This is a genomic window from Siminovitchia sp. FSL W7-1587, assembly GCF_037963795.1.
Classification (GTDB): domain Bacteria; phylum Bacillota; class Bacilli; order Bacillales; family Bacillaceae_C; genus Siminovitchia; species Siminovitchia thermophila.
Map to the genome: position 1 here is coordinate 3106904 of NZ_CP150169.1, position 57671 is coordinate 3164574.

Genomic DNA, 57671 nt, shown 5'->3' on the forward strand with positions numbered 1-57671 from the left:
TCATCAAATCACTTGAAATTAGAATGATAATAAGATATATTGATTGATAATCGGGATAAAAATTTAAAATAATCAAATAAATAAATCCGTTACTAGCGCCCAAAATAGCGCTAGCGCATACTCATTGCTCCTTACAAAAGCAAAGCTGTACAATCATCTGTAACCCAATTTTTTCTCCCCTAAAAGCAATTATGTTTGAAGTTTATGGTTAATACGTGATAAAATGCTTTCCAATTTTATCGCCATCCCTATTTCTCCTTCGATCTTCAACTTACCGCTTAAAAAAGCGGTGGTTCCCTTTAGAGTTCCTTTCGCCAACTTGATAAAATGATCCGCTTTTATATGAAGGATACAATCTGCTTTCTCCTTTGCACCTTCAGCTATGTAGCTATCCTCGCCTCGCAATACGAATTGAAAAGTATCCGGATGATCATCTTTTACATGAAATTGATATACCGCTTCGATTCCCTTTACAAGCGCCGGATTCTCTTTGATCGTTGCATTCATTGTGTCTATCATATGTTTCACTTCTGACATAGGCCTTTCCTCCTTATTTTGGTGACATATACTTTATCGTATAAGAAGTTGATTTTGCTTACTACCCCGTTAATTGTCGGATAAATGGCCATACTTGTTTTTAACCCCTAAAATGATAGGTTATTTATCATTTTCAATGTATTGTTTCATCGTGTTTGCCTAAAATGCAGTATTGAAATAGATTCAATGATAAAAAAGGTTCCAATTCTAAGCTATGTTATTTTCAATAAACAATATTCCAAAACTGAAGATTCTTTCTCCAATCTTTCCTCCAGTGTTTTCGCCATGGCGTGGAGTGACAATCGTCCAAATTACTAATGAAAGCGCGGGTACGCGGAAGCGCAGCCCAACCCAACATTAAGTTGGGGCAAAGCGCTGTCTTGCATTATGTCCTTATTCGTGATGGAGGTGAAAAGCGATCTGTCCCCCCATTTTTTCATTCGATTTACAACACTTCTTGTCCGGAAGGTCTCTTCTTAGATCCGAAATTCCTTTTTCCAATCCAATGATAAAAACGCATTTGGCAAGAGGGTTTATTAAGCGCTGTCCCGGAGTCGTCCTTCACAAAAAACGATTTTCGTGCAGACGCTGCAACAATGACACGCAGCGCTTGTTTGCCAGCTTCCCGTGCGCAACATGTAAGAAAACATGTGTATATTGCCGGAAATGCGTCATGATGGGCAGGGTGGCTTCGTGCACAACCCTGTACCGCTGGTCCGGCCCGGAGCCCGAATGGGCGGATGCGGTGGCTCTTGAGTGGGACGGACAATTATCCAAGGCGCAAAACGCCGCGGCGGCCGCAGTTTTAAGTGCTGTCAAGAAAGAGGAAGAACTGCTGGTATGGGCGGTATGCGGGGCGGGAAAAACAGAGGTCCTTTTTTCAGGGATTGAAGCAGCGCTCCAACTTGGCAAGAGAACTTGCATTGCCACTCCGCGTACAGACGTCGCCTTGGAGCTTGCTCCACGATTGCAAAAAGTGTTTCCTTCGATAGCTGTGGCTGTTTTGTACGGTGGGAGTGAAGACCGGCATGTATTTTCTCCTCTGAGTATATCTACTACCCACCAGCTCATGCGTTTTGAACGCGCTTTTGATGTCATGATCGTCGATGAAGTGGATGCTTTCCCCTATTCTTTTGATCAAAGCTTGCAATGGGCAGTTGAAAAAGCGGCGAAGAAAAATGCCGCTCGCATTTATTTAACGGCAACGCCAAGCAAGCGCTGGCAGGAAGAATGCCGTTATGGAAAAAGAAACTTTATCAAGATTCCTGCCCGCTATCACCGCAAGCCACTCCCGGCTCCCGTATTTGTTTGGTGTGGCAATTGGCGCAAATCTTTTGAAAAAAGCAAACTCCCCCGTGTTGTACTAAAGTGGGTCCGTGAACGGCTCCAAGCAGGAAAACAGGCTCTCATTTTTCTCCCTCATATTCAACTCATGGAAAACTCCCTTCCATTATTTAAACAGCTTCATTCGTCTATTCAGGCCGTACATGCAGAGGACCCATTAAGAGAAGAAAAAGTGAATGCGATGAGGAGAGAGAAAATCCCGATTCTTTTAACGACAACGATTTTGGAAAGAGGAGTCACCTTTTCAAATTTGGATGTAGCGGTGATCGGTGCAGAAGATCCTATTTTCACTGAGGCGGCTCTCGTCCAAATTGCCGGACGTGTTGGCAGAAGCGCCGATTTTCCTGGCGGGAATGTCACTTTTTTTCATCATGGCAAGACGAAAGCGATGATCCAAGCCCTCGTTCATATTAATCATATGAATAAAGCAGCCCGAAAAGCGGGATTGATTGATGAATAGCCATTGTCTTTATTGTGATGATCGTATTCGGGGAGAATGGTCGTGGACGAAACTGATTTCGGGGTCACGGGAGCAAATGTTGTGCGGGAGTTGTTGCGGAAAGCTGGAGAAAATTACCGGAAGTGTTTGTATAGTTTGTTCTCGTTCACTTCCATTGTTAGACACAAAGTATATTCACGGAACCATTTGTCATGATTGTGTCAGGTGGGAACAAGATCCCGAGTGGCGCGGTTTATTGGCAAACAATGTTTCTATTTATCAATATAATGATTTTTTTAAGGAGCTTCTGGCCCGCTTCAAATATCGTGGAGACTATGCATTGGCCAAGGCTTTTGGAGCAAGCGTGCGAAAATTTTTATCAAAGAAAACGTTTGATTTGCTTATCCCGATCCCATTGAGTCCAGACCGGCTTCTAGAACGGGGGTTTAATCAATCAAAAGCGCTTGCGGAAGAAGCCGGATTTCAGGTAAATGAGGTGTTGGAGCGCGTCCATGGAGAAAAGCAGTCGAAAAAATCACGGAATGAAAGAATACATTTGCAGCAAGTGTTTACTGTTCCGGAGCGAGCGGATGTTTCCGGAAAAGAAATTTTATTGATTGATGATATATATACAACCGGATCTACCATTCGGCATGCCGCGCTTGTATTAAAAAAAGCCGGTGCAAAAAATGTGAGCGCTTTTACCCTGGCAAGAGGATAATTTTTATAGTGGACTAAACAAACAAAGCTTGCATCCGATATAATAGTTACGATGCTGAAAAGGAGGAAGGCTTTTATGAAAATAACCCCTTACAACCGTCCTGATTTGAATCCGTATAAGCATCAACCGCAACAAGCGGGGCAGGAACTGCGGAAAAGTGCAGCGGATCAAGTAGAAATTTCAGAGGCGGCAAAAGAGCTCCAGCAATCGTCCAAATGGGAAGCTGAACGTAAAGCCCGCGTTGAACAATTAAAACTGCATATCCAATCAGGTGAATATAAAGTACATCCGAAGGCTGTTGCCGAAGGCATCGCCAAGTATTTTACGGAGAAATAACCGGAGGCCGTGGAAGCCATGAAAGCTTTAATAAATATATTGGAAAAGCTCCATACGTTGCATGAACACTTGTTTGATTTAGCCAAAAAGAAAACGGAAGTGTTGAAAAGCGGCGATGTTGATAGCTTGCAACTTATTTTGCGGGAGGAACAGAAATGCACTTCCGCAATTACAGTGGCAGAAAATGAACGAGAAAAGGCGGCGCGTATCTTTTTACAAGAAGACACCGATGCTGATGTGACACTCTCTGCCTGTATTCAGGCGGCAGGTAATGATGAGAGGGCGTCGTTGCAGGCTCTTCAGGAAAACATGTCACAAGTCATTGGGGAACTTCATGCGCAAAATGAACTGAATAAACAGTTGATTCAACAGACGCTACAGTATGTACATCTAACTTTAGATTTATTGCAGCCTCAGCCTGAGTCGGCGATATATGAAAGGCCGGCTGGAAAAAAACAGTCAAAGATGGCTCAATCCTTCTTTGACTCAAAAGCTTGATATCGGAGGAACTGAATATGAGATCTACTTTTCATGGGTTAGAAACGGCAAGAAGAGCTCTTTTGACGCAGCAGAGCGGGTTGTATACAACCGGAAATAATATAGCCAATGCCAATACGTTGGGATATACACGCCAAAGGGTAAATTTTCAAGCGACGGAAGGCTGGCCGCCCCCTTCGGTAAACCGCTCCCAATTTGCCGGACAATTAGGATCAGGTGTTTCAGCTGAGTCAATACAGCGGATACGAGATTTTTATTTAGATGTCCAATTTCGCGCAGAAAATTCAAAGCTTGGTTATCATGGATCGAATGCAAGCGCCATGGCCAAACTGGAAGATATCTTAAATGAAACCGGAAAAGATCCGGTCGGGCTTTCTAAGACGCTGAGCGATTATTGGCAAGTGTGGCAAGAATTGAGCACGAATCCGGAAAACGACGGTGTGAGGGAAGTTGTCATCGAAAAGGGGAATGCGGTTGCCGAAACGTTTCAACACCTTCATAACTCAATTGAGTTTTATCGACAGGACTTGGGTAAGCAAGTTGACGGAGGCGTGGACAAAATTAATTCTCTGTTGAGAGAGATCGATGATTTGAATCGCCAAATCGCTCAAATGGAGCCGCACGGCTATTTGCCGAATAATTTATATGATGAGCGTGACCGCTTGGTAGATGAGCTATCTGGTTACATGGAAATTGAAGTGGAAAAAGTTCCGAATGAGGGGAATGTAAAAGCGCTTGCGGAAGGTACCTATGTGATTCGGGCGAATGGAATTGAAATTCTCAATGACGATCGTTATTTAGAACTTGAGGTTGATAAGCCCGATGGGTATGTTACGAATATCTCGTTTGGCGGTATACCGGTTGATATTGTAAATATGCCGCAGGGATCAATGAAAAGTTTGATCGAAAATTACGGATATGGCAGTGCGGATAATGGAACGTATTCGGAACTTTTGGCCGATTTGGACAAACTGGCCAATGATTTTGCGGCAAGTGTAAATGCTGCCCATATGGAAGGAGTCACAAAGGACGGATCACCAGCCGGTGCGCTTTTTACAGAAGGCGCGGGGGCGGCAGGAATTCGCATGCTTGACATAACTCCCGATCAATTGGCTCCATCGGTGACTGCAACCGGGGACGGAAAGAATGCAAGAAATGTAGCCGACTCCTTTAAGGGAGTTATGAACGAATACGAAACAGTCATTGGAAGAATTGGTGTCCAGGCACAGTTTGCCAACCAACAGACGAAAAGTGCAGGTAACTTAAAGGTAGCTGTTGAGGAAAAACGCTTATCGGTAAGCACTGTACACCTTGATGAAGAAATGATGAATATGATCAAATTTCAACATGCATATAATGCCGCTGCCAGGACGATTACAGTCATCGATGAAATGCTTGATAAGATTGTGAACGGAATGGGTGTTGGCGGAAGATAGGAGGCAGGAGACCATGCGCGTTACTCAATCAATGCTGGGCCACAATTCGCTTAGGCACTTAAGCAATTCTTATGGCCGGCTCAACAAGATTTATGACCAAATAAATACCGGAAAGAAAATTACTCGACCTTCCGATGATCCGGTTGTCGCGATGCGGGGAATCACTTTAAGGGCACATCGAAATGAGATACAACAATTCAAAAGAAATTTTGCAGAAGCACATAATTGGATTGACAATACAGATGCCGCCCTCAATCAAGCGGGAGAAGCCATGCACAGGATTAACGTGCTTGTGAACCGGGCAGCGAATGAAACAATGGAGGAAGACGGAAAGCAAGCGATTGCCGACGAAATTAAACAAATTAAAGAGCAGCTGATCAACATCGCCAATACGAAGGTGGGAGATAGATATATCTTTAGCGGCACGGCGACGAATGAGCCGACAGTAGGCGGAAATATCAATACAGAAGCAGTGGAAATTGAACTGGGAAAAGGCATTAAAATCCCTGTCAATGTCACCACTGAAAAAGTGTTCTCCAATGATTTTTTCGCGAAAATTGATCAAGTGGTAGAAGATATTGAAAACGGTGGCGACGTACAGCAGCATATCGGCCCGATGGAAAGATTGATGAACGACTTGGTGACAGAAAGAACATCCCTTGGTGCAAGAGCCAACCGGGTAGATTTAATGGAAGAGCGGGTCGGGATGCAAGAGATTATGGCCAGACAGCTCCAGTCTGATAACGAAGATGCGGAATATGAACAATTGATCACAGAAATGGTGAAGGAGGAGAGCCTCTTGCGCGCCTCGCTCGGTGTCAGCGCACGGGTGATCCAACCGACATTAATTGATTTTCTCAGGTAAGGCGAAACTTCCATCAGCGGCATTGCTGATTGTTAGTTAAGCCAATCGGGCTTATACTGGCAGTCGATCTGTCCTGGCTGTTTTTGTTGATCCCGTTACATAAAGTTGGATCTTACTGCCAGTTAAAGGGATTAAAAGGATAAAAAAGCTATCTGAAAAGGATAGCTTTTTTGCACGTCAGAAACGGATCACGTTTACCGCAGTGAAAATATTCATGTCCAAAGTAAAAGGGAGACTAGATAAATCGCCAGTACTTTGCGCTCTTATTGAGGAGGTATGAAAGTGAAGTTGCCGCAAATTCGTTTGGAATCGGAAATGGGGAAAATCGCTGTCTACTTGACACAAGGGAAGCATTCTATGCATCACGTTCAGCCGTTATTGGAAATCGAACAGCCGCCGGCTGAACTCGAAATCGAACGAACGTCGGCCAAATTGACGATTGACCAGACGAAAGCTTGGGAAGACATGAATTTAAAGCATGTTTTTCGCTCAATTGAAGAAAATACAGACCATGCCCAGCAGGAGTATCGAAAAGGTGTTGCAAGACGGGTGGATGAGGGAGATGAAATGATGAAGATTGAGGATAAAAACTCAAACCCCATCCCTGAAATCGCGAAACGAAATATAGCAAGACCTCTCCGCACACCGAATATTACGTTTATCCCTTCCTTTTTTAGCGTAAAGATGAGCTACGAAAAAGCGAAGCTTGATTATAATTGGAAAGTGCATCAACCGCGATTTGAAGCAAGGTTCGAAAGCCCGGTGATTGAGTATGAACCTGGGGAAGTAATTGTGGAAATGGTTAGAAGACCGTCGTTAAAAATCGATGTGGTGAATTTGCCGAAAAGGCGTTTAGGAGAGTGAACGATGAATATTACAACGAAATATCATGGTGCCGTGAAAGTGAATGAGAGAGAAATTCTCCATTTTACATCAGGGATTCCCGGATTCCCGGATGAAAAACAGTTTGTTGTATTACCGTTGGAGGACACCGGTTTCGCCGTAATGCAGTCGGTAGCGACTTCGGACACGGCTTTCATTGTCACGGAACCGTTTCTATTTTTCCCTGAATATGATTTTAAATTAGAAGAGCAGGTCATTGATCAACTCGAATTGAGGGCTGCTGAGGATGTTCGTGTCTATATCATCTTGACGGTCCATGACCCATTTGAGAAAACCACCGGCAACTTGCAAGCACCGGTTATCATCAACACGAAAAATCGCCAAGCGAAGCAAGTTGTATTAAACGATGGTGTATATAAAACGAGACACCCGCTTTTCGGGCAAAAAGTGGAGGGGTGACGGCATGCTGATATTGACGAGGAAAAAAGGAGAAACGATCCAAATTGGCCCAGATATCGAAATCACCGTCACGGCCATCCAGGGAGAACAAGTGAAGCTCGGGATCACCGCGCCCAAACATGTTGAAATTCATCGCAAAGAAGTCTGGCTCGACATCCAAGCCGAAAATACGAATGCATCGGCAGGGGTGAAAAACCTCTTCGGACTCATTGAAAACATGAAAAAACAATAATTATAGAAAAAGCTATTAAACTATCCTGCCCTTTGCCGATATAAAATGTGAAAGCGAAAAAAACGGGCGGCCGACCGAACTCTTTCGCTGAAAAATTACACCACCGTTCACACGGACGTGAGCGGCAACATTCAAGGAGGAAAATGCAAAATGAGAATCAACCACAACATTATGGCGCTCAACACGCACCGTCAATTAACACAAGGTACAAGCCTTGCATCAAAAAACATGGAAAAATTATCATCTGGCCTGCGTATTAACCGTGCAGGTGACGATGCTGCCGGCTTAGCCATTTCCGAAAAAATGCGTAACCAAGTTCGCGGAATGGAAGCTGCTCAACGTAATGCCCAAGACGGTATTTCTTTAATCCAAACTGCTGAAGGCGCGTTAAATGAGACGCATGCTATGCTACAGCGTATGGCTGAACTATATACTCAAGGTGCAAATGAAACGTTGGAGCCGGAAGATGCTGAAAAGATCCAAGCTGAAATTACACAATTAACAGCACAAATAGATGATATTGCCAACCAAACAAAATTCAACACAAAAAATATCCTGAACACTAGCGGCTCAATCAAGTTGCAAGTAGGTGCAAATTCTGGTGAAACAATTACGTTGACATTAACGAACAACACAGCATCAGGATTGGGTCTCGGCGGATTAACATCTATCAGTGGCCTTACTACTGCTTCAGGCTTGAATGCAACATCAAGTGCCAACTTAACGATTGTACAAAATGCCATTAACGCTGTTTCTCAAAACCGCGCAAACCTTGGTGCAGTACAAAACCGTTTAGAGCATACCATTAATAACCTTGGTACATCTGCTGAGAACTTGACAGCAGCTGAATCTCGCATCAGAGATGTCGATATGGCGAAAGAAATGATGGAGTTCACAAAGAACAACATCTTGACTCAAGCATCACAAGCAATGTTGGCTCAAGCCAACCAATATCCGCAAGGAGTTCTTCAACTTCTTCGTTAATTTTACAAAAAGGTGGTCTTCTATTACAGAAGGCCGCTTTTTTTATTCCGTTTTTGATAAACGGGAACAGCTCAATCTATTTTCCTTTCCGCCTTATTGACAGCTTTTTATCACTGATTTCCATAGCAGTCAATTTGATCATGAGGTTCCTCCCGGATATATTGGGCATTTCCTTTTTTCGACCTATAAAAAGAGCAAATGTGTCCTCTTTAACTTACTTGCCCATAAACCTAACCACATTTTTCCATGTTGAAGATCCGTTCCAAATACCCACTTTAATAAATGGCGAACATTGTCGATATAAGTAGTGAGAAAGCAGTAAACCAAATGATGGAGGCAAGTTACTCTATGAAGTTATTGTTTAAAGGTGAGACCATTCAATTAAATAATGAATTATCCTTGGAGTTTGTCAAAGAAAAAATTAATAGTCTTTTGGCTGATCAATACTTTTTTAGCCATCTCGTAGTTGATGGAGTAGAGATTTATGAAGAACCAGAGCAATTTCTGGAACAACATTTAAATGACATTAACGAGCTTGAAATCATTGCAAGGACCGTACAAGAGTTTGTGAACGATCTTTTATTGACCGCGGAGGATTATACGAAAAGAGCCATTCCAGAAATTGAAGCACTCGCGGATCATTTTTACAACCATCCTAATCATGAAGGCTGGAATAAATTTGGCCAGCTTCTGGAAGGGTTGCAGTGGTTAACCCATATGATTCAAACGATTGACTCCTTCTCCCAAAAGCCTGAAAACTGGATGAATTATTTAAAGGCGAGTATTGCGGTAGAAGAGGAATTGAAAAATCTGAAAGAAGCTTTGGAAAATAAAGATCACGTTTTAATAGCTGATATTATCAACTATGAGATCCTGCCATACTTTACAACGCTTGGCGCAGAGATTCAACATACAATTGATACAGAGGGCTATCGTCATGATCTTAATTAATAATCGCAATTATTTAAGATTGAGAAACCGCCATTTATTACAGCAGCTAAATGAAATGGAAAGCCGCTTAGATGAAAAACGGGTTGTTATCGAGCCGTCAAAAAAAGAAAATCCTACACTCAAAATAAATAAAGGTGGAAAGTTCCAATACATTCATAGCAAATATGATCCTGTCAACGAGTCAAAGCGAATTATGCAACAACAGAAGAATATGGAGGCATATGATCATGTCTTTTTTGTGGGAACCGGGCTTGGTTACCATATTGAACAATTTGCGAAAGTTTATCCGGATAAAAAAATAACGATTTTTGAACCTGATTTGGAAGTCTTGTATCATTTTTTAACGGTCCAAGATATTACGAAGTTCTCAAGTCAAATCCAAGCGATCTTTTTTGCTTCTGAAGAAAGTGAAATGAAACAAGAAGTCCAGAAATTTATTAACATTCACGGGAAGCGCATCTTTTTTTTCACGTTACCCGTCTATCTCACTCTATACCCACAAGAAACGAAACTATTATTTGAGACGTTCAAAGAAGGCTTAAAAGATCAAAAAAATATCCTGGCTACGGCTGCAGCCTTCCAAAAACGTTGGACGATCAACGCAATTAAAAATTTCCCATATGTCTTAAAAACACCTAATATATTGCATGACATTGATCAAAAGGCTTTTGAGGGGAAACCGGCCATCATTGTGGCTGCAGGACCTTCACTCTCTGAAGAGTTTGAGCATCTGAAATTCATTAAGGAAAACGGATTGGCTTATATATTTTCGGTGGGATCAGCGATCAATGCGTTAATTGAACACGGAATTTATCCCGATGCCGCCTGTACGTATGATCCTAAAGAAAGAAATCAAAATGTCATACGCATTATTAAAGATAGGGGAATAGAGGAAATCCCCCTAATTTATGGGAGCTCTGTTGGGTTTGAGACATTGGAAAACTATCCGGGCCCCATGCTTCATATGATTACAAGCCAGGACCCGGTTTCGCCATTTTTACTGGGATCCTATAAAAAAATCTCTATTGTTCAAGACGCACCTTCCATTGCCGTGGTGACGTTTCAATTACTTGCTCTTCTTGGCTTTAAGCAGATCATACTTGTTGGACAAAATCTGGCTTTTCATAATAGATTGCGGTTTGCAAAGGGTATACATTATAACCATATTCCGAAAGAAATCTCTCCGGAAGAGGAACAACATTTAATAACAGTGAAAGATGTTTATGGAAATGATATTTATACGGACAGTAGTTTCAATCAAATGCGTCAGCAGCTTGAGCTATATATCAGCATGAGTCCCAACGTAGAAGTGTTGAATACAACAAAGGGTGGAGCCGTTATAGAAGGAACAACTTTTTTGCCTCTTACTGAGGTGATAGAGCATCATCTGCGGAAGAAAAAAAGTGTGTCGCCGCAATGGTATAAAGCGAATAATCATTACAATCAAATGTATGCTTATAAGCAATTGGTTAAACTGGAAATAGCGCTTGGCAAGATGGAACCCATTATGGAAAGGGCTTTAACAGTTGTAAAAAATATCGCTGATTCTGTAGAGAAGCTTCATGTAGCCAATATGGAAACCAACTTTATAAAACTTGACAAAGAAATAAAAAAACTAAAAGAAAATCCTTTTTACAAATATTTCATTGAGCCGATGGTAAGAGTACAGCACAAGCTTTTAGAGGAATCAAATAAAGAAATTCGCTTTGAAAAAAACCTATACAAAAAAGGGAATCAAGTTGTGGAATCGTATCGGGCGTTTTTGGAAGAATGTGTGGCGCACGTACAATATGTAAAGCCGTACTTCTATGAGTTAAAAAATAATACAATTTTTGAGAGTGAACAAAATGACTATTAACATCATTCATGTAGCGAGTTTTTCGGGGAACATTGGAGATGTAGCAAACCATGAAGGGTTTTACCATCAATTTAAGCAATTATTCTCAGAAGAGATCACCGTAAAAAAGCTTGAAATCAGGAAGTTTTATAAAAGATGGAATGAACAAAAGTTCGACATGGAATTTGCCAATTACGTAAATCAATTTGATTTATTTATCATTGGTGGAGGTAATTTTTTTGAGCTTTGTTGGGATTATTCCGCTACGGGCACGACAATCGATATTAGCCCTGAAGTGTTGCAATCAATCCAAATACCAATTTTGATTAATGGCATAGGCGTCGATGATAATAAAGGGATCACTCCATCCAACATACTGAAGTTTAAGACGTTCTTGAACGGCTTGTTTGAAAAAGACAATGTATTTTTCACTGTCAGGAATGACGGATCTTTGAAAGTTATTCAGAAATACTTCAAGGAATTTGCTGATTTGATTCATAAAGTTCCCGATCATGGCTTTTTTCTTCATGAAACAGATTATATGAATGCCTTTCAACCGCTTAATCGTCATAACATAGGATTTAATATAGCTTTAGACATGTCTGACATCAGATATCAACATATCGGCTATGAACGCTTTCTTGAAATAATGAGTAGACAGATAAATAGATTATTATTGGAAACAGATAACAATATATACTTATTTCCACATATTCAAAGTGACTATAACGCCATATTAGACTTACTGAAGTTACTGAAAAATGAATATGTCCGAACGAGGGTTTCCATTACGCCCATTATCCAGGGAAGAGAGTTAAACACCTTCAAATACTATCAAGATTGTAAGTTTATTTTCGGTATGCGTTTCCATGCAAATGTGTGTGCGATCTCATTAGGGATTCCGACATTGGGATTGATCAGTTATCCAAAACAAGGATATCTGTATGATGAGATTGGGATGCCAGATAGAAAAACAGATATAAATCATGGGAACTTTACGGCCACTTTGGAGAATAATGTGGATCGTCTTATACACGATGATGATTTTACAGTTATGTTAAAGAAAAATTATTTACAAAAAATGCAAGAAATAAAAGAGGAAAAAGAGAACATATACAGACATCTAAAGACTTGGATCAAAAAACAATTGTAAATGTTGGGGGTTAAAATGTTTAATGTTATTCGTATTGCTTCAAGAAAAGTTGGACCAGAATTTCCACCTCTTGTAATACCTGAAATTGGTATTAATCATGAAGGTGATCTAAATAAAGCTATCATATCCGTTTTTCATGGATAAAAAATATGATCTGGATATTGATGATATGGATGATATAAAGACGTTATTAACATTGGTTTAGATATAACTCTGACTCTCCATATGATTGGGTTGATCAAAAAACACCCATTTGCACAAAGAAAAGTGGTCACTCGGCAAGATGTACAGATGGGTTGGAACTGGATTATGATGAAGAATTGCAGGGGAAAAGTAAAAACAGGCGGGGAAGCCATCCACGCCTGTTTATCCTGTTATCGTTTTGATTTTTTCATGCCCAGATTTTTGAGCTGGGCCATTATTTTATTTCGTGACTTTTCATTTTTCAAGAGATATGCAGCTCCAAGAGCTAAAGTGGTGAGCATGGTTTTACCTTTTTTCATTGATTTTCACTCTCCTGACAAGGGATTGGTTTCTTTTACTTTTCCCATTTGCCGGAAAGTCAAACAAAAAAATTTTGCGGGCTTTTTCATAGTGGAATTTATTGCGAGACACGGCCCGTAACTACTTATTATTTGTTTCCTGAAGTCGTTATCAATCTCATCCATCTTCTTTCCATTTTCGTAAATGCTTTCGGTTTGGGCACTCGATGTTCTCAATCATAAACATTTATTGTTCGAACTTCCCATCCGGATTAGCCATTTTCTTCCTGTTGACTCATTCTTACATTGGTCCGATCCACTTATGTAAGTTGACTTCTCGCTAAGAATCTTTGATAGTCTTTTGAACTTGATCAACCTTTTTTAAAGCGAATCTTTTTTCAATATGGTACTCCTAATGGCCTTTGGTATTTACTCTTTCCTTGAACAACGGCCCATCAAAAACAAAAGTATGATACTCGCCGGACTCCCCCATCGGGCAAATATCCGCTTTTTTGCTAATTTCTTCAATAAATCGTTTGTCCAGTATGCGGCCGACCCAATCCTGTGGTAACATATCGCCTCTCACTTTAATCACTTCGGCCTTATAACCAAGCTTGATAAATTGATTTAGCGCATCCAGCATCATGGATTCTTCCATCCACAATGGATATAGGGCTTGAATGCCGGCAGCTGTGGCTAATTTTTCTCCCCATTCTCGATGGCCTTCCAAATAAATGTCGCCAAAGGCAATGGCATTTAATTCATATTTTGTTTTAAGATCAAGCAAATGTTTTAAAAAATCCTCATTATATGTATCGTATGAGCAATGGATGAATTCAATGGGAATGTCGAGTGCTTCCGCTTGAGCTTTCATTTTGCCGATTTCTTCATCGTGGGCAAATGTCCTTCCTGTTTCTTGAGGTACTGTCGTGACAAGGCATGCAACTTTTTTGTCTCCTTCCACAAGCTTGTGTAGTGCCATGCAACTATCTTTTCCCCCACTCCATGATAGAGCAACTCTCTGGCTCATAAGTCATTCCTCCTTCCCTTCATTATACTAAACAATGTGAATTTCCTGGGAAATAAGTGGATAAATTGTCGAAGGGGCCGCCTAAAATGCATTTTTTTTAATAAATAATCAGAGAGGGAAGCCAAAAGTCGAAAAAACGACTTTTTGGACAACCCTTCCTTTGATATTACTTCTACCACCAAAATGGAAAGAACGGATAGCCAAAGCCAAAGCCAAACGGGCCAAAAAATGGTCCAAAGCCAAACGGCCTGAAGAAAGGCCTTCCGAACCAAAGTCTTTCGTCTTGCTGCGGATACGCTCCATAATGGCTATAGTGGCCATACCCTTCTGGATGATAATAGTGATTCACTTGGGATCCTCCTCTTTCATGTAATTTGTAATGTTCACCCCATCATATGCATTCAGCACATGAAAAGGCATCTATAAACAGGGCAGGAAACCAAAATAGGCATTTCTCACGAACCATGTTTGGATTAGTAATAAAGCATTATTAAATATTTGAATTTGTTGCCGATATTGTTTATAAGGATGATATTTTTTGCCGAAGGAGAGAGGACGATGGTTGGATCGGTTGGAGGACGGCTTGCAGCGGACGAAATGATTGTTGCCTTTTCCCGGCAAAAGATTGTTACGGAGTCCATGCAAAGGGGAGAACAATCTTCTAAAACTTCTAAGATCGAGTCAAAAGCCCGTCTGGAAAAAGCGATGTCTTACGCGAATGATCTGTTAGAGCAGTCAACGCAAACATATTTGAAATATGAGCTTCATGAGCAACTCAATCAGTTTTATGTGAAAATTGTCAATCAGGAAACAGATGAAGTGATAAGAGAAATCCCCCCAAAAAAGCTGCTGGACATGTTTGCGTCCATAGCAAGCTCTTTGGGGCTTATTGTAGACACGAAACTTTAAAGGGAAAAGGAAGTGGTTTCAAATGAGAGTCAGCGGTTTGGTAAGTGGTATGGACATCGATAAGATGGTAAATGACTTGATGAAGGTCAACCGGATGCCACTAGATAAGTTAAAACAGAAAAAGCAAATTTTAGAATGGCAGCGTGATGATTTTCGTTCGATCAATACGTTAATGCTTGGATTTCGTAAACGTTTAACAGACCTTCAATTTTCAAGCAATTACCAGGCAAGAACGATATCGACATCAGATGAAGCAAAAGTGACGGCAACTGTAGCGAGTGGAGCGGCAAAGACTTCCTATTCAATTGAGAGCGTCAGTCAATTGGCAAAAGCGGCCTATAGAATCGGAAACAAAATAACATCTGATGGAGAAAAAATAGATCTAACCCAAAATTTATGGAGCCAGTCTCAAACTGTTCTTCCGGACTTGACATGGAACCAGGGTGTTGTAGAAACGAAGTACTTAAAGACACCAGATGGAAATACACCGATTGACTTGGAATTAAATGGCGCTTCGATTAGCAATAATGAGCTAAACGTGAAAGTGAACGGAAAAGTTTATGAAGTAGTGACATCTGGAGTTCCCGAAAAAGGACAGGTTTTATATGATGTCGGTGCAGGAACGCTTTCATTTGGAGAAAGCTTGCCAAAAGGCAGTAGTGTAAGAGTTGACTATGCCATTGCCGAAAAAACGATCTCCCATACGGCGAGTGCCGAACAATCCAATTGGAGATTGGGAAAAGGAGCGATTTCGGAGCTTACGGTCACGATAGATGGCACGGCTTATACAATGGATCCGGCTTCCGTCGATGATGCGGGGTTTGCCGACCTTGGAGGTATTGGAAAAGTTCATGTGCTGTCGGGCGAAATCCAGTTTAACGATCCGCTTGCTGAAGGATCAGAGCTAACAGCCACATTCAAACAAAATTATTCAAGTTTTACTATTGGGTCCCATCAAGCAACAGGGAAAGTGGAAGAACGGATATTTTTTGCTGGAAATGAATCAATGAATGGCGTCATAAAAAAGGTAAATGAGTCTTCAGCAGGGGTTACGATGTTCTATGATTCATTTAAAGATCAAATGACATTAACGAGAAAAGAAACCGGAGATTTTAACAATGGCGGAGATGGAATCATCTTGTCCGGCCAATTTCTCACGGATGTTTTGAAATTTTCAGGAACGACGGAATCACGCGGACAAAATGCAGTATTTACCGTCAACGGCTTAACAACAGAACGCCAATCCAACACTTTTTCGATGAACGGAGTCACGTTTACTTTAAAGCAGACATTTACAGACCCCGTTTCTGTTGCGGTTTCAAATGATACGAATACAGTAGTTGAAACAATCAAAAGCTTTGTCAATGAATATAATGAATTAATTGGCAAGATAAACGATAAATTAACCGAAGAGCGTTATCGAAAATATACGCCGCTAACCGACGATGAAGAGCGAGATAAGCTCACGGAAAAGCAACAGGAAAAGTGGGAGGAAATGGCAAGAAGCGGTCTCTTGAAGAGCGACCCAACCTTAACCGCTGCTCTTTCCCAAATGCGCCTCGATATGTATAGTTCAGTAGAAACGAATGGGACTTTCAAACAATTGACGGCGATTGGCATTACAACAACATTCAATTATCGCGATGGCGGAAAGCTTGAAATTAACGAAGCGAAATTAAAGGAAGCGGTGGAGAAGGATCCGGAAGCTGTAGAAAACTTGTTCCGCGGTCCGGGAACATCGGATTCCGACAAGGGAATCGTCAACAAGTTATATGATACCGTCGATCAAACAATCAAAAGAATCCAGACGAAAGCCGGCAGGGCGACTTCAATGAATAAGCAATTTGCAATCGGCAAGGAGCTGATTGAAGTTGATAAAAACATCGACAGGTTTGAAAAGCGACTTAAGATGGTAGAAGACAGGTTGTGGCGACAATTTTCGGCAATGGAAAGATCAATTCTGCAGTCGAACAATCAGGCGATGTACTTAATGCAGCAATTTGGAATGTGATGAATGATGAGGAATGGAGGGAGAAAAAATGGCGAGCAGGAATCCGTATGAGACGTATCAGACGAATTCTGTCACGACGGCACCTCCCGGAGAGTTGACGCTAATGTTGTATAACGGCTGCTTGAAATTTATCGGCCTTGCGAAAATTGCAATTACAGAAAATCAGATTGAGGACCGCAACAGAAATATTCAAAAAGCGCAAAACATTATAGCTGAACTGATGGCTACGTTAAATATGGAAATCGGCCTGGCAAAAGAGATGATGCCATTGTATGAATATGTGAACAGGCGTTTGCTTGAAGCAAATATTCATCAAGATTTGGAATTATTAAAAGAAGCAGAAGATATCATAACGGAATTTCGCGATGTCTGGAAAGAAGCCCTTCAAATTAACAGAAAGCAACAGCACTCTCCATCAAAAAGGACCATGCCATGAGTGCTGTCCAGGAATGCCTTCGTCTTACTGAGGAATTGTTGGTGATTCTCCGTCATCCCAATTCCACAGAGCGTGATCGCTTGATACATAAAATTGAAGAGACGCTTACCAGGCGTGAGAATCTGCTGCCGCAAATAAAACCTCCTTTTTCCGAAGAAGACATAATAGCCGGGAAGAAGCTGGTCGATCTTAACAACGAGTTGTCATTTTTATTGGAGAGTGTCAATAGTCATATTCTACGGGAATTAAATGAGCTAGAATTGAAAAAAACTTCTGCATCGCGATATGCCAATCCTTACGGGTCCGCGAGCCAGCTTGACGGGGCTTTTTATGATAAACGTCTATAATTGTTACCTTATTACTCATAAATTCGACAAAATTTTTGGCGGTGTAAGGCAGGAATAAGGGATATGATATAGAAGTATATACATATAGCCTTTAAAGGAGGAGTTTTTATGCTTAAGTACCAGATTCGTGGAGAAAACATCCAGGTTACTGAGGCGATTCGAGACCACGTAGAAAAGAAGGTAGGCAAACTAGAGAGATATTTTATTGAAACTCCTGAAGCGAATGTACATGTTAATTTAAAAGTAAACGCTGATAAAAAATCAAAAGTTGAAATAACGATTCCCCTTCCACAATTGGTGTTGAGGGCAGAAGAAGTAAATGATGACATGTATGCCGCCATCGACTTAATTGTCGATAAGCTCGAACGCCAAATTCGGAAACATAAAACAAAAGTAAATCGCAAGTTCCGTGAAAAGGGCAATATTGAGCAATTGTTCGCAACAGGTATTAATGGTGCTTCTTCAGAGGAAGAAGATGAGTTACAAATTGTTCGTACAAAACGTTTTGATTTAAAACCGATGGACAGCGAAGAAGCGGTTCTTCAAATGAACATGCTTGGGCACAACTTTTTCATCTATACGGATGCGGAAACAAACGGAACGAATATTGTTTATCGACGGAAAGACGGAAAATATGGTTTAATCGAAACAAACTGATGTAGATAAAGAGAGCACGCGCCTTTTTGGTTGCGTGCTCTTTTGGTTCGCCCACCATGGGCGCAGTTTATAGGGTGCAAGTCCCTGGCCGTGAAGGGCAGAAGTAGTGGTTAGTCTAACGCAAGGATGTCCATGGCGAAGCGGAATCTGAAGGAAGCTCGAGGCAAACCTTTATTTAGTCTGAGCAATACGAACCTCATCAGGCAAACCTTTATTTAGTCTGAGCAATACGAACCTCATCAGGCAAATCTTTATTTAGTCTGAGCAATACAAATCTCATCAGGCAAAACGAATGAGCCAGCGGTCTTGCTAAACAAATTAGGATGGCAATACAGAAGTTGTGTATGATACTAAGAGTCAACGGTTTCGCATGTGAAGCGGTTAAACGCTGCTGGAATATGGTCTTTATAAATTAGCTCTAAAATAAGTATTATTGAGACAAGAAAAGTTCCATTCACTTCACGTGACGAAGAAAATAGGTTTTACTATAAAGAAAAAATGATTTGTTATTTACAGTTAATGAAGGTTCACACACGGCCTTATTGTCAGCAAATGGTCGTTAATGGTATGATAAATGAATGAAGTGAGTATATAATTCATTTTAGTGTATATAGATTTTTCGCCCGTATTTTTAAACAAGGGAGAGTTATGTATGGCAGCTTTTTTAGCAAAACTGTTTGATTCAAATACGCGTGAATTACGGCGGCTTGATAAAATAGCAACTGAAATTAAAAGGCTCGGTTCCGAGATGGAGAAAAAATCTGACGATGAGCTCCGGGCAAAAACAGAGGAATTTAAATCACGCTATTTAAGCCGTGAATCACTCGATTCCTTGCTCGTGGAAGCATTCGCGGTGGTTCGCGAAGGTGCCCGCCGTGTCCTTGGACTGTATCCTTATCCCGTTCAATTGATGGGTGGTGTTACCCTTCATGAAGGCAATATTGCCGAGATGAAGACGGGGGAAGGTAAAACACTGACTGCAACGATGCCCGTTTATTTAAATGCCTTGACTGGTAAAGGCGTTCATGTCGTGACGGTGAATGAATATTTGGCCAGCAGGGACGCTGAGGAAATGGGGCAGTTGTATGAGTTTCTCGGTTTGACGGTCGGACTCAACCTGAACAGCATGTCGAAGGCCGAGAAAAAAGAAGCGTATGCGGCGGATATTACGTACGGTACAAACAACGAATTTGGCTTCGATTATTTGCGCGACAATATGGTGTTGTACCCGGAAGACCGCGTGCAGAGATCTCTTCATTTTGCCGTCATTGACGAGGTCGACTCTATTTTGATTGATGAAGCGAGAACACCTCTCATTATTTCAGGGCAAGCCAAGAAATCAACGCAATTATATTTACAGGCAAATGCCTTTGTCAATACGCTTAAAAAAGACATTGATTATACGTATGATGAGAAGACAAAAGGCGTCCAGTTGACGGAAGAAGGTATTAATAAAGCGGAACGCGCTTTTCATATCGACAATTTGTTCGATATATCCCATGTTACGTTAAACCACCATATTAACCAGGCGTTAAAAGCACATGTAAGCATGCATAGGGATATTGATTACGTCGTGCAGGACGGAGAAATTGTCATCGTTGACCAATTTACGGGGCGACTCATGAAAGGGCGCCGCTTCAGTGATGGGTTGCATCAAGCAATTGAAGCAAAAGAAGGCGTCGATATTCAAAATGAATCGATGACAATGGCCACGATCACATTCCAGAACTATTTTAGAATGTATGACAAGCTTGCAGGTATGACTGGTACGGCCAAAACGGAAGAAGAAGAATTCCGCAATATTTACAATATGCGTGTTGTGGCCATTCCCACGAATAAACCCATCATTCGGGACGATCGGCCCGACCTGATTTATGCATCGATGCAAGGCAAATTCCGCGCGGTTGTAGAAGATATAGCGGAACGTCATCAGAAGGGGCAGCCTGTTCTGGTTGGTACAGTTGCAATTGAAACATCCGAACTGATTAGTTCGCTATTAAAGAAAAAAGGAATCCCCCATAATGTCTTGAATGCGAAAAATCATGAACGCGAAGCCGAAATTATTACCCAGGCCGGCCAAAAAGGAGCCGTTACGATTGCGACCAACATGGCTGGACGGGGTACCGATATTAAGCTGGGCGAGGGCGTGCTTGAAGTAGGCGGCCTTGCTGTTATCGGTACAGAACGCCACGAATCACGTCGGATTGACAACCAGCTCCGCGGGCGTTCGGGACGTCAGGGAGATCCTGGTGTTACACAGTTTTATCTTTCCATGGAAGATGAATTGATGCGCCGCTTCGGATCCGATAATTTGAAAAATATGATGGAAAGGCTTGGCATGGACGATTCCGAACCGATCCAGAGCAAAATGGTGACAAGGGCGGTAGAATCGGCACAAAAACGGGTAGAAGGGAATAACTTTGATGCCCGTAAACAACTACTGCAATACGATGATGTCCTTCGCCAGCAGCGGGAAATCATTTATAAACAGCGGAATGAAGTAATGGAAGCAGAGGATCTTCGTGAAATTGTGGAAAATATGATTCAATCGGTCGTAAAGCGTGCCGTTGAAGCTAATACGCCGCAACACGAAGAAGAAGAACAATGGAACTTGGAAGGTATTGTCGACTATGTTTCCGCCAACCTTTTACCAGAAGGTGACATAACCGCTACTGACTTAAGGGGCAAGGAACCTGAGGAAATGGTGGACTTGATTATTGAAAAAGTCAAGGCGCGTTATGATGAAAAAGAAGAGACACTTACGCCCGAACAGATGCGGGAGTTTGAAAAGGTCATTCTTCTCCGTTCAGTTGACACGAAATGGATCGACCATATCGACGCGATGGATCAACTGCGCCAAGGAATCCATTTGCGGGCATATGGACAAATTGATCCGCTTCGCGAATATCAAAACGAAGGCTTCCAAATGTTTGAAAACATGATCGTATCAATCGAGGAAGATGTTGCAAAATATATAATGAAAGCTGAAATCCGCAGCAATTTACAGCGTGAAGAAGTGGCAAAAGGCCAGGCGGTCAACCCGAAGGAAGACGGTGGAAAAGCGAAAAGAAAGCCGGTCCGCCGGAAAGAAAGTGTTGGGCGTAACGCCCCTTGTCCATGCGGATCAGGCAAAAAATACAAACATTGTCACGGCAGACTGGCATAACAAACAATCCAAGATATAGCAGAGGTGTAAAAGATGGAGCTATTTGAAGTTCGATCCGAGTTGGAAAATACAGCGAAGAGACTCGCTGATTTTAGGGGGTCTCTTTGACTTAGAGGCAAAAGAAGCAAGAATTGCCGAGTTGGAAGAGAAGATGGCTGCTCCGGATTTTTGGGACGACCAATCGGCAGCGCAAGCTGTTATTAATGAAATGAATGCTTTAAAGGATCTCGTCGGGGAATTTAAAGAGTTGCAGGAAAGCCAAGAGGATTTGGAAATTACTTATGAGCTTGTTAAAGAGGAAGGAGACGCCGAGCTTGAAACGGAACTTGAGAACGATGTGAAAGGGTTGATTTCCAAGCTCGACAACTATGAATTGCAACTCCTTTTAAGCGAACCGTATGATAAAAATAACGCAATACTGGAACTGCATCCAGGTGCGGGAGGAACAGAGTCCCAGGACTGGGGCTCAATCCTGCTTCGCATGTATACCCGTTGGGCGGAAAAGCACGGGTTCAAGGTGGAAACACTTGATTACTTGCCTGGGGATGAGGCTGGCATTAAAAGTGTTACACTTTTAATAAAAGGCCATAATGCTTACGGCTATTTAAAGGCGGAAAAAGGAGTCCATCGGCTTGTCCGCATTTCACCTTTCGATTCTTCCGGAAGAAGGCACACTTCGTTCGTATCATGTGAAGTGATGCCCGAATTTACCGATGATATTGAAATTGAAATCAAATCCGAGGATCTTAAAATCGATACGTACCGGTCAAGTGGAGCCGGCGGCCAACATGTCAACACAACAGATTCCGCCGTCCGGATTACTCACCTGCCAACGGGAACTGTAGTCACATGCCAAAATGAGCGTTCACAAATCAAAAACCGCGAAAAAGCCATGAAAATGTTAAAAGCAAAGTTATACCAGCGAGAAATTGAGCAAAAGGAAAAAGAATTGGCTGACATTCGCGGCGAACAAAAAGAAATTGGCTGGGGAAGTCAAATCCGTTCGTATGTGTTCCATCCCTATTCCATGGTAAAAGACCATCGCACTAATATTGAAGTGGGAAACGTGCAGGCGGTGACAGATGGAGATATTGACATTTTTATTAACGGATATTTAAGATCCCGCCTGTAAACATTAATTATGAGGGCTTTTAAGTTTAAAAAAAATCATTTATTGGTATACTAAAGGAGCACCATTTTGATAAAGGAGATGTGTGATCTTGAAGAGGAAAATGATGGCTTTCATCGCGGGAGCCGGCCTTGTAATAGGTCTGGCCGCATGTGGCGGAGGCGGAGACAACGACAAAAAAGACGGCGGTGAAACAACATCCGCGGGTGCAGAAAAAATCTATGCGCAAAATTGTGCCAGCTGTCATGGAGAAAATTTGGAGGGAGTTAGCGGCCCTAAATTAGCTGATGTTGGATCACGGTTAAGTAAAGATGATATCCTTAAAACAATTAAAAATGGGGCGGCAGGCATGCCGGAAAACATTATTTCCGGTGATGATGCTGACAAAGTAGCTACTTGGTTAGCGGAGAAAAAATAACAAAAATAAACGAAATGACAAGCTGCACTTTTTGGCAGCTTGTTCTTTTTTGGGATGGGCTGAAAGTCCCGAGAAAATCTTCTTGATTTTTAATGAAATTATGGAAGAAATAGGTATTTCAGATTATGTCTCGTGTTACAGAATATGACAATTTGAAACATAAATGTAATATAAATATATCTTAACTTATAATTTACGGATGTTATAATGGGTTTGGGATTAAATTTCGATATTATTTGACGTGTTTTTTAAACCCGCTTGTCGTACATAAATTGCAGAAATTGAAAGGGGCAAACCCTTAATCTGTTGCTTAGTGCGCAGTACACCATTGATGCAGAATGGGGAGCAAGGTGATTAGTTATGATAGAAATGCAAGATGTGACAAAGAAATATCCCAACGGAATTATGGCGGCCAATGGCTTGAACATTCTGATCAATCAAGGCGAATTTGTATTTGTGGTTGGTCCGAGCGGAGCAGGCAAAACAACCTTTATCAAAATGATTTACCGTGAGGAAAAACCGACTACTGGTAAAATAATAGTAAACGGATTTAACTTATCGAGCTTAAAAAATAGAGAAATTCCGCATTTGCGGCGGAATGTTGGGGTCGTTTTCCAAGACTTTAAACTTCTGCCTACATTGACAGTATTTGAGAATGTTGCTTTTGCCCTGGAAGTGATCGAACACCATCCGAAAGCCATAAAAGCGAGAGTCATGGAAGTGTTGGCGCTTGTAGGGTTGAAACATAAAGTACGCATGCTCCCATCCGAGCTTTCCGGTGGGGAACAGCAGCGTGTATCTATTGCAAGATCGATTGTGAATAAGCCTAAAGTTGTGATTGCCGATGAACCAACAGGAAACTTGGATCCAGAAACATCTTGGGAAATTATGAGTTTGTTAGATGAAATTAATACTCAAGGAACAACGGTCATAATGGCGACTCATAACCGTGAAATCGTCAATACAATGAAACATCGCGTGATTGCCATTGAAAATGGAAGAGTTGTTCGTGATGAACAGCAGGGGGAATATGGGTATGAAAGCTAGAACATTCCGGCGCCATCTTGGTGAAAGCTTCAAAAGTCTGCGCCGTAATGGCTGGATGACCTTTGCTTCCGCTAGTGCCGTAACTGTTACATTGCTCTTGGTCGGTGTTTTTTTTGTGATCATGATGAACATGAACAAATTTGCGACTGACATTGAGAACGATGTTGAAATCAGGACGCATATCGAATTAACAGCGAAAAAAGAAGATCAAGAAAAGTTGAAGCAAAAGATAGAGAGCCTGGATAAGGTAGAGTCTGTCACCTTTTCTTCAAAAGAAGATGAATTGACCCACTTGATCAAGACAATGGGAAAAGACTGGGAATTATACGAACAGGAAAACCCGTTGCATGACGTGTTTATCGTCAAAACGAAAAAACCGACAGACACTCCGGCAGTCGCCAAAGAAATCGGCACGTTTGAATTCGTCAATTCAGCTGTTTATGGTGAAAAGAAAGTTGAAAAGCTGTTCAACACGTTGAAGACAAGCAGAAATGTCGGGCTTGTTTTAATTATTGGCTTGTTGTTTACGGCTATGTTCTTAATTTCCAACACGATCAAAATTACCATTTTTGCAAGACGCCGGGAAATTGAGATTATGAAACTCGTCGGCGCTACAAACTGGTTTATCAGATGGCCATTTTTGCTGGAAGGGATGTGGCTTGGTTTTATCGGAGCAATTATCCCAATTATTGCTGTTACATCGGGATATTATTACGCATACGATTTTCTTGCGGCACGCATTCCGAGTTCAGTGATCAAGCCGCTTGACTATAGCCCGTTCGTATTTCAAGTAAGCGCGATTATTCTATTAATAGGAGTCATTATTGGTGGTTGGGGCAGTTTCATATCAGTCAGACGCTTTTTGAAAGTATAAAGTATCCATAGATACGATACCCTCGTGAACAAGATTAAAACCACTTCATCAATAGAGAAACAGTGCTTGGGAGAAAGGGGAACTTTTTGTTGAAACAGCGTTCAATTGTAACTTATACATTGGCAGGAATAATCGGGTTTGGGAGTTCATTTGCTTACATAGGGGATGCTTCAGCTTCAAAACTATCAGATTTGCAAAATGAACAAAATGAAATTGTCAACAAGCGGTCCAATGTTAATGAATCCATAGAAAAAAAGAACAACCAAATAAACAAGCTTGAAAGCGAAAAAAGCGGGCTTGAGTTGCAGGTGGAAAAGCTCGAGCGGGATATCACCGCCACGAGCGATAAAATTGGACAAAAAGAAAAGCAAATTGCTGACACGAAAGCAGAAATTGAAAAGCTCAAAGCAGAAATTGAAGAATTAAAATTAAAAATTGAAAAACGGGACGAGCTTTTAAAAGAAAGAGCCCGGAACATTCAACAAAATGGCGGCTCAGTCAATTATATTGACGTGTTTTTAGGATCTGAAAGCTTCGGAGACTTTATTGACCGCTTCTCGGCGGTATCCACTATAGTAAGTGCCGATAGGGAAATCATGGAGGAGCAGCAACGCGATAAAGATAAGCTCGAAGAAAATAAAATAAAAGTGGAACAGAAGCTTGCCGATCTTAACAACATGCTAAAGGAACTCGAAGAGTTAAAAGCGGGCTTGGATTCACAAAAAGCCCAGAAGGCTGAAGCGGTAAAACAGCTCGAAGCCGAGAAACAACATGCCGAGACTGAAAAACTCTCTTTGGAAGAAGAAGAGAGAATCCTAAGCGCGCAAAATGCCGCGATTCAAGAAGCGATCAAGGCGGAAAATGCGAGAATAGAGCAAGAAAGAAAAGAGCGTGAGGCAGCAGAGGCGGCTGCGGCAGCTGCTGCGGCTAAACAAGCGGAACAAGCCCAACAATCCAAACAATCTCAACAATCCAAGCAGGCTCCGCAAAGCCGTCCTTCCGCTGGAGGAAGCAAGGGTGCACCGGCTGCTCCCAAAAAGCAGTATTCACCTCCAAGCAACTCTGGTCCCAGCGTAGGAGCACCGCCTGTATCTTCAGGAATGTTCACAAGACCTGCCGCAGGCAGATTTTCATCCGGATACGGGCCACGCAGTGGCGGATTCCATTACGGGCTTGACATCGCAGCGGGTGGAACAGTGCCAATTGTGGCGGCAGCTGATGGAGTCGTCTTTCGATCCGAATTCTCCAGCAGTTACGGCGAAGTTATTTATATCACACACCGAATGAATGGCCAAACTTATACAACCGTATATGCCCATATGAGAGAGGACAGCCGTAAAGTAGGCAGTGGCCAATCGGTCAAAAAAGGCCAGGTCATTGGATATATGGGCAATACCGGACAGTCTTTCGGACAACATTTGCATTTTGAAATCCATGTAGGCAGCTGGAACGGAGCAAAATCAAATGCAGTAAACCCAAGACAATATATTAACTAATAAGGGAAAAGCGCCGCATCCGCCGGGATGCGGCGCTTTCTGGTTTAGGCGATGCTCCCGCACGCATTTTGCGTGCGTGGAGCATCGCCTACCCGCGTATAAAGCAAAATACCCGCGTATAAAGCAAAATACCCGCGTATAAAGCAAAATACCCGCGTATAAAGCAAAATACCCGCGTATAAAGCAAAATACCCGCGTATAAAGCAAAATACCCGCGTATAAAGCAAAATACCCGCGTATAAAGCAAAATACCCGCGTATAAAGCAAAATACCCGCGTATAAAGCAAAATACCCGCGTATAAAGCAAAATACCCGCGTATAAAGCAAAATACCCGCGTATAAAGCAAAATACCCGCGTATAAAGCAAAATACCCGCGTATAAAGCAAAATACCCGCGTATAAAGCAAAATACCCGCGTATAAAGCAAAATACCCGCGTATAAAGCAAAATACCCGCGTATAAAGCAAAATTCTCCATTTGAAAGTGGTTCTCGACCAATGTGAAACGCATCGAGGCCGTCAATTATATGTGGAGAAGGAAATAATGTGGTAAAATAAATTCAGTTTGTTCGATGTATCTAAATGAAAGATGCGAGGGGCGAAACTATGACGTGGGCAATGGTTACTACAGGCATCATTAGTATTTTTCTTATCTTAAATATTGTGCTCGCAGGCTTTGTTGTTTTTCTCGAAAGAAGGGATGCGGGGGCAACGTGGGCATGGCTTTTGGTATTGTTTTTTATACCGGTTGTCGGCTTTGTCCTGTATTTGATTTTTGGGCAGAATTTAAGCCGAAAAAAAATATTTGATTGGAAAGATCAGAATAAAATCGGGATTATGGAAATAACGGAGAATCAAATTCAGTTGCTTCGTTCAGGGAATTTTCCATTTCATGGCAATAAAGCGGCTCAGTATAAAGACTTGATCTATATGCTGCTCGTCAACGACAGTGCAGTGCTGACACAAGATAATCATGTCGATATTTTTACGGATGGCAATGAAAAGTTTGAGGCGTTAATGGATGATATAAGATCTGCCAAGGACCATGTTCATCTCGTATACTATATTATGCGCAGCGATGATCTGGGGAATAAGCTTTTATCCTTGTTGGTGTCGAAAGCAAAAGAAGGTGTGGAGGTACGTGTTCTTTATGACGCCATGGGTTCAAGGCGACTACCGAGGAAGTTTTTTCGTCCGCTGATTGAAGCCGGCGGAAAAGTGAGTGCTTTTTTCCCTGCGATTATCCCTCATCTTAACTTGCAGGTGAATTATCGTAATCATAGGAAGTTGGCAATCATTGATGGAAAGGTTGGCTATATAGGCGGCTTTAACATCGGAGATGAATATTTGGGGTTAAATCAAAAGTTTGGCTACTGGCGGGACACTCATTTGCGGATTTTTGGGAAGGCTGTGTTTGCCATGCAAACACGTTTTATTCTGGATTGGAACCAAGCGTCTTCCAGTAAAATCAGTTATGAAGACAGACTGTTCCCCGAGATAAATTCTATTGGGGATACGGATGTCCAAATTGTTTCAAGCGGTCCGGATTCCGAATGGGAGCAGATTAAGTATGGATATATCAAAATGATCAACTCTGCCAAAGATTATATTTATATACAAACTCCCTATTTTATCCCGGATGCGAGTGTATTGGACGCATTAAAAATTGCTGTATTGTCTGGTGTAGATGTAAGATTGATGATTCCGAATAAGCCTGACCATCCATTTGTGTACTGGGCGACGTATTCCAATGTTGGAGAAATGTTAAAAACGGGCGCAAAAGTATATATTTATGAAAATGGCTTTATTCATGCAAAAACATTAATCGCGGATGGTAAAATTGCCACAGTGGGAACGGCCAATATCGATGTACGCAGTTTTCGTCTCAATTTTGAAGTGAACGCTTTTTTATATGATGACGCAGTTGTTGAAAAACTCGTTGATATTTTTAAAAAGGATGTCGAACTGTCACGGGAGCTCACCTACAAAGAATATTTAGAAAGGCCGCTTTTTATACGATTCAAAGAGTCGATTTCCCGTTTATTGTCACCAGTTCTTTAATATTTCTGAAAGAAAAATGGGGTAATTGTTTTGAAGTGGTATACGATCGGCCCTCTCTCTTTTCCTGCTTCTTGGGCAGCCATTGGCGCAGCGTTTTTGCTTACATTTCTTTACTTTGTCATTCAAAGAAAAAAAGCAGTGGCAGACGATATGGGCAATGCATTTTTTATATTTTTTCTTATATGGAAGCTAAGCGTCATCCTTTTTCAATTTTCAACTGTGATCAAGAATCCGCTGATGATCCTATATTTTAATGGTGGCTGGAAAGGCTATGCATTAGGCATGGCCGGGGCATTTATTTATCTGTGTGTAAAAGTGCTGCGAAACAGGCTAAACAGTAGCCTGCTCGTGGAGGCATGGTTGTTTTCGGCCCTTGTGTATGAACTTGCGTTCTATCTGTTGAATGCGCGGCATATACTAATGGGGTCTATCCATATATTGGGAGCGATCCTGTTTTTCTTATGGACAAGGAAAAAAGCGGGACAAACCATTTGGCAGTTGCAACTCCTCATCTTATTTACATGTTTCCAAGCCTTCATCTATTCTTTTAAGGGAGACATGCTATCTGCTCCGATGGCAACGTACGTGGCGGTTTGTGGCGCTTTAGCCGCAACCATCCTTACAGAAAGGAAGAGAGCCGATGAGTAAGAGAATATTTGGACTGGCACTGATTGGCTTATTGCTGGGGATTGTGGTTGTGAATATCATCAAGGATATACGTGAGAACAACGAAATCAAGTCGGCTCAAGAGCAATTCAACTCTCAAGCAGCAGAAAAGACTTTTGCGAAAGAAGGTTTAAAAGAAGGGGAAGTACCTCCAGATTTTGAGCTGTCGTCATTGAATGGGGAAAAAAAGAGACTTTCAGATTACAAGGGAAAGAAAGTCATTTTAAATTTTTGGGCTACTTGGTGTCCCCCTTGCAAAGCTGAAATGCCTCACATGCAACAATATTATGAAACGAAGGCGAACAGCCAAAACGTGGAAATTATCGCGGTCAACTTGACATATGCTGAGCGAGTATCCAATAAACGTTCAAAAGTGGAAGAATTCAAAAGCGAATACAAACTAACATTTCCGATCCTTTTGGATGAAGAGGGAGATGTCGGGAACACATATCAGACGATCACCATTCCAACGACCTATATGATTGATACAAATGGGATTATCCGCAAAAAAATCATTGGCCCAATGGATCAAGAAATGATGGAACGACTTGTTTCAGAAATGAATTAATGTTTTATTTTTGAAAAATGTTTGACAGGCGATAGAGCGGTAGTATATACTTACATGCAAGAGTTAAAACAACCACATAAAAACTAAATGATATCAGCATTACTCTTATCAAGAGCGGCGGAGGGAATAGGCCCTGCGATGCCCGGCAACCTTCAGTTTTTTCTGAAAAGGTGCTAATTCCTACAGGTCATGACTATGGCTTGGAAGATAAGGGGAGGAAAAGATAAATCAGCCCTCTTCTTATTCGGAAGGGGGCTTTTTGATTTACGAAATCTCCCCCTTTTCTCAAGATTGAGACGTTTAATCGCCATAAATCTTATTATTCCGATGGCTTTAAAATCATTTTAAGGAGGGTGTCAAAAAATGACACAAGGAAAAAATTATCAGCCGGAAACAGTATTGCTTCATGGGGGACAGGAGCCAGATGAAACAGGATCTCGTGCAGTTCCCGTGTACAGAACAACTTCTTATGTTTTTAAAAACACGGAACATGCCCAAAAATTGTTTGCTTTGGAAGAGCCGGGCAACATTTATACAAGAATCATGAACCCGACCGTGGATGTATTTGAAAAAAGAGTAGCGGAACTAGAGGGAGGCACAGCTGCTGTTGCTCTTTCTTCTGGAGCGGCGGCTATCGCGTTTTCCATCTTGAATATTGCCGGAGCCGGAGATGAAATAGTAGCGGCGACCGATCTATATGGCGGAACATATAACCTGTTTTCAACCACTCTTCCGAAATATGGCATCCATGTAAAATTTGTCGATCCAAAAGATCCAGAAAACTTCCGTAAAGCGCTCACGCCAAAAACGAAAGCCATTTTTGCGGAGGTGATCGGAAATCCGAGCCTTCACATACTTGATATAGAAGCAGTTGCCAAAGTGGCCCATAACCATCGAATTCCATTGATCGTGGACAGCACGTTTGCCACACCATACTTACTAAGGCCGATCGAGTGGGGAGCGGATATCGTTGTTCATTCAGCCACAAAATGGATCGGTGGACACGGAACAGCGATCGGAGGAGTTGTCGTCGATGCCGGCAAGTTCGATTGGAATAACGAAAAATTCCCGGATTTTATCAAGCCGGACAGAAGTTATCACGGCATCCGCTACGGAATTGATTTGCCGGAAGCCGCATTTGCCGTTAAACTTCGCGTGCAATTGCTTCGTGACTTTGGACCTTGCCTAAGCCCGGACAATGCCTTTATTTTCCTGCAAGGACTTGAAACATTGCACGTTCGTGTTCAAAGACATGTTGAAAATGCCAAAGAAGTCGCTGAATTTTTACAAAACCATGATGCAGTTGAATGGGTTTCCTATCCGGGTCTTGAAAGTCACCCATCTTACGAGCTCGCTCAAAAATACTTGCCAAAAGGCCCTGGCGCCGTCGTCAATTTTGGCATTAAAGGCGGAAGGAAAGCAGGGAGAAATGCGATTGATAATGTTAAGCTTTGGTCTCATGTGGCAAATGTCGGAGATGCAAAATCACTGATCATTCATCCCGCGTCAACCACTCACCAGCAGTTAAGCGCCGAAGAATTGAAAAATACAGGCGTAACGGAAGAATTAATCCGCCTTGCCATTGGATTGGAAGCTGTAGAAGACATTACAGCCGACTTGGGGCAAGCGATTGAAAAAGCAGTTGAAGCTGTAAAGCAATCCAATTAAAATGCTGCATAAGGCTGTGAACGTCACGAGCGTTTACAGCCTTATTTTTCTGTAGGCACTAGCCGAATACCGACCGTTTCATATGGAGTAGCCAAATAGCTTTCGATGAGTCCTTGCTTGGAAATCTTTTCTTTGGAAACTGTTTTTTGTTTCAAGCTGATGGTAATCGGCTGTTTCAAAGGGAATTCATCCAAGCCGATTGTATGGCTATCCAGCCAGCGTGCATGCAGTACTCCCTTAGAAAAAACATTAAGTGTATGCGGCAGGGGAATGCCTTTGCGGAAAAATGGAAATTCTTTTTCTTTGTTTACACCGGGTTCATTGAGACAAATATACAAAGATAAATTGTCACAAAGCTGGAGAAGTCCATAGTGGAAATCGAACAACGACTGCTTAAAGTCGGTAATGGATGTCATCAGCCTATGCTGCCTGGCCTTTTCGGATGTAACAAATTGTTTCGCTTCGGGGGTTTCATCATGCTGTTGAAAACGCACATAATGTTCACTGCATAAGAGTGCTGCGTATGGATCGCGGCTTTCTACTTCATTTATCCCGCTGCTATATATAAGTGTTTTGGCAGGTGGGGGAAAATCCATAAACGTGTACGGAGCCCGTTTTTTTTCGTTCCAAAAAGGCTGTTGGTCAATCATTTTCCAACCGCAATCATGATTGGCGACAGCGTGCAGAACCGACTTTTTCCATTTCACACCTCTGAAGTATTCTGGCTGCCAATAGGAAAAAATTTCACCTGATATGCGGGCATGATGGTCTTGTTCGATCATGACAAATTCACCCAAACGGTCCCTGACGATCATGAGGCGCCTCCTTCATATGATCATTCTTTATATGGTAACATTTTTTCGCCCCGTAAACAGGTATGTCGTAAACGGCATGAAGGATGCATGGATATTACCCCACTGTGAGAAGAAGCGGCTGTTTCGATAATACGTTCGCCAAGTTTGAACTTTCCTATTACTGCCACTGGTAAAACATACTAAGATTAGTGGGTAAGATCATCGACGGATGATTTTACCCACTATTTCTTTTTTAAGATATAGTGAGAAGTGAGAGAAAGCCCGACCGTAGCCTCGAGGATTGCGAATCCGAATAAAAAACCGGGCTTCTTCACTTTCATTTTTGAATCAGGTTTAAGTATGTTGGGGCCTTGAGCTCGTGTATAGGAAATTGGAATCGAAATGAATAAGTGAAGAACTTTCATCACTAAGAGAGAAAAGAGGTAGTTAAATGGGAACAGTAATGGCTTTAGATGTATCAATGGGGAAAAGCTACAAGGTTGTTTACGACGATCAACAGTGTCTTTCTGAAGGTGAAGTAATACATAGTCAAGCTGGTTTTCAGGAACTCTTGGATGAAATATATACACTTCCTGAAGATTTGATGCTTGTCTTTGAATCTACTGGAATTTACTCTAAGACGCTAGAAACATTCTGTCAAAAAAATCAATTACGTTATTGTTTATTGAACCCCTTGGCAGCCAAAAAGCAATTAGAACAAGGGACATTACGAAGCTGGAAAACAGACAAACATGACGCCCATAAATTGGCCCAAGTTCATCGACAAAATGATCGACCAGAAAAATTAGACCAACCAGATATTTATCATGATATACGTGATTTATCTCGCTTTTATCAAGAAGTAGAAGAGGATATAAAGCGTACACGGATGTATTTGCATAATGCGTTACAATTAAGTTTTCCAGAACTTGAGAGATTCTTTTCTAGTAGAGTCACACCTTATGCACTTACACTAATCGATTTATTTCCACATCCAGATTTTGTATTACAAACAAGTAAAACAAAAATAAAAAACCTTTTGATAAGAAGTACCACTAAAAAGATATCCGAGAATCGTGCGAAGCAGAATGCAAGTGAAATTTTTGAATACGCCAAAGAGTCTTATCCAGCTGTTTCATCAAGTAGTGTTCAAACTCAAAAGGTTCAATATTACGCAAGACAACTTCTTCAACGATTAGAAGAAAAAGAAAAGGTTTCTAAACAAATGACCGAGAAAGCCAAACAACTTCCAGAGTTTGAGTTACTCATAAGTTTTCCAGGCATTGGTGACATAAGTGCAGCACTCTTTATTGGTGAAATCGGCGACCTATCACGCTTTTCTGATCATAAGAAAGTAAATGCCTTTATTGGGATTGATATTCGGAGATACCAATCAGGAAAATATGCAGGCCAGGATCACATTAATAAGCGTGGTAATCCAAAAGGAAGAAAAATTTTATATTTCATTGTCCGGAACATGATTCGTCAACAAAAAGCAGCACCAAATCACATTGTAGATTACTATTACAAATTAAAAAAACAACCTCATCCGAAGAAGGACAAGGTTGCGGTAGTAGCTTGCATGAACAAGCTACTAAAATGTATTTATTCCATGGTCAGGAACAATACGAAGTACGATTATTCGTACACGGCCTCTATGGACCAATAAATCAATTAGATTATATCACATATCACACCTCAATTTAAAAATAAAATACTTGAGGTTTATTTCTTATGCCCAGATATTCCATACAAAGTAAATTGAAAAGTATTATAAAGATACTTGACTAATCGTAGGAAACGAGGCTGGGACACAACAAAATCAGCTGATGAAAAAACGAACAATACAGTGAAACTTCATTTAGTAGGAGTTTTCTTCCATCTCCTACTGAATGTTAGTTGAACCAATCGGGCATTTAGTGCCGTTTTTTCGCACTTGGACCTTTTATATTTACTCAAGATTTTGAAGTGGGAGTCTTACGGCACCTTACATGCGGGATAAAGTGAAACTTCATTCAGTAGGGCTCCTACTGAATGTTAGTTGAACCAATCGGGCATTTAGGTGCCGTTATCTCCCAGTTAGACCTTTTATATTAACTCAGGTCTTGAAGTGGGAGTCTTACGGCACCTTACATGCGGGATAAATTGTCCTAGTGTATCATACGCATCAACATAGGTAGACTCCTGCGGGAATAGCTCAAGCTGAAGCCGTGCCCGCGGAAAGCGAAATATGTTGACGCAGCGATGATAGGAGTTTTTTTACACAAATAAACCGAACAATTATAAATGAATTGTTCGGTTTATGCCATTTCGTATTTGCTTATGTCCCAGCCCCCGTCATTTTCATGGGCTTATTCATTTCCTTCATTAGTGATAATAAGTACGACGCGGCGATTTTGGCTTCTTCCTTTTTCTGTTTGGTTTGAGGCAATAGGATGATATTCCCCGTACCCGACAGTTCTAAGCCGTTCAGGGGAAAGTCCGTGCTTCTCAATCAAATAATGCACCACTTGATTGGCTCTCGCTGTTGATAAATCCCAGTTGGAAGGAAACCGCTCTGTTGAAATGGGGCGGTTGTCTGTATGCCCTTCTACTTCGATCATATTCGAGATTTCTGATAACATCGGAGCCATGTCATCCAAGAACAATTTCGCTTCATTTATTAAATCAGCTTTCCCTGATGGAAAAAGCATGACCTCCGGTAAAACGACTTCAATGCCTTTATCTGTCGTCGTGACCGTCATTTCATTTTCCAGGCCGTGCTCCGAAGCATACTTGCCTACATAATCCAAAATTTCCTCAATGCGCTTTTCCCGCTTAATCATATCGGCCAATTGTTCTTCGTATTCGTTCGGAACAGTCGTGCCTCCCTCTCCCGGAGCCCCTCCGCCAGAATCTTGTTTTAAATTGTTGTGATTTTGGAATGAGTCGGTAACAGATTTAAATTTTTCGGCATTTGTATCCGAGTAAGAATACAGTAAAACAAAAAGAATAAGGATTACTAATGATAAATCTGCAAAGGTAACAAGCCATGCCTGATTCGTTTTTGTTCCCTTAAACCTCTTTTTGTTCATATGTCCTGTCTCCCTCAAGCTTATCCAGCAGTGCGGTACCTTCGGCGCTTTCTATTAAGTACATTTGCAGCTTGTCTTTCAAAATGGCCGGTCCCTCTTCATTACGGATGCTGACCAATGCCTCAATGATCACTTCTTTTAAAAAGACCTCTTCTTCAGTTAACAGTTCCAGCTTATTGGCAATTGGAATGAACACAAGGTTGGCCAGGAGTACTCCGTAAAAGGTTGTAATTAAAGCAACCGCAATGGCCGGTCCTAGTTCATCCGGATTATTCAATTGCTGGAGCATGAGAACCAGGCCGACAATTGTTCCAATCATTCCCCATGCTGGCGAGAGCTCGCCGGCTTTTGTAATGATTTTTCTTCCGCGCGCGTGTCGTTTTCGCATCGCAAGAATATCCATCTCCATTACTTTTCTGATCATATCCTCCTCATACCCATCAATGACCAGACGGAGTCCTTTCTGAATAAAAGGATCACTGGTTTTTTCTCTTTCTTTTTCAAGCCCTCCAATCATGCCGTCCATTTTAGAAGTTCTTGCTAAACGGACGAGTGTATGAATGAATTGTTGAATGGGTACTTCTTTTCTCCTAAAACTTGTATGCAGAACGTTGAACATATTTTTCACTTCTGAAACACCAAAACCGACAAACAGGGAGGCAATCAGTCCGCCGAAGACGATCACAAATGAAGATAAGCTAATAAACGTCAGAAATGCGTCATATCCTCCGGCGATATAAATAGCCAAAAAAATAACCGCAATTCCTATGATAATGCCTAGTGGAGTTAAAACATCTTTTCTGAGCATAAAGATTCACCAGCCTTCCAAATAACTAATATCATCCTACGACTATTATCGGACAAGGAAAGGTTATATTTAGCCGCCACATTCATCATAACTTGTCCATTCCGTGCATAGGATGTGTAGAAAAGATGGTGCTGTACTATTGGAAATGGGCAAGGGGGAAGAAGATGAAGAAAAGATGGCTGGCAATCATCGCCGCTTTCTCTTTTTTTGTTGGAGCTGGCGGAACTTATACGGGAATCAAATGGTTGGACTCGCGGGATCAAGATCGGCCGGAAACGAAGGAAGAAAACGACACATCCATGATTTCGGCTCACCTTGAGAAGGTGGAGCAAGTATATCGGCTTATTCAAGAGGCGTATGTGGAAAAAGTTGAGAGTGAACAGCTGGTACAGGGAGCGATCCAAGGGATGATCGGGACGCTGAAGGACCCCTATTCCGTCTATATGGACAAGGAGACGGCAGAGCAATTTAACGAGCACCTGGATTCATCTTTTGAAGGGATTGGGGCTCAAGTAACGATTGAAAATGGCAAACTCGTTATTGTAGCGCCGATAAAAAACACGCCGGCAGAAAAAGTCGGATTAAAACCACGTGACCAGATTATAAAAATTAATGGCGAATCAATTGAAGGACTCGATTTATATGAAGCAACGAACAAGATTCGCGGGGAAAAGGGGACGGTTGTGACGCTTGACATCATACGGAAGGGGACAAGCAAACCTTTTCAAGTAGAGATTACGAGAGAAGAAGTGCCTATTTTGACAGTGTTCTCGGAAATAAAAGAGAGCGACGGGAAAAAAATAGGCTATTTGGAAATTACATCATTTTCAGAGGGAACCGCGCGTGATTTCAGAAAAGAACTTGCAAAGTTGGAAGAAAAAAAGATTAAGGGACTAGTAATTGACGTACGCGGCAATCCTGGCGGCATGCTTTCAAGTGTGGAGGAGATCCTACAACAGTTAGTTACCGATAAAAAACCGTATATTCAAATAGAAGAGCGGAACGGCAACAAGAGTCCGTATTTTTCGAGCCTTAAACAAAGAAAGCCTTATCCGATAACCGTGCTAATTGATGAAGGGAGTGCTTCTGCTTCTGAAATACTTGCCGGAGCGTTAAACGAAGTGGAAGGTTATCACCTTGTGGGAGTCCGAACTTTTGGCAAGGGAACAGTTCAGCAGGCTATTCCACTTGAAGATGGAAGCAATGTCAAGCTAACGATGTTTAAATGGCTGACGCCTGAGGGAAATTGGATTCACGACAAGGGAATTGAGCCGACGATTGAAGTGGCTCAGCCGGAATATTATTATGCCCACTCCCTCAACGTCGAAAAGCAATTGGTACGGGATATGAATAGCGAGGAAGTGAAAATTGCCCAGCAATTGTTAGCAGGTCTTGGTTATGGGCCAGGGAGAACAGACGGCTATTTCGACGGTCAAACCGAGCGGGCGGTCAAGGCTTTCCAATCTGTCGAAAAAATTCCGGTGACGGGAAAAATTGATCCTAAAACAGCAGCTCGGCTCGAAGCGGCAATTATGAAACGCATTGAAGACGAACGCAACGATTTGCAGCTGCAAGTGTCATTAAAAGCGCTCAAATAACCATTCAGTCAAAAAATTTGTCATTTGGGCCAATCATCTTGTTTTTTATCGAAAGAAATAATATAATAAATTCAGAATTTAATATAAAACCATTTTCATTTTCCCTTACAGAGGTAAACCCATAAGGGTATTACTTTTTTATAGGTATAAAAGCGGTTACATGCGCCGTTGGGATAAGGGGAAAGAGGTCTTCCAGGACAAAATTCCGGAACCATTGATATGAGGTGGGGGCCCCGGCAGAAACATTTTTGTTTCAAGTAAACGCGTTGAAACAATGCGCCATATAGTTACTTGAGCAAAATAATGGTTCCGCTTTCAGAAGTCATGGTCCATTCGTCATTGGGCGCGCTTTGCTTCGTCTTGTTTCCGGGAAGACACGCAAATGGACAAGTAAGTCATCAGATGAACAAGGAGGAAGGAAAGGTATGGATCAAGAAACGGCAGTACAAGAGCAAGCTGAATTTGCGGGTTATCCACAACAACCCCACGGAGGGAAACTGATTAACAGAGTGTTAACAGGCAAGGAACAGGAAGAGGCAATGATCAGAGCCAGGAAGCTCCCTACGATTATGGTCGATTTGGAGGCAGTCATTACGCTGGAGATGATTGCGACGGGAGTGCTGTCCCCAAACGAAGGTTTTATGAATGAAGCCGACTATAAATCCGTGCTCAAAAAAGGAAGGCTTGCCAATGGTACGGTTTGGCCGGTTCCGCTTAGCTTTGCACCAATAGGCAACCGCAATAAGGAAATCGTGCAAACGCTTTCCATTGGTGATGAAGTCGCGCTTGCTGATGAAACAAAGGATCCGGTTGCAATTCTGAAAATTGAAGATATATTTGACTACAACAAAGAGGAAAGAGCATTTCATCTCTTTGGTACAACAGATCGCGATCATCCTGGGGTAGACTCGATTTACCGCCGCATGGGAGATGTATCATTGGGCGGGCCGATTACACTGCTCCGCCGTGTGAACTGGGGGCCATTCGAAAAACTGCGTTTGGAACCGAAAGATACATGGCGGATCTTTTACGAGGAGAAAAAACTGCGTTCAGTCGCTGGATTCATTACCGGAGCCAATCCACTTCATCGCGGTCATGAATATATCCATAAGAATGCCTTGGAAACGATTGAGGGCTTGCTTGTCCAGCCACTCGTTGAAATGGCCAAGCGGGAATATACGAGAAATGAGTTCCGTATGCTCGCTTATCGAAGTGTACTAGATGCGTATTATCCTAAAGAAAGAGTTTCGCTTGCTCCGTTAAGAGTGACATATATATTCGCGGGCCCCCGTGAAACGGTCCTCCATGCATTGATTATGAAAAACTTCGGATGTACCCATGCTCTGATCGGGCGGGATCATGCCGGAGTGGGCGATTACTATGATAAATATGCCAGCCACACGATCTTTGATGAGTTTGACCCTAAAGAGTTGGGGATTGACGTCCGCCTTTATCATGAAGTCTTCTATTGCACACGCTGTGCGAACCATGCTACTGAGAAGACCTGTTCCCATGATGAACGTTTCCGGCTGAAAATTTCGGGTACGGGGATCCGGGAAATGCTCCGCCATGGCATCATGCCGCCAAAAGAAATTGTGCGTCCCGAATCAAGCCGGATCGCCATGCAGGGAGTTCAGCCTAAAGGCGTTGATAAAACGAAAAACTCGATCTCGCCTGTTGGTAAGACGATCAAGAGCATGTTCCCGTTTTACTTGGAAGCAAACCGCCTGGGCGGTACCCCGCGCCTTGAGAAATTAACTCCGGAAGAGTTGACTACACGTGATCTCGAAGCGGCAATCATGGATGTCCGCTTAAATGCAGACCGCATTTACCGTGAAGTCTATGAAGAATATACTTATGCCGGTGATGTCAACCGCGATATTCAGCGGGAATGGATTACAGATGCCCGTGATGCTATGCGAGTACAGCAGCAAATGGTTGTGGAAGACTTAAAAGAAAAAGTACAGCAGGCACCGGAAGTCGCTTCCGATGAATTTTTGTATCAGGATAAAGAGGAATCACAGAAAGAATTGGATGTAGCGGAAAAAATTCTTCATGAAGTCCCGGCTGCCATCCATGTTAGTGAATTGGAATACCGTGTTTGGAATCCGCTTCCATACGAGCGCTACCGCGGAAGCGATGAGCCCGAGGAGGAGATGGAAAGTCCCAGTGACCCGAAGCCTGATTTAGTTGCTGACGAATCATAAAAGAATTCCGCAAGTTCCCCGATGCAGATGACCCATTCAGTGATGAATGCGGTCTTCTTTTTATTGTGAAAATGAAACCCATACGCTAGGCGAGCCGGGCCTCACATTATTAGAATTGTGACCAACAATTGGGGGGCAGGATCTTATCAAGAGTAAATTTTAAAAATGGATTAAATCAATGCTTTTACTTTAAAGACATGTATTTAACCCATGTAAATCAAACTAAAAAAATGAAATGTAATTGTTAGGAAACAATTGATTACGGTCATAAGTATGTACCATTTCTGTCAACTTTTTGATCAGTGATCGACAACAGACTTACCATTTGTTTCTTCAAGAATGAGGTAAGCTTTAAAAAAGTTAATTGTATGAGTCCATTACCGACTTGCTTATTGGATAATCTAACTGATGCTAGACTAAAAAGTGGACACAGATTGTTATAATAAAAATAAATAACAATGCTGAGGTGTCTATATGACTAAAGAAAATGGAAGACGTTATGATGAAACGTTTAAAAAAGAAACAGTAAAGTATATTCTAGAGAACAATAATCCAGTAGCACAAATAGCTAGGGAAACCGGGGTGAATACGAATACCTTATATAGTTGGATTAAAAAATACAGCGAGCAACCTGAAGTAAAAGCTGTACAAACGTTTTCTACCCCAGAGGCTGAACGAAAGGCGATGCAAAAACAATTACGCGATCTGGAGGAGGAAAACGAAATTCTAAAAAAGGCGATGCACTACTTCGCGAAAAGCCCTCGGTAAAGTTTGAATTTATTCACCATCATCGCTCCCAATACCGAGTGGAGAAGATGTGCAAAGCCCTGGGAGTCTCTAAAAGTGGCTATTTTAAATGGCTAAATCGCCCCAAAAGTAACCGCCAAAAAAAGCATGAAAAACTATCACAAAAAATATTCCAAACGCATCTAGAATTTAAGCAACGATATGGAAGTATTAAAATTGCAAAAACGCTAAACAAGCGTGGTATAAAGGTTAGTGAACGAACAGTTTCTCGCATTATGACAAAAAATAATTGGAAGTCTTGTACAATCAAAAAATATAAAGCTACCACAAATTCCAAACATCAACATCCTGTAAGCGAAAATGTATTGGACAGACAATTTAAGGTGGACAAACCAAATCAATCTTGGGTTACAGATATTACTTATATCCCGACCAACGAAGGGTGGCTCTATCTATCAAGTGTAATGGATCTGTATTCGCGTAAAATCGTGGGGTGGGCCATGGATAAAAGCATGTCAAAAGAATTCGTAATAAATGCATTAAAAATGGCTTACTATCGCCAGAAACCAGGAAAAGGGCTTATCCATCATTCAGATCGTGGTGTCCAGTACGCTTCCAGTGACTATCAAAAGCTACTAAAACAATACAATATGATAGGCAGCATGAGCCGAAAAGGAAACTGTTACGACAATGCTTGCATTGAATCCTTTCACGGTATTCTTAAGCGTGAGCTAGTTTATCAAACAAAGTATAAAACACGGGAAGAAGCGAGGAAATCGCTGTTTGAATACATCGAGTTCTTCTACAATTCTAAGCGGATCCATTCGACTTTGGGCTACTATACGCCAAATGAATTTGAGCAAATGTATGGAAATTCCGCAGCCTGATTTTACCGCCATAAAAAAGTTTAAATGCCCTTTATTTAAACTTTTTATGACGGCCACCAAGCGAAAGCGCGGTAGAAAATCTGTGTCTACTTTCTTGACATAGTATCAAACCTTTTGACATGTTCTAACAAGTATTGATAAACAAGATATGGGATCATAGTTGGTTGAGAACGTTCAATTAGATTTAAAATCAAAGCAACTCCACCTGTTACATAAAGAGCAGCCATAGATATTCCCGTTAATGGAACAAAATTATTGTAAATGAGTGGAAACGACGTTTTCACCGGGAGCAACAAAGTCAAGATTCATATTAGATGATACCGAGATTTTTAGGGATAGTAGATAACGTTTCAAAAACAGAAATGATAGGTGTTGACCTACATATCAGTTTTTTCTTTCATTTTTGTTTCCCCCTTTAATTATTAAAGTGAACAGGGGGAGTAAAACAGCAATATATAATGATACTAGAAAAGCCGAAAAAATTGGGTAACAGGTACGCTATTCATTATTAATTGGTTTGGATCGGGAGCATTTATTATAGGTTTTTTCCATAAGGTTTGTTTAAAAGAGATAACTATTTATAGAAGCTAATTTTTCCACGTTAAGGAAAAGGTTGTTTTTTTATTCCAAAAAACATGTTCCTTAAGCATTGGGTTGTATTGTGCAAAATAAAAACAGTGAGAAATGCAAAGGAAATCTTAGAATCCTGCAATCTATTAGGGTAAGCAAAAAGCTTGCCAGCCCAAGCGATAAAGTTCACCATATCAAAAATCTAAGAAATGAGAAATCATTATCGATCAATGAGATATCGAGAAGAACCGGATTCTATTGGGAGACCGGAAAGAAATACGCGGATGAAGATCAGATTCCCGAAGAGAGTCTCCCCCGAAAAGGCGGGGATGATGTATGTGGAAATATGGGGAGAGATTGTTTCAGACTGGCTGATGGAAGATTATGCGCTGAAGAAAAAGTTGCGGCGTAACAACAAGGTCATATTCAAACAGTTGGAAAGCTGGGGTTTCCCGGCTCTTACAGGACATTGTGCAATTTCACGAAAGAATGGCGGGAGAACCTTCCCGAGGGTGAGTATGCCTTCAAAGAAGAATAGGACCGGTTGACCCATCCGCAGGCCGAAGCCCAAATCGACTTCGGCACCACAGTAGCCATACAGGACGGAAAGGTAAAAGATATTCACTGCCTTGTTATGAGTCTTCCATTCAGTAACGCAGGTTACACGGTTCCTCTCCCGGCAGAAAACCAGCAATGTTTTCTGGAAGGCTTGAAGATATTGTTCAAACAACTGGGCCATGTCCCCCGGAAGCTGCGGATCGACAACCTGGCTCCTGCAATGGCCAAGTCAGGGGGAAGCATGGCGATACGGTCTTTACCGCTGGTTTTCAGATGTTTGCCCGATAATATGGATTCGAACCTGGGGCCTGCAACGCCCGAAAAGGGAACGAGAAAGGCCATGTGGAGAATAAGGTCGGATATGTGCGCTATAACTTCTTCACACCGTCACCGGTCATCAGGGATTTGGATTACCTGCAGGAAATGTTGGTGGATAAGTCCCGTCAAGACCACCTGCGCGACCATTATAAAAAAGGCGAGAGGATTGCGAACCTGATTGAAGAGGAAAAGAAATATTGCCTCTCCCTGCCGGAACAGGAGTATTCGGTATTTAAAAAAGAGTCGGTAACAGCCAATAAATATGGGGAAATCCAGATGGATGGGCATCGTATACATATTCCCGAAGTGGACTGGCGTGCGTATGACTCCCTGCAGCCTGCCGTACCGGTACCCGGACAGGAAGGTGACCTTCCCTATTAAGCACCGGCTGAAAAAGATGTGTAAATCCCTGCGTCTGGCCTTGTGGCTGATATTTATGAACGAATCCCTTTTGAAGATCAGGCCAATACCTGGAAGCTATATTCCGGCAGAAATTTGATCTTAGGGAGACCGCTAAGGGTGAGCGACTAATCAAAAAGGCCAGATTCCTGAATGAAAAGGAGTTGGAGGATTTTCGCTGGACAGAGCAGGTGAAATTCCCTCCGCAAATTGACAGGGATGGTTTAAAATGCCTGGACTACTTTATCGCCGCAAAGAAAATGTCATTCTGACGGGGTCTCCCGGCACTGTAAAGACGCATATTGCCACCATACTGGGCAGGAGTGCCTGCAGGAAGGGATAGGAGGTGAGCTTCTTCCGAGTGGCCGATTTGGTGGATTCCCTGGAAAGAGCGTAGAACGAAGGGAAGTTCCAATCCTTCAGAAACAAGCTCAATAAAGTGGATCTAGTCTTTCTGGATGAGATGGGCTATGTCCCTTTAGTAAGGATGGGGCTGAGCTGTTGTTCCAGCTGGTGACAGACTGGTATGAACTAAAAAGTCTGATCATTACTTCTAACCTCGAATTTAGCCAATGGAATCGTATATTCACCGATGCCAGGCTGACCGCTGCCCTCGTGGATCGTATGATTCACCACTCTCATATTTTAAGTTTTACCGGTGACAGCTTACCGTGTAACACTCACTGTCTAATCACAAAACATAAAAATCAGGGCTGGCAAAGCTCTCATATTTCTTTCGCATTTTTATCAACTTTTATCTTGCAAAATACAATAGCCTTGCATGTGTGAAATTCCCGAAAATATCTTTGAAACATATAAAAAGCTGAAAAAAAGGTTTCCAAAGCTGATAAAATAGCTTGCTGCATTGCCTTTGTAGGAACTATAACAGCGTGATTTTTGCATGAACATCTTCCCCTGAGCCTTCTTATGGTTTATTTTCTTGCATCTGTTTATCAATTCCAAGTGGATCCGGCGGTAGCCATAATTTCAATCTTAATTCTTCATTTTCCACAAGACAATCAAAACCTACAAATGCAATCATAATACATTCTCTATTATTGATTTTTTTCACGAGGTATGGCGCATTAATTAAATTTAAGGCCATGATTCTCATTTCTTTGTAGATTCGTCTAATTATTCCACCTGATTTTAAAAAGAGGTGAAATGTAGAACTACTAAAAAAACATACTTAATAATTGGGAATAGTTACACTTTTAATATATTTCCCCTTTTTTGTTTTAGTTTTTCTACTTTTATTTCACAAGTAGATAGTAAGATCTTTTTACTTATGTAGACAAAACAGTAAATTCGAGTAAATAAGTTAATAATTGAGGGTACAACTTATCGCTTCCTACCTATTTTAAGGACTTGGATGGTGGTAACCTCATCCAAGCTCAAATTCAAGGGGCGGCAAGTTTTTGTATATAAAACCCCATAAATGGAGGAATTATTAACTTTTTACTATAGAAATTTTGGCATTTTTATGGGGGGATACTATGTTTCATGAAAATGACGGAGCTTACGAAGAATGTCCCAAAAAGAAAATTATTAAGTTAAAGGAGAGATTACCATTATTACTTAAAGATCCAATCATTAAAGAATTTTTAAGAAGTGAAGAAAATGAAAAGATTTTTAATGAAGTAATAAATGGTCAGCTTGACATTAAACATCTAGACAATAAATTTAAAGAATTTTATCTGTTTAATAGAATTATTCGATATATGACCGGTTTAATTAAAAGATATTCAATTGACTACGATAAGAGAGTTAAATTAAGAAATGAACGATACCAACTGACTTTCGATAAACCAATAAATCGGAATGAATCTGATACAACAGTTGGTAGTTTCATGAGAAGTGAAACAAAAACACCTGAAGAACACTTGATATGCAAAGAAAATATACAAAAATACAAGTTTAATATAGAAAATCCATCACTGTATAATGCTTTAACTAAATTAAACAAAAAACAGATACAGATTTTATATTTATATTATGTGAAAGGGTATAACAATAAAAATATTGCAGAGTATTTTGGCCAAACAGAACAAAATATTAGTTATTGGCATAAAAAGACGTTAAAACAATTAAAAAGCATTATTAACGAAAATACTAAAAGGAGTGAACAATAATGAAAATACAAGATGAAGAAATAGAACTGATATTACAAATTCTTGATAATAGAATTAAAAAACATATTAGACAAACAATACCAGATGAAAGAGAAGACCTGGAACAAGAAATAAAAATAAAAATAATTGACAAAATTAGTATCTTAAAAAATGAATATACTCCGGGCTTTTTTGAGTTTATTCAAAAACAAGGGGGCTTCGAATGAGGCGTGTCAGGACTTTAGAGTGCGGCAGTCGGGACACATACATTTAATTAGACAATGAAAAAATGCAATAAAAACATACTAACATTAGTAGTACAAACCAAGGCTAGATTTTGTGCTACTATTTTTTTATAGTAAAAGTGAAGCAAGTTCGAACAGCCCCGTGGGATCGATGAAGAGTCCGCATTAAAAACCGACCATCTTCACACCCTTATGTGAATCAGTTTAGTATGTTGGATCCGTAGAGATCGTGTAAAAGAAAATGGAATCGATAAGGCACTGTGAAGACTTCTGTGATTGGCTAAAAAGGAGAAATGGATATGCAACATGTAGTCGCTCTTGATGTAAGGATGGGGAAAAGTACGATGGTGATTTACAACCGATATCACCAATGTGAATTTGAAGGAGAACTTCTTTATACTAAATCTCATTCGAAAATGTTGAATGAGCAGCTCCAAACCTTAACAAAACAGGATGGACAAGCACCAGAGATTGTATTTGAAGCAACAGGTGTATATTCCGCATCAGTAGAACGATTTTTTCAAACGGCAGGTTATACCTACCATCGAGTGAACCCTCTGGAAGCGCACCTTCAAATGGCCTCGATGCGTCGACAAAAAACAGACACAAGCGATGCGCATGAACTCGCAAAATCACATTTTCAGGTTGAACGTACAGCTACTTATCAGGAAGAAGATTATTATAAACAAATGCGAGCACTCACACGTTACTATAATGAATAAGATCATGAAATCACTTATCTATTTAGTCGCCAGCATGCCACTCTACAACTCAGTTTTCCGGAATTAGAAACACTATTTTCGACACGCTCGGCTCGGCACTTTTTCTCAATGTCGTACAGCTCTATCCACATCCCGATGACGTACTCGCTTGTTCTAAAACCATCATTCGTAATCAGCTAAAAGCGAATACAAGAAAGAATCTATCTCTTTCGCGAGCAGACGTAAAAGGACTCGCTTTACTAGAAGCTGCGAAGGATTCGTATCCGGCGATTTCAAAAAACGACGTGCGTTGTGAACAAGCACGTGACTATGCGAAAAGAATCGCGGATTTAAGAGAAAAGAAAGAAGAGCTAGTGAAACAAATGGTTGAGTTGTCGCAGGGAAGAACAGAATATCACGTACTGATTTCCTTTCCAGGTATCGGCGAAGCGACAGCTGTTCGTATCATCGGAGAGCTTGGGGATATCGGCCGTTTTAAAAGTCATAAACAGTTAAATACCTATGTTGGAATTGATGTGATGCGTTATCAATTAGGAAATACCTATTACAAAGATAAGATCAATAAACGAGGAAATAATAAGCTACGAAAAATATTGTTTTATATGATTCAGACGATTGATTAAATTACGTCGATTCGGTGGGAATCACTTGGTGGATTATTATGACAAATTAAAAACGCAACTTCAAGGAAAGCCCCATAAAGTTGCGTCAATTGTCTGTGTGAACAAGTTCTTGAAAGTAGCATTTCACCTAATTACACACAGTATTACCTACAATTACGAAGTAGTCTCAACCAGTTCGTAATCAGTACTTCTACTATATAGTTGACCTTTCGAAAAAATGAATTTCGTTAGGTCTCTTTGGCATGCGCAAACTTATTTTTTGGAAGGGGGTACCCCCTTCCTCCAAAAATAAGTCCATCTCCCTAAAAAGATTTATCTAAAACTACTTGACTAGAGGTAAGAAGAGGCTGTCCAGAAAGTCAGTAAAAACTGATTTTCAGTGACAGCCCCGTTATCTTTTAATGAAAGTTTTCTATAAAAAAAATCGTCCCATCTAGTAAAATGTAAGTGGGCAAACAAACATTTCAGAAAGGACGATTTTTTATGAGCAATCCGAAGATTACTAATAACGAGTATAGCGCACAAATGATTCTTCCTCTAGAGGTAAAAGTGAAACCATTTGTAACCAAGACCTATACTGCCCCCAAGTTTAAAACCTACAATAACCGCCAAAGCTTTGCCATTTTGGATGCGGAAGGGCTCGGCTCATCCCAGAACATCATGTCGCCCGTGTGGTCGATGAGATGATCGAATCCATTCCTGATGAGCAATTGGCATCCCATTATTCCGGCGGCGGTCGTCCTCCGTTTCATCCTAAATGAATGCTCAAAGTCATTCTATATGCTTATTCCCAAAGGGTGTATTCCTGTCAAGAGATTGAGAAGTTGACCAGGGAAAATGTTCCAGCCATGTGGCTGGCTGCGATGCATCAGCTGGATTTTCGTACTATCAACGACTTTCGGGGCAAGCGCATGAAAAACCTGATGGATGAATTGTTTGAAGCCATGATTGTTCGGCTGATTGAAGAAGGATACATCACATTGGAAAGCTACTTCTTGGATGGCACCAAACTGGAGGCCAATGCCAATAAGAATTCTTTCGTGTGGAAAAAATCCACCATTCGTTTTGAAGAGAAACTGAAAGAGAAAATCAAAGAAATGCTTCAGCAGATCGATGAAATTGCCGAGGCGGAAGCTTTGGAGCTTGCGGATCTACCGAAAGGGGAAGCGACACCTGAGCGGCTTGAGTCAATCGCCAGTCAGCTCGAAAAGAAGGTTGATGCCTTGACGCAAGAAATCGAAGCAGCCGAAGAAGTGCCTGTTCGCAAAGAACTACGGAAGCGCCGCAGTACGTTGAAAAAGCCGGTGAAGATGATCCGTGAGAACTTTGTACCGCGTATCCACAAATATCGCATGTATCATGAGACATTCGGCGACCGTAACAGCTTTTCAAAAACAGACCCTGATGCCACTTTCATGCGCATGAAGGATGACTACATGAAAAACGGCCAGCTAAAGCCCGGATATAACGTACAGGCAGCAACGAAAAACCAGTTCATCGTTTAGTATTCTATCCATCAACGCCCCACTGACACGCGCTGTTTCATCCCGCATATGGAGAAACTCGCTGGGTCTGGTTTGCCGATGCAGGCTACAGGAGTGTGGAGAGCTATCTGTATGCCATCGGGGAGGAAAGAGAACCACGCTTTGACTATCTGATTCCGTATAATACTTATTTGAAGGATAAGACGCGTACATATAAGAATGACATCCGAAATCCCAAAAACTGGACCTATCTGGAGCATGATGATCAGTTCATCTGCCCAAATGGCCGGAAAGTGGTCTTTAAAACATACAAAAATAAAAAGAATACCTCAGGCCATATCCAAAGCTATAAGATCTACGAATGCAAGGATTGTTCGGATTGTCCGCTAAAAGCCCGATGTACAAAAGCCAAAGGTAACAGGCAGGTCCATTTAAATATGATCTATGAAGAAATGAAAACAAAGGCCAAGAGAGCCCTTGAAAGTGAAGAGAACGCGGAAATCTACGCCCGACGCAAAGTTGAGGTAGAAAGTGTGTTCGGTCACATCAAGGGCAATCGGTCGTTCCGCCGATTATTTTCAGGAGGAAACCCTACAAATGCAAAATCAGTCGTAGAAAAATGAACCATTTTTCTACGACTGATTTATTTTAGGGGCTTTTTGGACAGCCCCTACATTAAAGAGCACCACAACACTTTCCAGTGTAAATGAGTTTACCCGTACGTGGATTATAATTAGCATCCAATCTACATTTTTCATCATATTTACAACAGTCTCGTCTCTTTTTAGTACCGCAAACACCAGGTACTTGCTCTGGGGTTACTATATCATTTTTTTGTCGTTTTTGTTCCTTCATCATTTAAGTCACCTCCTCCCTCTTAATTAAGAGTGATTTTTGTTCCCTGAAATTAAAAAAAACAGTATATTTTTTGTTTACTATGTAATCGTCAAATACAACACACAATGGAAAAGGAAGAGCTGGAAGCCAAAATAAAATGGTACGAGGAGCAATTCGGCTTCAGCCAGCAGCGCAGATTTGGGGCTTCCAGTGAGAAGACCTATCCGGACCAGTTCTTCCTTTTCAACGAGGCTGAGGCCACAGCTGATCCGACAGTTGAAGAGCAACTGTCGAGACAATTAGATATAAGAGCAAGAAACAGCGCGGTCAACGTGAATACATGCTTGAAAACCTGCCTACAGAGACCATCGACTATCGTTTGTCTGATGAGGAATAGGTCTGTTCGTGTTGCGTTAGTGCGATGCATGAAATGAGCACAGAAGTACTTCTAAATTTGATTTTTTCTTTTGTTATTTAAGAACATTTATTTCACCTCCTATTGAAAGGAGGATTTTATATGGATGAATCAATAATTCCTGTTTTAGATAAAGAAATGAATTACGGGGTTTTATTAATAAATGCTCCTCGCTTTTGGAGTCAATTTATTTTAGGAACTGGCATTAACATAGCTGTAATAGATTCTGGTTGTTATATTGAACACGAACAGCTAAAAGATCAAATTATCGACAAGTATAACTTTACTGATGATGATAACGGCGATACAAGTAATGTTACGGATTACTTGGGACACGGGACGCACATATCTGGCATTATAGCAGCGCAAAATAAAAAAGCGGTTATAGGTGTTGCTCCCGGGGCTAATTTAGTCATTTTAAAAGTAATCGATAAAAATGGTGAAGGAAGTTATGAAAACATGATAAAAGCTTTAAATTTTGCCTCAGAATGGCGTGGAAATAACAATGAAAAAATAGATGTTATCAATCTTTCTTTAGGTGGACCTAACAAGGACTCAACATTAAGAAGAGCTGTTTTAAATGCAACATCCAATAATATCAGTATTGTTGCAGCAGCTGGGAATTATGGAGATGGTTCTGATTTAACCAACGAAATACTTTATCCCGGGTATTATAAAGATGTTATCCAAGTGGCCGCAGTTGATAAAAATCTGGCACCCACTTCATTCAGCAACACCAACAAAAACATTGATTTTTTAGCACCAGGTCATTTCATCTATTCCACTTATAATGATGGTGATTATAGAAAGCTTTCAGGTACATCAATGGCAGCCCCACACGTTTCAGGGGCAATAGCTTTACTTAAAGAATTTTTCCGTATAAACGATATACCGGCAACGCAGGAACGAATTTATGAATATTTAGTTTCACACTCTCAATTTTTAGAAGGTTATTCCACTAAGATACAAGGGAACGGATTAATTCAATTAGGAGGAGAGTAAAATGGACTCTGTTGATAAAGCAATCATAGAAACGTTTATAAATGCTGTTGGGAATTTCGGTTTTCCGTTAGTATTGGCAGTATATTTATTACTCCGGTTTGAAAAAAAAATAGAAGCTCTAACAGATGCGATTTCCACTTTAAAAGAAGTGATAAATAAACGAGAAGACAGGTAAAAACGAAAAAACGCTTTTAAGTGCTTTTTTATTATGCTGAAAAAAAACGAAAGATGATTTAAATAAATCGAAGAAAGTTAAACTCTGCTCACTTTCTTTTCAGAGTTCATAACGTGATTTCAATCAAATTTTATTTCAAACAAACTCTAAAATTAACAATTTTTTTAGTTTTTGAAAAAAAGTTACACCTGTATATATAGCTGAGAGAGGTGATGCAGAATTCAGAACATAAAAGGGATTATATTATTGGTTTATTAGAAATTTATCACTGAAAAAGGAGAGAGACGATGTTTATTAAATCTAACAAAGTAGATATTGCTACAAAAAATTTATTGACTGAAGAACTAAACAATCATGAGGATTTTGCCTTACTAGTAGCAGAGATTCAAAAGCATCATAAAACCTTATCTGAAAAACAAAAAGATATCTTTGAACTTGAATTTGCAGAAGATGAGGCTAAACAAGGAGTTAAAGTTAATGTAGTTTTTTTCACATTAACAGACGAGGTGATCATCGAAGGGATGAAAGTGGGAGACAAATTGCATGTTAAAGCTTATTTTTCCGCTGAGAATGATGAAGGTGAAAAAGTATTTCGCCAGGCGGTTGTAGAAGGTGGAAATGTTGAAATTGAGTCTGAAATGCAGTTTGATCCAGAAAAATTTATGTTTGTAAATGAACTTAAAAACCCACAAGGTGTAGAAGAACAGAAAGTCACACCTCAAGCATGGTACGAGGGGTGTTTAGTATTTTACAACTCCGGTAATGGCAAAACCTATAAGTACAGATATTGTGGTGCTAAATGTAGCGGTAAAAATTTCACACAAACACCTATTAATGCGCTTGATAAATGTTGTCAAGCACATGATCGCTGCTATAAGAACTTTGGAAAAGGTGACAATGGTTGTGATAAAAACCTTCAAAGTTGTGCGGATAGAACCAGTGATCCTGGATGGTGGATGGTTTCAGAGTTTGCAAGAAGATGCTCCTTAAATGAACTATCTTTCTGTTAAAAACAGCAAAATACCCTTTTTCATTGTGAAAAGGGGTATTTTGGCATTTTGATAACTTAAGTGTTTATTCAACCACCCATTGCTCTTACTAAGTAGTAGATAAAAGAATAGTAACCTAATGAGGGAACACATAAACATATCACAATGATTGATAGAAAGTAATAAATAGGGTTCTTTGAGTTATTTTTTAGAATGATATAAACCCCATAGGCTACACCTAATAAAAATAACAAAGGCCAATAATAAGACATTAGGTTAATAGGGATATATTCAGTTATTACACTAACAAAATCAGATGTTGAACTAACAAAAAAAACTAAACAGATTAATACGAAAATTAAAGAGATTATTACATTAAAAGTTAGTTTGATTTTTTCACCTTTCACAATCATCACCCCTCCATACGTTAATATTCCCTTTTTTAGTAAATTGTTCCCCCTTATATTAACAAAATAATTCGCAAAGTCAAAAAAAGAGCAATTTCCACTGTATGGTTATTTTGTTAGACATTTAAAAAGCCCTCCCCAATGAGCACGGTTTGAAGTGGATTTAATCTTCATATGCCCACTTTTGATTTATATAAAACAAATTTCACCTTTAGTATTGATTGATATTTAAAGGAGGAAGAAAAATGAATTCAACTATTACTGTTTTCATCAATCCTGCTTGTGGACCTTGTAATGCTCTTAAAGATTGGTTAAAGAAAAAAGGAATCTCATTTATTGAAAAAGATATTATAAATGATGAGGGCGTAGCCAGAGAGTTCAGGGAAGCAGGTGGGATGTACACTCCAACATCTTTTGTTGAAGTCGGGGAAGAAAAAATTGAAATCATAGGTGCGGATTTTGGGAAATTTGAGAAAATAATAAAAAACATTGGTTTAAGGAGGCGAGTTAAATGTCTATGAAACCTCCTATTGAAAAAGAACTTGAACAATACACTCAATTAAAAATTGATCTATTAAAGATTTCGAACTGTATTGAATATTGTGAAAAGAAAAAATATAAGGAAATTTATCAAAACATTGCTCTGGAATACAGTAAAGAGATGAAAAACCTAAAGGACACAATTGAAAAAGAATATCAAGTTATTCTTTGTAAATGTTGTAAATAGTAAAATTCCAGGTTCCGGAGCCTGTTGATATAAATACGCTTTTTGTACGTGCCCAACAAGCCTTTAATTGTTGATTGGTGAAAGGTCAATCTTAAAGCATGCAACTCTCAATCGAGAGTTGTTTTTAATTGTTGTTTTAAAATACTAAAACCTTTTTATGTTAGTTTCCTATTCCTTGTCTCTAATGATACTATGTCAAGAAAGTAGACACTGATTTTCTACCGCGCTTTCGTTTGGTGGCCTTCATAGAAAAATTTAAAAGAAGAACATTTTTAAACTTTTCTATGAAGGAAAATTCTATGTCACCGATTGTCGACCAAACATTTTCTCATATTCATTCGGGTATGATAATCAAGCGTTGAATGAATCCTCTTTGAATGATAGAAAAATTCTATGTGCTCAAAGAGTAATCTTCTTGCTTCACATCTTGTTTTATACCTCGTTTGATAAACGAGTTCACGCTTAAGAATGCCGTGAAAGGATTCGATACATGCATTGTCGTAGCAGTTTCCTTTTCGACTCATGCTACCTATCATATTGTATTGTTTTAGTAGCTTTTAATAGTCGCTGGAAGCGTACTGGACACCACGATCTGAATGATGAATAAGCTCAAAGAATGGGCAATTTCGCAAAGGGTGGTCAGCATCATGCTGGAGACGCAACACAATAATGTTGAGACATGCCGATTTTAATGAGCACTATGGCTTTTTATTGGGGGCATGGACAAGTATCTCTATAAAGGCATGGAAAACCACAATGGAGAAGTCGCTCTATTTTACTGTTTAAATGATTCATATAGGAACCCCTTACGCTACTTATCGAGGGTTATAGGCTGCCGAGAAAAGTATCGGCAGCTTTTTTTACCTCTTGGTATAATATGCAAGCAATTTTTTACCATATATTTACATGTAAAAACCATGTTGTCTCACTTAATGTGACAAATCAAAATATGTAAAAAAACCTAATTCTCTTTCTGTTTTATCTTTATTGAGGAATTAGACTTTTGATCTGCAACAATCACGCCCATTCGTTGAATAAGCTTAGTATTTGACATTAAAAATTCAAATGGATATTATAGATACATTAAATCTACAATAGGACTGATCATATGAAGTTAACAAAAGCAACGAACTATGCTCTCCACACCATGCTATTTTTAGCTGTTAATCCCTCCGATGAGCATATTGGAGTGGCAAAATTAGCTGAACGCCAAAAAGTTTCAACGACATATTTATCTAAAATACTAACAAAGTTAGTAAAGTCGGGTATGATTGAATCTGTCTCAGGTGCAAATGGGGGTTATAAATTAAAACCGGGTTGGGAAGAACTTTCATTACTCGATGTAATAAAAGCTATTGAAGGTTTGACACCTATTTTTGATTACTGCCTCAACCATAATCCTGATTGTTTAATTCAGAAGGCGATTGAATCAGCCGAGGAAAAGCTTTTGGATGAATTGAATCAAACACGTATAGTTGACCTGGCTAACAAAATGAATAAGGCATTATCAAATGAAGATGGCTCTTATTTAAATTGCAGATATTAAAGCTCTATGATATATATTTTAAGTGCGGAGGAACATCATAATGAAAAAATATGATTGTATTGTCATTGGTGGAGGACCTGCTGGACTAAGTGCAACCTTAACTTTAGGAAGAGCGCGTAGAAAGATTGCCTTATTTGATAACGGAACTAATCGAAATCGTGTGACTCAAGAGTCACATGGATTTTTAACAAGAGATGGCATTAAACCGCAACAATTCAAAAATATCGCCATTAAAGAATTAGAATCTTATCCTTCTGTTTCAGTTTTGAATGAGACGGTTATGGGGGTCAATAAAGATGACCAACATGATTTATTTTTAGTTCATACATCGAATAATCAGTCTTATATAACAGAAAAAATACTGTTAGCAACTGGTATACAAGAGGAATTTTCCTTAACACAGATTAGACAATATTATGGTAAAAGTTTATTCAGCTGTCCATATTGTGATGGTTGGGAATTGAGAGACAAGCCGTTAGCTATAATAGCAGAAAATGATGAACACATAAATCATCTGACTAAATTGGTTTTTAATTGGTCGAAGGATTTAATCGTTTTTACTAATGGTCATCAGCTCTCCAATAAAGTGCAAAATGATTTTAAAAGTAAAAAGATTAAGGTTTATACAGCTGTTATAAAAAATTTACACGGAAATCATGGGTACTTGGAAAGTGTTGAATTAGAAACAGGTGAAAACATTCTAAGAAGTGGTGGCTTCGTCGTTCCAAGTTTTTATCGCCCTAATAAATTTGCTAAACAATTAAAATGTCAAGTTGATGAAAACGGAGGAATGATTACAGACGATGCTGGACGAACAACAGAGAGTGGGGTATATATTGCAGGTGAAACTGAAAAGGCAGGCCCCTCTTCTTTGATGATCGCTGCCGCTGACGGCAATAAGGCTGCTTTTAGCATAAACATGGATATAACATTGGATAGATTTTAATTCGATTTTTTATAGATCTTACCTATGAGGAATTGAAACGTATCCCAAAACTTGTTAGCCCTTGGGTTTCCACCAGGTTTGATCCTCTAAGTACCTCCTAAAACACGGCTGAGGGAAAGCGATTGTGAGATTACCAATGGAATTAGAGGGTTTGGTTACTTGGAGGAAGAACATTGTCATAGGACTGGATGGACGCAGTCCGGTTTGTCATGGCTTTGAAAAGTAATTATCTGTGAGAAATCCGAATAGGTTCCAGTAACATATTTCATGGATCAACTTGAAAAAGATGTACAGAACCATCTTAAAAAATAAAAAGTTGGGCGCCAACATCATAAAGGTTGAAATTGGCCAATTGGAAAAAATGTCAGCGGCCCATCGGACTGTTTTATACGAGGCATATCAGGTTTATAAGGATGGGCTGGAGGAAATGGAACAAGGAGAGGTGAAAGAGCGCGTAACAGCAGGCGGCACAATAAGTTTATGGAGGGATGACGGGTGTGAAAGGTAAAAAATCAAATTAACTTTCAATGTAATAGCCTCTTTAACTTTCGAATTAATCTGTTTAGTTTTTTTATTAGTCTAACATCTGAGTATCTTCCTCTTAATTTAATGTCATATTATTGGCCATTGTTATTTTTATTAGGTGTATTCTATGGGAGTTATATCATTTTAAAAAACAAGGCAAACGATTCAATTTATCACACCCTGGAAATTTTTGGTATTTCTTCATGTGTTCCCTCACTAGGTCTCTATTCCTTTTTCTATTTCTTAGGAAAGACCATGGGAGGTTGAATAGACGCTCAAGTTATTAGAAAGCAAAATACCTTTTCAGAATGAAAAAGGCATTTTCCTGTTTTTAACATATTTTACCATGGGAGTATGCAACGATCCACCATCCTGGATCGTTGGCTTTTATTCGCACAATTGTAAAGTTTTTTATCACAACCATTGTCACGTTTTCAAAACTCGCATAGCAGCGGTCATGTGCTTGACGGTAGTGTGTTGATAGGTGTGGAATTTTTACCATTACATTTAACGCGACAATATCTATATGTTTTGCCATTAGAGGAGTTGTAAAACTTTTATCAATCGCTGTCACTTGAGTCACATCTTGATAATGCCCGGGAAAAAGTATTCCGTTGGAGCCATCTCTATAATTTCCAGCTGTTGCAACAACACTAATGTTATTGGATATTGCTTTTAAAACAGTTTTTCTTAAAGTGGAGTCCTTGTGGGGTCCACCTAAAGAAAATTGATAACATCTATTTTCTTCTTATTATTTTCACCCCATTCTGGCTTTCCTAACTCCCTCCATCTTTTCAATACTAAATTAGCCCCCGGCGCAACCTTATGACAACTTTATTGTTTTGTGCTGTTATCATGCCAGATGTGTGTGTTGTTGTCTAAGACATGTCCACTTTCAACCCAAGATGAGAATTACTTACCCCACCACGGACAATCTTTGTTAAAATAAATATAACTTCATTGATTCCAGGGAGGTAGCGTAGAGTGGCGCAAATTTTGTTGTTGGAGATTGCCAAGGCAATCGGGAAGTTTTTCATCCATCCCGTTTTCTATTTTTCTATTATTCTGGCGCTTGCAGCCGGATATTTACGAGTGAAACGGGAACGAAAAGATTTTCATGTCAGGGTCAACGGGGCTCTGCATGAATTAAAACAGTTGTGGCCTGCGGGTATCCTGGCGGGGGTCATACTCTCCATCTTTACAATGGTTCTTGGTGTGGCGGTACCGCTTGAATACATCATTTTGATTGCTGCTTTCTCCATTTTGTTGGGAGTCATTGCAAACGCGCGTTTATTATCAGCTGCTTTTACGATTGGATTGCCGGTTGTCTTTATTTATACCACTGTTTCATTAGAGCT

62 protein-coding genes, 2 pseudogenes and 1 riboswitch (1 of these 65 cut by a window edge) are annotated in these 57671 nt (G+C 40.6%); of the genes and pseudogenes, 53 read left to right on the top strand and 11 right to left on the bottom strand.

The genetic code is table 11. The annotated features are described in order from the left end of the window. Nucleotides 1-189: 189 nt before the first annotated feature. Nucleotides 190-537, bottom strand: coding sequence for an SCP2 sterol-binding domain-containing protein (locus NST31_RS14495; RefSeq protein ID WP_339161571.1), 348 nt, complete (start codon nt 535-537; stop codon nt 190-192). A 673-nt stretch (nt 538-1210) separates the two neighbouring features. Here NST31_RS14495 and NST31_RS14500 point away from each other — a divergent pair. From NST31_RS14500 to NST31_RS14565, 14 genes are all read left to right on the top strand, one after another. Next, nucleotides 1211-2341, top strand: coding sequence for a DEAD/DEAH box helicase (locus NST31_RS14500; protein ID WP_339161574.1), 1131 nt, complete (start codon nt 1211-1213; stop codon nt 2339-2341). Further along, nucleotides 2334-3041 (top strand): ComF family protein, encoded by a 708-nt coding sequence (locus tag NST31_RS14505; protein WP_077111646.1) that lies wholly within the window; start codon nt 2334-2336, stop codon nt 3039-3041. The genes NST31_RS14500 and NST31_RS14505 overlap by 8 nt, the downstream gene beginning before the upstream one ends. Before the next feature lie 75 nt (nt 3042-3116). Further along, the gene (gene flgM, locus NST31_RS14510) at nt 3117-3377 is read left to right on the top strand and encodes a flagellar biosynthesis anti-sigma factor FlgM (RefSeq protein WP_339161579.1); all 261 of its coding nucleotides are present in this window, start codon (nt 3117-3119) and stop codon (nt 3375-3377) included. 18 nt (nt 3378-3395) lie between these two features. Then, the gene (locus NST31_RS14515; RefSeq protein WP_077111644.1) at nt 3396-3875 is read left to right on the top strand and encodes a flagellar protein FlgN; all 480 of its coding nucleotides are present in this window, start codon (nt 3396-3398) and stop codon (nt 3873-3875) included. Nucleotides 3876-3892: 17 nt separating this feature from the next. Next, nucleotides 3893-5311, top strand: a complete 1419-nt coding sequence (flgK, locus tag NST31_RS14520; protein WP_339161582.1) for a flagellar hook-associated protein FlgK — start codon at nt 3893-3895, stop codon at nt 5309-5311. 13 nt (nt 5312-5324) lie between these two features. Further along, nucleotides 5325-6176, top strand: a complete 852-nt coding sequence (flgL, locus tag NST31_RS14525) for a flagellar hook-associated protein FlgL (RefSeq protein WP_077111642.1) — start codon at nt 5325-5327, stop codon at nt 6174-6176. 276 nt (nt 6177-6452) lie between these two features. Continuing rightward, a complete protein-coding gene (locus NST31_RS14530; RefSeq protein WP_339161585.1) occupies nt 6453-7040 on the top strand; it encodes a DUF6470 family protein in 588 nt (195 codons plus the stop codon). A gap of 3 nt (nt 7041-7043) precedes the next feature. Further along, the gene (gene fliW / locus NST31_RS14535) at nt 7044-7478 is read left to right on the top strand and encodes a flagellar assembly protein FliW (RefSeq protein ID WP_339161586.1); all 435 of its coding nucleotides are present in this window, start codon (nt 7044-7046) and stop codon (nt 7476-7478) included. Nucleotides 7479-7482: 4 nt separating this feature from the next. Continuing rightward, the gene (gene csrA, locus NST31_RS14540; protein WP_077111639.1) at nt 7483-7710 is read left to right on the top strand and encodes a carbon storage regulator CsrA; all 228 of its coding nucleotides are present in this window, start codon (nt 7483-7485) and stop codon (nt 7708-7710) included. A 150-nt stretch (nt 7711-7860) separates the two neighbouring features. Then, complete coding sequence (locus NST31_RS14545) at nt 7861-8694, top strand: flagellin (RefSeq protein ID WP_077111638.1); 834 nt, start codon at nt 7861-7863, stop codon at nt 8692-8694. A gap of 348 nt (nt 8695-9042) precedes the next feature. Beyond that, nucleotides 9043-9645, top strand: a complete 603-nt coding sequence (locus NST31_RS14550; protein WP_077111637.1) for a hypothetical protein — start codon at nt 9043-9045, stop codon at nt 9643-9645. Next, nucleotides 9632-11503 carry a 6-hydroxymethylpterin diphosphokinase MptE-like protein gene (locus tag NST31_RS14555; RefSeq protein WP_077111636.1) on the top strand — a complete coding sequence of 624 codons (1872 nt, stop codon included), beginning with the start codon at nt 9632-9634 and terminating at the stop codon, nt 11501-11503. Before NST31_RS14550 ends, NST31_RS14555 begins: the two co-directional genes overlap by 14 nt. Beyond that, a complete protein-coding gene (locus NST31_RS14560) occupies nt 11493-12635 on the top strand; it encodes a polysaccharide pyruvyl transferase family protein (protein ID WP_339161589.1) in 1143 nt (380 codons plus the stop codon). The genes NST31_RS14555 and NST31_RS14560 overlap by 11 nt, the downstream gene beginning before the upstream one ends. 15 nt (nt 12636-12650) lie before the next feature. Beyond that, nucleotides 12651-12779: a hypothetical protein gene (locus NST31_RS14565; protein ID WP_339161591.1), complete on the top strand. Its 129-nt coding sequence runs from the start codon at nt 12651-12653 to the stop codon at nt 12777-12779. A 230-nt stretch (nt 12780-13009) separates the two neighbouring features. Here the strand turns inward: NST31_RS14565 and NST31_RS14570 are convergent, their stop codons facing one another. From NST31_RS14570 to NST31_RS14580, 3 genes are all read right to left on the bottom strand, one after another. Then, on the bottom strand, nt 13010-13138 hold the full coding sequence (locus NST31_RS14570) for a hypothetical protein (protein ID WP_268920952.1): 129 nt from the start codon (nt 13136-13138) through the stop codon (nt 13010-13012). A 391-nt stretch (nt 13139-13529) separates the two neighbouring features. Then, nucleotides 13530-14147 carry a diphthine--ammonia ligase gene (locus NST31_RS14575; protein WP_339161592.1) on the bottom strand — a complete coding sequence of 206 codons (618 nt, stop codon included), beginning with the start codon at nt 14145-14147 and terminating at the stop codon, nt 13530-13532. 172 nt (nt 14148-14319) lie between these two features. Continuing rightward, complete coding sequence (locus NST31_RS14580) at nt 14320-14496, bottom strand: hypothetical protein (protein WP_171973892.1); 177 nt, start codon at nt 14494-14496, stop codon at nt 14320-14322. Between the two features lie 209 nt (nt 14497-14705). Between NST31_RS14580 and NST31_RS14585 the strand changes: the two genes are divergently transcribed. The 15 genes from NST31_RS14585 to NST31_RS14655 all read left to right on the top strand — a co-directional run bounded on the left by NST31_RS14585 (nt 14706) and on the right by NST31_RS14655 (nt 31599). Continuing rightward, entirely contained in the window at nt 14706-15056 is a 351-nt protein-coding gene (locus NST31_RS14585) for a flagellar protein FlaG (protein ID WP_339161593.1), read from the top strand. A gap of 22 nt (nt 15057-15078) precedes the next feature. Then, the gene (gene fliD, locus NST31_RS14590) at nt 15079-17067 is read left to right on the top strand and encodes a flagellar filament capping protein FliD (protein ID WP_339161594.1); all 1989 of its coding nucleotides are present in this window, start codon (nt 15079-15081) and stop codon (nt 17065-17067) included. A 28-nt stretch (nt 17068-17095) separates the two neighbouring features. Beyond that, nucleotides 17096-17503 carry a flagellar export chaperone FliS gene (fliS, locus tag NST31_RS14595; protein WP_077111626.1) on the top strand — a complete coding sequence of 136 codons (408 nt, stop codon included), beginning with the start codon at nt 17096-17098 and terminating at the stop codon, nt 17501-17503. Further along, nucleotides 17500-17850 carry a flagellar protein FliT gene (locus tag NST31_RS14600; protein ID WP_339161597.1) on the top strand — a complete coding sequence of 117 codons (351 nt, stop codon included), beginning with the start codon at nt 17500-17502 and terminating at the stop codon, nt 17848-17850. Before fliS ends, NST31_RS14600 begins: the two co-directional genes overlap by 4 nt. Nucleotides 17851-17958: 108 nt before the next feature. Beyond that, nucleotides 17959-18507: a ribosome-associated translation inhibitor RaiA gene (raiA, locus tag NST31_RS14605; protein ID WP_077111624.1), complete on the top strand. Its 549-nt coding sequence runs from the start codon at nt 17959-17961 to the stop codon at nt 18505-18507. A gap of 652 nt (nt 18508-19159) precedes the next feature. Further along, nucleotides 19160-21673, top strand: coding sequence for a preprotein translocase subunit SecA (gene secA, locus NST31_RS14610; RefSeq protein WP_077111623.1), 2514 nt, complete (start codon nt 19160-19162; stop codon nt 21671-21673). Between the two features lie 33 nt (nt 21674-21706). Then, nucleotides 21707-22805 (top strand): peptide chain release factor 2 gene (gene prfB / locus NST31_RS14615; protein WP_339161601.1). Its coding sequence is split into 2 segments (ribosomal slippage): nt 21707-21778 and nt 21780-22805, totalling 1098 coding nucleotides; the frame shifts between segments, so codons are not numbered across the junction. 88 nt (nt 22806-22893) lie between these two features. Then, nucleotides 22894-23220 (top strand): cytochrome c551, encoded by a 327-nt coding sequence (gene cccB / locus NST31_RS14620; RefSeq protein WP_339161604.1) that lies wholly within the window; start codon nt 22894-22896, stop codon nt 23218-23220. Nucleotides 23221-23580: 360 nt separating this feature from the next. Beyond that, a complete protein-coding gene (ftsE, locus tag NST31_RS14625; RefSeq protein WP_339161606.1) occupies nt 23581-24267 on the top strand; it encodes a cell division ATP-binding protein FtsE in 687 nt (228 codons plus the stop codon). After that, nucleotides 24257-25141 carry a permease-like cell division protein FtsX gene (gene ftsX, locus NST31_RS14630; RefSeq protein ID WP_077111620.1) on the top strand — a complete coding sequence of 295 codons (885 nt, stop codon included), beginning with the start codon at nt 24257-24259 and terminating at the stop codon, nt 25139-25141. The genes ftsE and ftsX overlap by 11 nt, the downstream gene beginning before the upstream one ends. A gap of 89 nt (nt 25142-25230) precedes the next feature. Continuing rightward, nucleotides 25231-26637 (top strand): peptidoglycan DD-metalloendopeptidase family protein, encoded by a 1407-nt coding sequence (locus NST31_RS14635; RefSeq protein ID WP_339161609.1) that lies wholly within the window; start codon nt 25231-25233, stop codon nt 26635-26637. Between the two features lie 617 nt (nt 26638-27254). Continuing rightward, a complete protein-coding gene (cls, locus tag NST31_RS14640; RefSeq protein WP_339165567.1) occupies nt 27255-28697 on the top strand; it encodes a cardiolipin synthase in 1443 nt (480 codons plus the stop codon). A 30-nt stretch (nt 28698-28727) separates the two neighbouring features. After that, a complete protein-coding gene (locus NST31_RS14645) occupies nt 28728-29345 on the top strand; it encodes a hypothetical protein (protein ID WP_339161611.1) in 618 nt (205 codons plus the stop codon). Continuing rightward, entirely contained in the window at nt 29338-29931 is a 594-nt protein-coding gene (locus NST31_RS14650) for a redoxin domain-containing protein (protein ID WP_339161614.1), read from the top strand. The genes NST31_RS14645 and NST31_RS14650 overlap by 8 nt, the downstream gene beginning before the upstream one ends. A 102-nt stretch (nt 29932-30033) precedes the next feature. Further along, nucleotides 30034-30145, top strand: a riboswitch (SAM riboswitch). Nucleotides 30146-30294: 149 nt separating this feature from the next. Beyond that, nucleotides 30295-31599: an O-acetylhomoserine aminocarboxypropyltransferase/cysteine synthase family protein gene (locus NST31_RS14655; protein WP_339161616.1), complete on the top strand. Its 1305-nt coding sequence runs from the start codon at nt 30295-30297 to the stop codon at nt 31597-31599. Between the two features lie 41 nt (nt 31600-31640). On the opposite strand, the gene NST31_RS14660 is transcribed toward NST31_RS14655, so the two are convergent. Beyond that, nucleotides 31641-32414 (bottom strand): DUF3891 family protein, encoded by a 774-nt coding sequence (locus NST31_RS14660; protein WP_339161618.1) that lies wholly within the window; start codon nt 32412-32414, stop codon nt 31641-31643. A gap of 430 nt (nt 32415-32844) precedes the next feature. Between NST31_RS14660 and NST31_RS14665 the strand changes: the two genes are divergently transcribed. Beyond that, a complete protein-coding gene (locus tag NST31_RS14665) occupies nt 32845-34062 on the top strand; it encodes an IS110 family transposase (RefSeq protein WP_339161619.1) in 1218 nt (405 codons plus the stop codon). Between the two features lie 682 nt (nt 34063-34744). On the opposite strand, the gene NST31_RS14670 is transcribed toward NST31_RS14665, so the two are convergent. Both NST31_RS14670 and NST31_RS14675 read right to left on the bottom strand, forming a co-directional pair. Continuing rightward, entirely contained in the window at nt 34745-35467 is a 723-nt protein-coding gene (locus NST31_RS14670; RefSeq protein ID WP_339161621.1) for an OmpA family protein, read from the bottom strand. Next, nucleotides 35448-36275 carry a MotA/TolQ/ExbB proton channel family protein gene (locus NST31_RS14675; RefSeq protein WP_339161623.1) on the bottom strand — a complete coding sequence of 276 codons (828 nt, stop codon included), beginning with the start codon at nt 36273-36275 and terminating at the stop codon, nt 35448-35450. Before NST31_RS14675 ends, NST31_RS14670 begins: the two co-directional genes overlap by 20 nt. Before the next feature lie 164 nt (nt 36276-36439). On the opposite strand from NST31_RS14675, the gene NST31_RS14680 reads away from it, so the two are divergent. The 4 genes from NST31_RS14680 to NST31_RS14695 all read left to right on the top strand — a co-directional run bounded on the left by NST31_RS14680 (nt 36440) and on the right by NST31_RS14695 (nt 41714). Then, entirely contained in the window at nt 36440-37873 is a 1434-nt protein-coding gene (locus NST31_RS14680) for a S41 family peptidase (protein ID WP_339161624.1), read from the top strand. Nucleotides 37874-38298: 425 nt separating this feature from the next. Further along, entirely contained in the window at nt 38299-40080 is a 1782-nt protein-coding gene (locus tag NST31_RS14685; RefSeq protein WP_077111610.1) for a sulfate adenylyltransferase, read from the top strand. Between the two features lie 474 nt (nt 40081-40554). Then, entirely contained in the window at nt 40555-40848 is a 294-nt protein-coding gene (locus tag NST31_RS14690; protein WP_339161628.1) for a transposase, read from the top strand. 11 nt (nt 40849-40859) lie between these two features. Then, complete coding sequence (locus NST31_RS14695; RefSeq protein WP_339165568.1) at nt 40860-41714, top strand: IS3 family transposase; 855 nt, start codon at nt 40860-40862, stop codon at nt 41712-41714. 952 nt (nt 41715-42666) lie between these two features. Here the strand turns inward: NST31_RS14695 and NST31_RS14700 are convergent. Beyond that, on the bottom strand, nt 42667-43014 hold the full coding sequence (locus NST31_RS14700) for a hypothetical protein (RefSeq protein WP_139345574.1): 348 nt from the start codon (nt 43012-43014) through the stop codon (nt 42667-42669). Nucleotides 43015-43184: 170 nt separating this feature from the next. On the opposite strand from NST31_RS14700, the gene NST31_RS14705 reads away from it, so the two are divergent. From NST31_RS14705 to NST31_RS14745, 9 genes and pseudogenes are all read left to right on the top strand, one after another. Next, complete coding sequence (locus tag NST31_RS14705; RefSeq protein WP_077110245.1) at nt 43185-43541, top strand: hypothetical protein; 357 nt, start codon at nt 43185-43187, stop codon at nt 43539-43541. A gap of 247 nt (nt 43542-43788) precedes the next feature. Beyond that, entirely contained in the window at nt 43789-43902 is a 114-nt protein-coding gene (locus NST31_RS14710; protein WP_253191856.1) for an ATP-binding protein, read from the top strand. Nucleotides 43903-44072: 170 nt separating this feature from the next. Further along, nucleotides 44073-44348, top strand: coding sequence for an ATP-binding protein (locus tag NST31_RS14715; protein WP_253191857.1), 276 nt, complete (start codon nt 44073-44075; stop codon nt 44346-44348). 707 nt (nt 44349-45055) lie between these two features. Next, on the top strand, nt 45056-45691 hold the full coding sequence (locus NST31_RS14720; protein ID WP_339161634.1) for a sigma-70 family RNA polymerase sigma factor: 636 nt from the start codon (nt 45056-45058) through the stop codon (nt 45689-45691). Continuing rightward, nucleotides 45691-45897, top strand: coding sequence for a hypothetical protein (locus NST31_RS14725; protein WP_077111652.1), 207 nt, complete (start codon nt 45691-45693; stop codon nt 45895-45897). Before NST31_RS14720 ends, NST31_RS14725 begins: the two co-directional genes overlap by 1 nt. A gap of 317 nt (nt 45898-46214) precedes the next feature. Next, nucleotides 46215-47441 (top strand): annotated as a pseudogene (locus tag NST31_RS14730) (IS110 family transposase). Between the two features lie 302 nt (nt 47442-47743). Beyond that, on the top strand, nt 47744-47947 hold the full coding sequence (locus tag NST31_RS14735) for a hypothetical protein (RefSeq protein ID WP_077111654.1): 204 nt from the start codon (nt 47744-47746) through the stop codon (nt 47945-47947). Between the two features lie 74 nt (nt 47948-48021). Next, nucleotides 48022-48765, top strand: a complete 744-nt coding sequence (locus NST31_RS14740) for a transposase (protein WP_077111655.1) — start codon at nt 48022-48024, stop codon at nt 48763-48765. A 95-nt stretch (nt 48766-48860) separates the two neighbouring features. Continuing rightward, entirely contained in the window at nt 48861-49367 is a 507-nt protein-coding gene (locus tag NST31_RS14745) for a transposase (protein ID WP_077113961.1), read from the top strand. Between the two features lie 52 nt (nt 49368-49419). On the opposite strand, the gene NST31_RS14750 is transcribed toward NST31_RS14745, so the two are convergent. Then, entirely contained in the window at nt 49420-49602 is a 183-nt protein-coding gene (locus NST31_RS14750; protein WP_077113960.1) for a hypothetical protein, read from the bottom strand. Between the two features lie 104 nt (nt 49603-49706). Here NST31_RS14750 and NST31_RS14755 point away from each other — a divergent pair, with 104 nt between their 5' ends. From NST31_RS14755 to NST31_RS14780, 6 genes are all read left to right on the top strand, one after another. Then, the gene (locus NST31_RS14755; RefSeq protein ID WP_139345736.1) at nt 49707-50015 is read left to right on the top strand and encodes a hypothetical protein; all 309 of its coding nucleotides are present in this window, start codon (nt 49707-49709) and stop codon (nt 50013-50015) included. 83 nt (nt 50016-50098) lie between these two features. Further along, a complete protein-coding gene (locus NST31_RS14760) occupies nt 50099-50998 on the top strand; it encodes a S8 family peptidase (protein WP_077113959.1) in 900 nt (299 codons plus the stop codon). 1 nt (nt 50999) lies between these two features. After that, nucleotides 51000-51173 carry a YvrJ family protein gene (locus tag NST31_RS14765; protein WP_083717735.1) on the top strand — a complete coding sequence of 58 codons (174 nt, stop codon included), beginning with the start codon at nt 51000-51002 and terminating at the stop codon, nt 51171-51173. A 287-nt stretch (nt 51174-51460) separates the two neighbouring features. Then, nucleotides 51461-52183 carry a hypothetical protein gene (locus NST31_RS14770; protein ID WP_077113958.1) on the top strand — a complete coding sequence of 241 codons (723 nt, stop codon included), beginning with the start codon at nt 51461-51463 and terminating at the stop codon, nt 52181-52183. Between the two features lie 631 nt (nt 52184-52814). Further along, the gene (locus NST31_RS14775; protein ID WP_077113957.1) at nt 52815-53090 is read left to right on the top strand and encodes a glutaredoxin domain-containing protein; all 276 of its coding nucleotides are present in this window, start codon (nt 52815-52817) and stop codon (nt 53088-53090) included. Then, nucleotides 53081-53296, top strand: coding sequence for a hypothetical protein (locus NST31_RS14780; RefSeq protein WP_236016964.1), 216 nt, complete (start codon nt 53081-53083; stop codon nt 53294-53296). Before NST31_RS14775 ends, NST31_RS14780 begins: the two co-directional genes overlap by 10 nt. Nucleotides 53297-53598: 302 nt before the next feature. Here NST31_RS14780 and NST31_RS14785 read toward each other — a convergent pair. Further along, a pseudogene (locus tag NST31_RS14785) lies at nt 53599-53904 on the bottom strand (integrase core domain-containing protein); the annotation flags it as partial. Nucleotides 53905-54404: 500 nt separating this feature from the next. On the opposite strand from NST31_RS14785, the gene NST31_RS14790 reads away from it, so the two are divergent. From NST31_RS14790 to NST31_RS14800, 3 genes are all read left to right on the top strand, one after another. Beyond that, nucleotides 54405-54842, top strand: coding sequence for an Rrf2 family transcriptional regulator (locus NST31_RS14790; protein WP_077113956.1), 438 nt, complete (start codon nt 54405-54407; stop codon nt 54840-54842). 40 nt (nt 54843-54882) lie between these two features. Next, nucleotides 54883-55788, top strand: coding sequence for an NAD(P)/FAD-dependent oxidoreductase (locus NST31_RS14795; protein WP_077113955.1), 906 nt, complete (start codon nt 54883-54885; stop codon nt 55786-55788). Nucleotides 55789-56074: 286 nt separating this feature from the next. Beyond that, nucleotides 56075-56296 (top strand): hypothetical protein, encoded by a 222-nt coding sequence (locus NST31_RS14800; protein ID WP_077113954.1) that lies wholly within the window; start codon nt 56075-56077, stop codon nt 56294-56296. A 348-nt stretch (nt 56297-56644) separates the two neighbouring features. Here the strand turns inward: NST31_RS14800 and NST31_RS14805 are convergent, their stop codons facing one another. Then, nucleotides 56645-56887 carry a hypothetical protein gene (locus tag NST31_RS14805; RefSeq protein ID WP_139345735.1) on the bottom strand — a complete coding sequence of 81 codons (243 nt, stop codon included), beginning with the start codon at nt 56885-56887 and terminating at the stop codon, nt 56645-56647. Between the two features lie 410 nt (nt 56888-57297). Between NST31_RS14805 and NST31_RS14810 the strand changes: the two genes are divergently transcribed. Beyond that, nucleotides 57298-57671: the start of a PDZ domain-containing protein gene (locus NST31_RS14810; RefSeq protein WP_077113953.1), read on the top strand. Its footprint extends 829 nt past the window's final position; the window shows 374 of its 1203 coding nt (coding positions 1-374); its start codon is at nt 57298-57300; the stop codon falls past the right edge of the window.

Bases quoted from the DNA above. Each gene is read 5' to 3' on its own strand.
- NST31_RS14545 (WP_077111638.1), top strand. From the start codon at position 7,861: ATGAGAATCAACCACAACATTATGGCGCTCAACACGCACCGTCAATTA.
- NST31_RS14770 (WP_077113958.1), top strand. From the start codon at position 51,461: ATGTTTATTAAATCTAACAAAGTAGATATTGCTACAAAAAATTTATTG.
- NST31_RS14570 (WP_268920952.1), bottom strand. From the start codon at position 13,138: ATGAAAAAAGGTAAAACCATGCTCACCACTTTAGCTCTTGGAGCTGCA.
- NST31_RS14710 (WP_253191856.1), top strand. From the start codon at position 43,789: ATGCCTGGACTACTTTATCGCCGCAAAGAAAATGTCATTCTGACGGGG.
- NST31_RS14665 (WP_339161619.1), top strand. From the start codon at position 32,845: ATGGGAACAGTAATGGCTTTAGATGTATCAATGGGGAAAAGCTACAAG.
- fliD (WP_339161594.1), top strand. From the start codon at position 15,079: ATGAGAGTCAGCGGTTTGGTAAGTGGTATGGACATCGATAAGATGGTA.
- NST31_RS14675 (WP_339161623.1), bottom strand. From the start codon at position 36,275: ATGCTCAGAAAAGATGTTTTAACTCCACTAGGCATTATCATAGGAATT.
- NST31_RS14680 (WP_339161624.1), top strand. From the start codon at position 36,440: ATGAAGAAAAGATGGCTGGCAATCATCGCCGCTTTCTCTTTTTTTGTT.
- NST31_RS14655 (WP_339161616.1), top strand. From the start codon at position 30,295: ATGACACAAGGAAAAAATTATCAGCCGGAAACAGTATTGCTTCATGGG.
- NST31_RS14685 (WP_077111610.1), top strand. From the start codon at position 38,299: ATGGATCAAGAAACGGCAGTACAAGAGCAAGCTGAATTTGCGGGTTAT.
- NST31_RS14555 (WP_077111636.1), top strand. From the start codon at position 9,632: ATGATCTTAATTAATAATCGCAATTATTTAAGATTGAGAAACCGCCAT.
- flgK (WP_339161582.1), top strand. From the start codon at position 3,893: ATGAGATCTACTTTTCATGGGTTAGAAACGGCAAGAAGAGCTCTTTTG.
- NST31_RS14775 (WP_077113957.1), top strand. From the start codon at position 52,815: ATGAATTCAACTATTACTGTTTTCATCAATCCTGCTTGTGGACCTTGT.
- NST31_RS14600 (WP_339161597.1), top strand. From the start codon at position 17,500: ATGAGTGCTGTCCAGGAATGCCTTCGTCTTACTGAGGAATTGTTGGTG.
- NST31_RS14670 (WP_339161621.1), bottom strand. From the start codon at position 35,467: ATGAACAAAAAGAGGTTTAAGGGAACAAAAACGAATCAGGCATGGCTT.
- NST31_RS14515 (WP_077111644.1), top strand. From the start codon at position 3,396: ATGAAAGCTTTAATAAATATATTGGAAAAGCTCCATACGTTGCATGAA.
- NST31_RS14735 (WP_077111654.1), top strand. From the start codon at position 47,744: ATGAGCAATCCGAAGATTACTAATAACGAGTATAGCGCACAAATGATT.
- NST31_RS14800 (WP_077113954.1), top strand. From the start codon at position 56,075: ATGTACAGAACCATCTTAAAAAATAAAAAGTTGGGCGCCAACATCATA.
- NST31_RS14750 (WP_077113960.1), bottom strand. From the start codon at position 49,602: ATGATGAAGGAACAAAAACGACAAAAAAATGATATAGTAACCCCAGAG.
- NST31_RS14740 (WP_077111655.1), top strand. From the start codon at position 48,022: ATGCTCAAAGTCATTCTATATGCTTATTCCCAAAGGGTGTATTCCTGT.
- NST31_RS14585 (WP_339161593.1), top strand. From the start codon at position 14,706: ATGGTTGGATCGGTTGGAGGACGGCTTGCAGCGGACGAAATGATTGTT.
- NST31_RS14690 (WP_339161628.1), top strand. From the start codon at position 40,555: ATGACTAAAGAAAATGGAAGACGTTATGATGAAACGTTTAAAAAAGAA.
- NST31_RS14500 (WP_339161574.1), top strand. From the start codon at position 1,211: ATGATGGGCAGGGTGGCTTCGTGCACAACCCTGTACCGCTGGTCCGGC.
- NST31_RS14575 (WP_339161592.1), bottom strand. From the start codon at position 14,147: ATGAGCCAGAGAGTTGCTCTATCATGGAGTGGGGGAAAAGATAGTTGC.
- NST31_RS14550 (WP_077111637.1), top strand. From the start codon at position 9,043: ATGAAGTTATTGTTTAAAGGTGAGACCATTCAATTAAATAATGAATTA.
- NST31_RS14795 (WP_077113955.1), top strand. From the start codon at position 54,883: ATGAAAAAATATGATTGTATTGTCATTGGTGGAGGACCTGCTGGACTA.
- NST31_RS14725 (WP_077111652.1), top strand. From the start codon at position 45,691: ATGAAAATACAAGATGAAGAAATAGAACTGATATTACAAATTCTTGAT.
- fliW (WP_339161586.1), top strand. From the start codon at position 7,044: ATGAATATTACAACGAAATATCATGGTGCCGTGAAAGTGAATGAGAGA.
- NST31_RS14530 (WP_339161585.1), top strand. From the start codon at position 6,453: ATGAAAGTGAAGTTGCCGCAAATTCGTTTGGAATCGGAAATGGGGAAA.
- NST31_RS14505 (WP_077111646.1), top strand. From the start codon at position 2,334: ATGAATAGCCATTGTCTTTATTGTGATGATCGTATTCGGGGAGAATGG.
- ftsE (WP_339161606.1), top strand. From the start codon at position 23,581: ATGATAGAAATGCAAGATGTGACAAAGAAATATCCCAACGGAATTATG.
- NST31_RS14760 (WP_077113959.1), top strand. From the start codon at position 50,099: ATGGATGAATCAATAATTCCTGTTTTAGATAAAGAAATGAATTACGGG.
- NST31_RS14755 (WP_139345736.1), top strand. From the start codon at position 49,707: ATGGAAAAGGAAGAGCTGGAAGCCAAAATAAAATGGTACGAGGAGCAA.
- NST31_RS14560 (WP_339161589.1), top strand. From the start codon at position 11,493: ATGACTATTAACATCATTCATGTAGCGAGTTTTTCGGGGAACATTGGA.
- fliS (WP_077111626.1), top strand. From the start codon at position 17,096: ATGGCGAGCAGGAATCCGTATGAGACGTATCAGACGAATTCTGTCACG.
- raiA (WP_077111624.1), top strand. From the start codon at position 17,959: ATGCTTAAGTACCAGATTCGTGGAGAAAACATCCAGGTTACTGAGGCG.
- NST31_RS14660 (WP_339161618.1), bottom strand. From the start codon at position 32,414: ATGATCGTCAGGGACCGTTTGGGTGAATTTGTCATGATCGAACAAGAC.
- NST31_RS14720 (WP_339161634.1), top strand. From the start codon at position 45,056: ATGTTTCATGAAAATGACGGAGCTTACGAAGAATGTCCCAAAAAGAAA.
- NST31_RS14765 (WP_083717735.1), top strand. From the start codon at position 51,000: ATGGACTCTGTTGATAAAGCAATCATAGAAACGTTTATAAATGCTGTT.
- csrA (WP_077111639.1), top strand. From the start codon at position 7,483: ATGCTGATATTGACGAGGAAAAAAGGAGAAACGATCCAAATTGGCCCA.
- secA (WP_077111623.1), top strand. From the start codon at position 19,160: ATGGCAGCTTTTTTAGCAAAACTGTTTGATTCAAATACGCGTGAATTA.
- NST31_RS14495 (WP_339161571.1), bottom strand. From the start codon at position 537: ATGTCAGAAGTGAAACATATGATAGACACAATGAATGCAACGATCAAA.
- flgL (WP_077111642.1), top strand. From the start codon at position 5,325: ATGCGCGTTACTCAATCAATGCTGGGCCACAATTCGCTTAGGCACTTA.
- cls (WP_339165567.1), top strand. From the start codon at position 27,255: ATGGTTACTACAGGCATCATTAGTATTTTTCTTATCTTAAATATTGTG.
- flgM (WP_339161579.1), top strand. From the start codon at position 3,117: ATGAAAATAACCCCTTACAACCGTCCTGATTTGAATCCGTATAAGCAT.
- NST31_RS14790 (WP_077113956.1), top strand. From the start codon at position 54,405: ATGAAGTTAACAAAAGCAACGAACTATGCTCTCCACACCATGCTATTT.
- ftsX (WP_077111620.1), top strand. From the start codon at position 24,257: ATGAAAGCTAGAACATTCCGGCGCCATCTTGGTGAAAGCTTCAAAAGT.
- NST31_RS14565 (WP_339161591.1), top strand. From the start codon at position 12,651: ATGTTTAATGTTATTCGTATTGCTTCAAGAAAAGTTGGACCAGAATTT.
- NST31_RS14780 (WP_236016964.1), top strand. From the start codon at position 53,081: ATGTCTATGAAACCTCCTATTGAAAAAGAACTTGAACAATACACTCAA.
- NST31_RS14650 (WP_339161614.1), top strand. From the start codon at position 29,338: ATGAGTAAGAGAATATTTGGACTGGCACTGATTGGCTTATTGCTGGGG.